The sequence below is a fragment of the Shewanella schlegeliana genome (genome assembly GCF_016765635.1).
GTDB lineage: Bacteria > Pseudomonadota > Gammaproteobacteria > Enterobacterales > Shewanellaceae > Shewanella > Shewanella schlegeliana.
The window spans coordinates 57,672-115,342 of sequence record NZ_JAESVD010000011.1 but is presented as its reverse complement, the minus strand read 5'-3'; the positions used below and the strand labels follow the sequence as shown (position 1 = coordinate 115,342).

The following is a 57,671-nucleotide window of genomic DNA, read 5'->3' as shown; positions in this document are numbered from 1 at the left end:
AAGTGCTTTTTTCATAATCTTTCTCTCTATTGCCTCGACACATCTTGCTAAGCAGTCAGTGCCGAGGCGGTTAAGTTATGCGGCTTACTTAGCTGCGTAACCTGTTCCATCTAAGATGTTTTGCGCTTGTGTAACATAAGTAAGTGCAGCATCTAGACGCTTCTGGCTATAACGGAAGCCATGAACACCCCAAGAACCATCTTTCTTGATTAGATCAACAGTTTCCTGTGCCTTCTCAGCTAGCATTAGGACTTGAGTCTTGTCTTCAGTAGACAACTTAGTCACTTCTAGTAGCTGGTCGATGCGTACAAGAGCTTGCTCAACTTTCGCGAAAGTTTCCTTAACTGGTGTTTGCATCTTCATTACTTCGCCATAAATCTCTAACTGGTCTTCGTAATGTAGGCCTTTCTCAAGCTCTGACTGGAACTGGCTGTGACAACCCTTGTTCTCAACCACGTCGTGGTCAGAGATAGCGGTACGTGCACAAGACCACATTAAGTCTAGGTATGAGCGACCTTCTTCGTTCTTAGCAACTGTCCAACCTTTAACGCCATCTGGTCCACCAGTACGTGGCTCACCTTCTGGTGGGTTAAGTGTCTTCAGAGTTGGGTCAACTTCAATCTTCCACATGTGTGACTTACGTACAGCGTCGAAACCAGCTTGGTCAGGGAACTGCATTGCCTTGAAGTTTTCACAGCTACCCATGTTAGGCATGTGACAACTTTGACATGTTTGCTGGTTGTGTGTATCTGAGTTTTCAGCAATCAGTGTTTGCGCTTCATGACAATCTTTACAGTCTTTCTTAAGCTTTGGCTTAGTGATGCCAGACATCCAAGAACCGTCTGTCACTTCGTGCGGATCGTGACATGTAGTACAACGCATGCCCTTCTCGTAGTGCACAGAGTTATACATCTGTGAACCTTCAGTACCACAAGATGGACATAGAGACTTCATCTTCACGCCAAATGCGTACTCACCTTTCTCTTGAGCTTCAGGTGTGTCTTGAAGAGTTGGGTCATACTGGAAGCGCTGGTGACAACGTTCACAGTTAGACTGCATTCCGCCAGTACCGCCATCTAAGTGACCGCCCGCGCCGTGACACTCTTCACAAGCAATACCTTTAGAGATAGTGTGCTCTTGAAGTTTCTTAGGATCACCTAAGGCGTCGAAGTACTCTTGCTTGCTTTGGAAGTCAAACTTGAACGTATGACAGATTTCACAGTAAGAACTCGCTGGTTGGAACAACATTGCTTCACGGTACTTAGCACCGTAAGAGCTCATGCCCTTCTGGTGAGAACCCGATGCACCAAACGCTTCTAATGTAGTAGGGAAGGCAGGAATAACATCGTTAATCTTCTTCGCCATCTCAGGGGTTAACCATTCAGCCCAACCACGAGAGAACTGGTTAGCACCAGCAACCATCTTACCGGTACCGTCACGTAATAGACCACCTTCGATATGGTAAGTACCACGTACTAGCCACGCATCGATGAAACCGTACTTGGTACGTGGTGTACCAACAGTTGCATAGATAACGTCTGGCGTAATACCGTCTGGTAAGATTGAGGTATCAGGCGTGCCGTACATAGCTTGTTCAATATCGTTATTCACTTCAGGATGATCACCTGGGAAACGAATTGTTTTAGCATGACGTGAACGCTGCCACTTCTCATATTGAGTCGCATGACATTCAGCACACTTCTCAGGACCAACGAAGTTGTTTGGATAATCTAAAATAGACTTAGCACCAAGGCGGTACTGCACCGCACGAGGCTTACCAACACCTTTACTATATGCAGGGCTGTGACCCGTATCTAAATACTCTTCACCACGGTCACTGATGTGGTAATCACCCACTAAGTTACCTGATTGCTGGTATTTAAACATTGGATGGTTTTCGAATAAGAAATCAAATAACTCTTCTTCTTGAACAATATAGTCTTGCAGCGTTTTCACGCCGTTGATCTGTTCTGTTCCTTGATAGTTAGCAATCGATTCTTTTGCTGTTTTTCCCATTTGAGGGATGCTGTCATACTTTCCAGCAGCGTTCGCATTGGCAATGGCACCAAAACAAAACAGCACGCTTAATGCTACCTTGTGTTTCCACCGTCTCATCATTCACTCCTACTTATCATTATTTTGTTTTTTCACTGTTTTACGCGTTTTTTTAAACACGCTTTTTTTAAATACTAACCGTTCACCGATTGAGCTAAACAACTGAGCAACGCCTATTTTCCATATAAAAAACAGTAAAAATCTGAGCTACAGCACACTAAAAAAACCATCAGAACCGATTAGATATAAAAATGATATTTACGATAAGAAACAGCAGGTTAAATAATTATCAAGAGATCTTTTTAGATGTAAAAATCACAAGTTTACGTTTATTGAGTCGCAAAAAAGTTGCAAAAGCGACCACTCGTAGCGCTAGTCTGCTTTGCTTTATTTCACGCAAAGTGAGATGGCATAAGGGGTCGCGCCCCTGTAGCCATTAAGAGGTAGTGGCAACTCGGTACATTAGAGCGAAATATCGAATAGCTAGCCGCCCAAACTCCCAATAGGGCACTAAAGGCCTTTTAAAGGTGTATTAAGGAGCGAGTTTAAGGGACTAAAAGACTAATCGTCTTCAGAGTAGATTGGCATCGAGATGATGCATTAAAGGGGGTGAGGAGGTTTACGTTATCTCGTAATGTTTAAGATAAAAATTAGACTGGGATTTAAATCAGAGAGGGATTTCAATTAGGCGATTTAAATGAGACTGAGATTTAAATTAGAGTGGCCTTTTTAAAGATGATTGCAGATGGATGGCTTTATTACCACTTAATCACAGCTGTAATAAAGCCACCCAGAACTGTCAGCAACTAAGAGCGGTTACCAAATAACTTATTCGCCAGTTGTTTCACTGCGCTAGAGCAATCCTGTAAAAAACTCTGGGCTGTGGCGTCGGTCAGTGACTCAGCGCCTTGCAGCATCTCCAGTAGTTGCACTCGTTCATTTGCCGTCAGCCAATCTTGCATATCCGGCAAGCGATTTTCAGCAGCAAGCCTACGTACAAACTCCTGCTGCTCATAACCCTCATGCACGGCGAAATACACTAACGCGGCCTCAGGTACACCCGCTTTATCGAGCCAATTTAGTGCCCAACCTTGTTTAGCCACATCCAGTGCATCGCCAATATCACTGTCTCTGTGACGCTCATTACCGACCTCGCCGTGACTCCAGCGCTCTGCCATTGTGATTTTGCCGCTTTGGATTCTAGAGGCCACATAAGCTTCCTCAACAGAGCATCGACCCAGCCAGTGCAGGCCACGCTTACCTAACTGTGCTAAAAACAGTGTCAAACGCCCTGCCATGTCACTTGGCAGCAGCCAGACAAAATCAGCAGGCCCCACCTTGCCACGATACATAGGATAGGGGTTCCAGCCCTGAAGTTTCGGTAATTTTAGCGCCTGTGGACTCAACTCCTGTAAACCTTCACCACTGCCAAGATAGGCCATCAGTTTGTCAGACACCGTTTGCGCGCTGGCATCGTCAAAATCTTCTTTTAAGGTGTTAAGTAAAGCCGCTTCAAACATTGGCATAATCGGCAGTACAACACTTGGATTCACGGCCTTGAGATGTTGGAAAAATGCCAATACTTGGTCTTCACGGCAATACTCCAACTGCTGTAATAGCGCCTCAAATTGCAGTAGCTGCTGACGCCCTATCATACTTGTATCTGCACTATCTAATGCCGCATATTGCGCAACTTTGTCAGCGTAGCGGCGAGCAAATCGTGGGTCGGCAGGCCGGTAATCGGCGACTTGCTGATCCGTCATCAGAGTAAAAGCCTCAAGCATGGCTTCTGATACGCCATGTTGCTGCACCAAATCAAATAGCGCTGCCTCGGTATCTTGAGCATCAATCGCGGCATAAAGCGGGTAATCGGCCTTAAATTTTACAATGCGATTAATTGCTCGCTGAGGCGCGATAGCTAGCCACAGTTGCCAGTGACGCTTGGCAAGTTGAATAACAGGGCTAGATGAAGTGAGTCGCTCCGAGCTGCGGCATTGAGTTAATCGGCTTGCACTTTGAAGCAGTAAAATGGTTAGCATACAACGCTGACCAGCATCATGAGTAAACAAGGTCCAATAAGCCGCCTGTTTAGCACTGATTTCAGGCCCAGACTTGCCACCATCTTTTGCCATACCAGCGCGCACCAGCTCAATCATTTTTGCATCAATATCGGCAGCAGCTACTTGCTCAATATCAGGCTCTAAACCACAAAGCCACTGCCGCAGTGCCTCACTATCGTCGTCGGTAACCTTGCAAAATTTAAGCACAAAATCACTGAGCAATTGACTTAAGTGCTGCTCAAGCCACTGGCTAATAGCAGCACACTCATCACTACTTGGTTCTTGGTTCAGCCGCAAGGCTAAATACGTACTGCTACCTAAATGCAGCGGCATATAGGGCAGCGCCTCAATAATCTCTTGGCCGTCACGATAGCCAAGTTCATCGTTAAGCCGCTCAAGTCGACTTTGCGTAATTAAATCGGTTCTGGGGTTCAAACAGGTAAAGATCTTACGCCCCGTTGCCTCATCCCACTGGATTGGTTCGACTTCTGGTTCTTGATCTAATTCAGGCTCTAATTCAGACTGTGGCTCGGCATCACTCTCTTCCTCAGCTGCAGCAGGTTCCATCCAGGCTTGATAAGCGTTATCAAGCCCATTTCGCTGAGCCTCTGCTACAGAGAAATATTCTGACTCGTTGCGAGTTTCAGTGAGCGTGGCCGCAAGCGCTATGATTTCATCTTCAACCTTAGCACCACAGATTAGCTGCTGTTTGACCTTGTCTTGCCACTCTTCTTGCGAGAGTTCAGGCTGCTCTTCTAGCTGCCAGCGCTCGGATCCTACAGGCCAAGCGCCCATGCTGTCGTAATATTCAAACAACATCTGCGCAAGTGAGTAAGGCTCATCTGCCGTTTGCAAAATAGGCGTAGATTGCAGCCGCTCGACCAGCTCACTTTTAAAATAAGCGTAATCCTCAGGCTGAGACTGCAGGTGCGATAGCAAGTCTGCTTGCACTGCATCATAGTTGATATCTTCATAAAAATAACGGCGCACCTCGGCGCCATCACACCAGACATAAGCCTTGATCAGCTCTTGCGTCCAGCCATGTTTACCTACTAAACCACTGAGTAAGCACAACGGCGCAGTCATGGTTTGGGTATCCCAATACGGCACCAGAAAATGAGCTAACATCCAACTATAGCGGCTATCGATTGCTATCAGCATATACAAGGCTTCGACAGCGAAAGCGTTGTAGTCATCTAGCCAGAGATCGTTAGAATCGTTACGGCTACGAGAAAACGCCACCAAAGCTTCAATCGTTTCAACCACCGCTGGCATGAGTTCAGGGAAGTTCAATGCCGCGCCAAATAGCACAGGCTCAGTGATATAGCTCTGTTTCTCGTCAAAGCGGCAAGCATTAATAGCCTGCTCAACTAAAGGGCGGTTACTCCCAGCATCATCCAAGGTCAAAGCACTGCCATCAGGCTTCACAAACAGCACATTGAGTAATAGATTCATGCTTAAGCGAAACGCTGAACCATCGCTTATTCGCTGACGATACTCGGCTAATGCATTGGCAATATTCTCGGGGGAATGTGGATCGACAACGATGGAAACAGACTTATCAAACTGGGCCATACAACGTCCTTGGCAATTGAATAGAATTACAAAACAAATAGATAAAGCGACCGAAGATTATCTCTGTGCACAATAAAATGCGAATAAAAATCGTGGGGATATGAAGTTGCGCCACACCACCAACCAGTACCAACCACCACTAACTGTTTGAAATTATGGCATTTAACAGCAATTCATACCGCTTAAGGAGGGACGAAAATCTCGATTATCTAAATTTTCATAGCCCCCATCCAAAAGGCATTGCTCAAAAACAACCTTAGTGATAACTTACTAATATCATTAAAAATAAATGACTACTCACCCAGGCGAGATACCGCTAATCCCCACAGACTATTATCGAAGTTAGCGCTAATACACTGTAATCTTTATATTGTAATTTTTGTGTTTTTTTTATGGAGTCACTTTAGATGGACATAAGCTTGATAGGGATTTTTGCTACTGTTGCCTTTGCTCATTTTTTAGCATTAATTAGCCCTGGCCCTGATTTTGTTATCCTTGTAAAGAGTGCCGTTAAAAATGAAAGCAAAAAAGCCATAGGAGTCGCGCTGGGCATATCAATTGCTAATGCATTATATATAGCATTGTGCTTAATTGGCGTAGGTTCATTATTAGCAAGTTCTGTATATATTATGATAGGGCTAAAAATTGCAGGAGGATTGTTTTTAATATATTTAGCAATTCAAGCCTTACGTGCAAAAAAAAGCGATTACGCTGGTTTGTCTTCTCAAGTTAATCGTGGCGCTCATAATGAGACCACTTTTTTCAAGGAGTTTATTGTTGGTTTTATGTCTGCAATTTTAAACCCAAAAAACATTCTATTTTATTTAAGCTTATTTACGGTTGTGTTAACTAAAGATGTAAGCCTTACATTTAAAATCATGCTGGGAATTTGGATGGCTTCCATCGTGTTTATATGGGATTCAGCAATTGTGATTTTTTTGTCTGGCGATAAAGTCAGGAGCAAGTTTTCTAAGCTAGCTTATTATATTGATAAAGCAACAGGTGCTATTTTAGGCTTAGTCGGCTTTACAATCGTGAAGGCCGCGTTTACTAAATCAAACGTATAATAAATGCTTAGTAGGAAAATAACCGTTGGCTATCGCTACACCATTTTAGCCAACCAATATTTTCCACTTTGCAAAAGGTTAAGCTCCATCGCAGCCTAGAAATTTAATGGCTAACTAGAATAAATTAAACTGAAAGATAAACCCCTTTTGGTTGATACTGTTTTTCATTGCCACTTAAAGCAACTGCTTGGTGGGCTGCACCTCCTTAAGAGCTGCATTCACTCGTTGCTGTGTGCTGATGCAGTCTGACCTCCCCGGTGTTTTAGCTACCTTCGCGTGAATTGACTCCCTGCCTGGCCAGATATTAGCGATTTCAAGGGCAATAGTAAGTTCCACATGCTGATGTTCACTCGTCACCAAACAGGCTGCGACATCAACCACAAATACCTCTGTTAGATTCTGCAATAACAAAAGCTAGGTAAGAGGCATCAAAACATGCCATTAACGCGGGTGTCTATTGTTCTTGTCTCTTGTCTATTGCGGCTCTATTTTCATGAACACAAAAAAATCCCCCGCGGTGGTTAGCCTGCGGGGGATTAGGGTGATAATAAGGGGAGTTAACGTTAGGCTTTTTGTGTCTTCAACACCTGGGCGTCATTATCTGTTTCGTTGCTAGTATCAGCCTTGTTTTCGGCTTTGGTTTCACACTTAGTGAATACGTACAGAGCTACCACAATCAAGGATACGATAATGGTTTTGCTTAGCTCCATCTGCTCGCCTAATGTTAGTACCGCCACAACATAACCAACAAGTGGCATTAGGTTTAGCGCCATAGTCGCTTTTTCAACACCGATACGCTTGAAAGAGTACAGCTGAATTAAGTAGCTACCACCAGAGATACCTGTACCTAAGAAAATTAGCAGACCAAGTAATAGTGGGCTATCTAGGATGATAAAGATTTGGCTTAAGTCTAGACCCATTGCCATCACCACGAAGAATCCCGTTACCGCAACAGAGATATACTGGTACAACATAGACACGACTGAGCCGTATTTGTCTGCCAAGCTAGCACGTAGGTGGGCAGTCCATGCAAGTGACAACATAGAGCAAGTTACAAACACATAGCCTAGTAGCGGCGTGCCACCTTCAATGCTGTTAGTTGGGCCGACACTCATGGCGTAGATACATAGAGCCGAAGCAATAAAGGCACCCCACTGGATTTTGTTCATGCGGAAGTTCATAAACAGCATACCAAAGAATACGGTAGCGAACGGCTGCATGCCTTGAATTACGCCGTTTTCGGTTGCACCAATATGTGACAATGACAAGAAGTTAAACAGTGAGAAGGCACCTTGACCAATGATGCCGCAAAGGGCGATTTTAACGATATCTTTTTTGTCGATGCTCAGTGAACCACCAAGGTCTTTACTTAGGGTTTTACTGCGAGAGGTAAAGAAGAAAATAATCGATAGGCCGATCACAGCGGTAACATAGCGGAAAAATACTAATGTCATAGGATCGACCGCCATAGATAGTGGCTTAGAGACGACCCCTGTTACGCCCCAGATCACGGCAACTGCAATAGCAGCAGTCCATCCTAAAACAACGTCTTTGTTGGTGATATTCATTTTATTTTTCCTTTAGTGTCCTTGCCTAAGTCGATTGCTATCACTCTGGGCGCTCAGGAACGTTGAATCCGTTACCCACCATCCAAACCTAGTTCACTTAAGTTATTTTTCTATTGGTGAACGGATGGAAGTACGGATTTCAGTTAAGTTTTGTTTACTTCACTGTGCATTTTACCTTTTACTAAGTTAAAAAATGTGACCCAGACCATGAGGTCGAGTTTATTGACCTAAACTCGAAAAGATTAAGCCGGATATGCTACAAACATCTATAAACCAGCAACTTATATGATAAGCATCACCTTTAACATCAATTTAGCGAGCTATTTAATACTTAAAAAGTGACTATTGGAAAGGCTTAGGGTTACTGAATTAATAAAAAACAGCTCACCCCAGTTAACTAAAGTTGACCACAGACATGATTACGTGATGTATGTCACACCATTATTTATCAACAAAATGGAACGCAAATTGGGAGGGCTAATTTAGGGAAATGAGGTTATTCGCTTACATTTTATACAGCAAACTTACAATTAAGCGACGCCTATTGCTAATGCATCCAGCAGCGCCCGAGCAAAGTCTTGAAGTTAGACTGCGGCTAAGAATTAATGCCGATGGAGAACTTGATGTATTCAGTAATCTTTACGGGGTGCTCTAGCTCTGTCTATATCAATCTAAAAGCGTTGCATTCAACCACCTTACTTTGCCCCCCAGTTTTCTAATGGACTGTAATGATTACCTATCTCATAACAAATGAAGCAACATCCGTTACCGTCAGCACACTTTTGTTGCGCAAACATATACCCAAATAGTGGTATATGTAACAATGCGTAACAGTACCCGAACTAAGTGCAAGGCGATTAAAAGGATGAATTATGAATAAGAATAAAATAATAGCCGCAATAATGATGGCCATGACCACGCCAGCATGGGCGAGTAATAATATTAACGAGTCTGTTAATGATTCAGTTGTTGAAGCCGGCGACATGTTGCAAATTCTCATCCCTGCCACGGGGTTCTTTGCCGCTTGGATGCATGATGACCTCGAAGGCGCTAAACAGTTAACTTACTCAACATTAAGTACTCAAGTTATTGTACACGGCGTAAAGCAAGTAGTTGGACGCAGCCGCCCTAATGAAAGTAGCTGGAACTCATTTCCCTCAGGCCACACTGCTGCGGCTTTTTCTGGCGCCGCATTTTTACAAACTCGCTATGGCGCCAAGTGGGGCGTCCCCGCTTACGCTGCAGCAACCTTTGTTGGCGCGAGTCGTATTCATGGTAATCGCCATTACGCGGGCGATGTGGTTGCTGGCGCATCGACAGCTTTTTTGATGAACCAGATGTTTGTATCACCGTATCGGGTAGACGGGGTTTATTTTAGTGCCCAGCCAACCGCAGACGGTTTTGCGGTTGGCGTAACGGTAACTGATGAAGTGCTCAAAACTCAGCAAAAGTCTAAAGCAAAAAAAATAGTCGATCTTAAGCATAAGTTGGAACTTGGTATTGGAACCAACATTGCTGACAGTTCTGCTCAAGCAGGTGCGACAGAGTACCTAACCCGAGACGAACTTATCGATGAATATCAACCTTTCTCTTATGTTAACTATCAATACCAACTCAGTGGCGGCAACCTTATGGAGCTAGAGTTTTTGCCGTCAGAAACACGTCGTCGCGGCACAGTTGCCCAGGACTTTACGCTCGATGATCAGACCTTTCGAGCAGGCAGTGAGGTGCTAACTGCATTTAGACATTGGATGTTAGGCGGTAATATCTACAAAGGCTTGCAGATGAGTGATGCGGTTAAGCTAGATGTGGGCCTAGGTTTATATTTACACATGGTTGAACTGGATGTTGATCTGGATGAAAACGGTGGTCAATATGCTAGCGAAGATCATTGGCGCGCGATGCCAGCAGCTACTGCAAAATTGTCATGGCGACTCACTGACGGGTTCTCGGCAATTACCAATGTGCAGTATCAAGGCTGGGAGGGTGATACCTACCTATTAGCTGAGGCTGGCGTTAAGTATGACTTCAATGAAGCTTGGGAAATGGGCTTTAAATATAGCTACTCAGAGACAGAGCTTGATAATACTGAGTTTCTTGCCAGCTACGATAGCCAAAATTTAGTCCTGACATTTACCAATAGATTCTAGTTATCTTGCACTTTAATCGCTGATCTTGGCAAGGAGGACCGCTAGACCTCATCCTCCTTGTTTCTCTCTGCCCAAGACAAAGTGGACATGTTTTGGTACTTGCCTCAGCCATTTATAAAACATTCATCAGCTAATATTCGCCATCTGATAAGCAGGAACCCTGAATGCTTGAAATGCACGAGAAAGACTAGGATTTTGCGTTTATCTGGTGCCCGACCAAGTGCTCCAAGCAGTCACAGGAACAAAATGCACCCCCTGTATATTCTGTGTCGCTAGGGTATCTACAATTGATTTGTGTACCACAGTTACAGGGCTGTGACCGACTTTAAATATCAACCTTTGGCTTAGCTCGATATTGGCCAGCTCGCTTGATAATAAAAACCTATCAACGTTTTTTATGCTGCCTCTTCTAATAGTCACTTTTGACTTTTCATCGATCAAGGAAACAAAGTTGATGACTTTTAACAGGTAAAATTTTTCAGGTATGTTTTCAATATTGGCAGCAATAAATTGCACATACTGTAAATCAAACGAACGCAGTAAAGCGCACAGTTTTTCACTCAGCAAATACTTAGGCGAGTAGTAAACATCAGGTACGAGTTCACTGTCACCTTTAGTTGTCAGCTTGTACGCTAAAGTCTCATCTACTGACACTAGCTCTCTTTTATTTCCAACCGTTTCAGTAAATTCATTGGCTGCATCGAGTAAGCCAAACTGACAGTCTTCAGTCCAAACGTAATACTCTTCGTTAATCATTAATTGTTTCTTCCTATTAGACTTTGTCTAACAACTTGTATTTAAGCAATCAAACTCAGTTTGATTGCCTTTCGCTGTAAAGCACAAGTCAGGCACAGCCTTAATAACTCAAACCACAAAGCAACGTGCCCACGTTACGGGCACAAAAAAGCCCACATAACCGTGGGCTTTAAAAGTGATACTCAGAACTAAATCGACAAGCCAAACCCAATAAGCTCAGCTCGATATGAGCCTAGATATCGAATCTCTCATAATGGTACCAAGCCGTCACTTGGCCAAACAGCGGAATGATCCAAACCGCCGTTTTGTGATCCTGATGAATTCGGATGTAATACACCTCTTCATCCTTAATATCGCGCTTTCTCAAATCGCGATAAAAACGAACCGCCGAGTCATTGAGCTTATCAGGCTTAATCAAATCCTTCTGCTCAACTTTCACCTGGAAAATATCCGCCTTGAGACCATCGATCATGCCAGAATATTGCTTAAACTTACCGCGGATCTTGTACTTAATCGGCGTAGTTAAGCAGTCTTGGTCGGTGATACAGCTCGATGAGTGAAACTCGCCGGTATCTGACGAGTCATAAATCAACGACATATTAATATCGGCGCGGATCAGCAGCTCATCTTTCACCGGGAAATAAACATCGGCTTGGTAGTTATGCTCAAGCAGTGCACCACTGGTGTCGGTGCTTTCGGGCAACATCACTCGGTTGTAGCGAATGCGTTGCTCCATGGCACTAGAGAGGTCGACAAACTCTTGTAGATTAAGCTCTGCGGGCTCTGAATCTACCGAGGTTAGGTTAATTAACCCCTTACCCGCACACTGTTCTTTATCATTACCCGGGCAGATTGCCATCGAATAATTTTCGCCATCTGTCGCGACAAAGGCATTGAAATCTTCATGACAACTCAAGAAACTGGTATCAGGAAGCAGGTGTTTCTCCCACATAAAGGGGTGTAGATGCTGTGCATCGTCCTTAAAAAGCAGCTGCGCGCTGCCCTTTAGACCACCGACCTGCAACTCAAATTGCTCATCGCTACTCCAACGCGCTAGATTCTGTGTTGCTTTATGGTAATCACTGAAATACCAAGCAAGTACTAACAACATTAAGGCGATAACGATACCGGAAATTTTAACTAACAGTGAAACATCGAAAATAGCGGCGCGCATCGATTCAGCATCGTTGACCGCTAACATTTTCACATGAGATTGAGTCGAGATGTGTAACTGATAGCCACGGCGGGCGATGGTTTTAAGCTGTACCTCACGGTAAGGATCCAGCTTCTTACGCAAGGTGCTAATGCATTGAGTTAGTGAAGTCACAGCAACGACGCGATCGGGCCACCCAGCACTAAGCAGCTCCTCTTTGGAGCAAACAGGCTTAGAAGAAAGCAGAAGGCGATGCAGCACGGCTGACTCGGAGAAGGTTAAAATAACCTTCTTGCCACTCACATGATCAACTAACTGGTGAGCTTCAGTATCTAACTCCAAATAAGGAGTGATTTTTAACACAACTAACCTCGACTACTTATTATGCGCAACTGGTTTCTGAATCCGTGAATTCTACAACTAAGTGCTTAAGTAGAATGTGATTATTGACTCAAAACAGTCGCCACTGTGCGGCCAATCACCGCCAGTGTTCACAGATTTAGAATTTAGTGATATTACTCATTTAGTTGTAGATAATTTTTGGTCTTTTAACGAGTTCATCTCGTTTAAATTAAAGGGGTTTACGCTTAAAAATTCGATGTGAGATAAGCGTCAAAGAGACGATCCACAACAAAAACAAGCCATACATGGCCGGTAAGCCCCAATCTGTCGTCGCTATCATCGCTAAGCTGCCTGTCGCGCCCTCACCCTCTATCGCCACTAAGTTTATCGCACGATAGAGATCCGTTGGACTCATGGCGATCAGAACATTAATCAGGAATTGGTTGGCGAAAGAGAAATCTGAGACCAATAGGGTCAACAGTAGCAGATCATAGATCAGCACAAACAGAAACCACAGCAGCAATAAACAACCGATCGCCTTGGCTTTCTCGGTGCATTTTAAGCTGACGATGTAGCTCAACAAAATAAAGGTCAGTGCTAGCAAATTACTGCTAAGCAGGAACTGCGCAAACGCCGCCACTAATTCGGCGCCATTGTACTGCTCTCCCACGAGTAACAGCAGCGCTGCTGTCAGTCCAAAGGCTAAGCCTGTCGCAGTCAACATCACAGTGATGTGGCCAAGTAGCTTACCAAAGATAATCTGTGATCGCGTCAGCGGATATGAGAGCAGTAACAATAGGGTTCCCGCTTCCTCCTCGCCGACAAAACTGTCGTAGCACAGCAAAATCGCCGCCAACGGAATAATAAAGACCGAGATGGTGGAGAGGCTGCTCATTAGACTATCAAGCTCTGGAAGATACAGGCTACCTGTCACTGCACTACCAGCGAAGCTAACGCTCAAAGAGAGCAGTAAAAATATACTCCCCATAAAGCTAAGCCAGCGATTACGAGAGCTATCGCAGATCTCTTTATGGGCGATAATCAAAATCGGGGATTTAAGTCTATTCATCTGCATTCTATAACTGCTCAACCGAGGAGCATAACGCCTGCCCCATTAAATCGTGGTAAATATCTTCGAGCCTTGGTTCCTTAATATCAAAATCAAATATTTGGCATTGAGAAACGAGATGCTGAACTATTTCGCTCTTTTGCGAGGCTGCGATCTGCAACAAGCCATCTTGGTAGAACTGTTGCAGATAGGCATTGGTCTTCACTCGCTCGCTAAGTTCACTGAAATCGATGCAGGTCTTTAGCGTGCTGGCACTTCTTAGCTCGGCGCAGGAGCCTAAGGCCACGCGCTTGCCTTTAGCCATGATCAAGGCTCTGTCTAGATGTGACTCAACCAGAGATAGCTCATGGGTTGAGATCACCACGGCGCAGCCCGCCAGCTTAAGCTGATTGATCTTGCCGTAGAGGAACTGTGATGCCTGAGGATCGAGTCCCACGGTAGGTTCATCGAGCAGCAGCACCTTAGGTTCAGACAAAATAGCCTGCGCCACCCCTAGTCGCTGTTTCATCCCTTTAGAATAAGTTTTTAGCTGTCGATGCTGGGCATATTCGAGGCCAAACTCTTCGATAAGTGACTCAACACGGCGCTGGGTTACCCCTTTTAGCGCCGCAAAATAGCGTAAGACTTCATATCCCGTCAGCTTGTCATAGAAGCTGGCATCTTCAGGCAGATAACCTAGACACACGCTATTGCGGGCTTGGCTTAACTGGGCATTTTGCCCCAATATTTGTACCGAGCCGGATGTTGGCGGGATCAAACCTAAGATGATTTTAATCAGGCTAGACTTACCGGCACCATTGTGACCCAGCAGAGCCATAGTTTGACCTGCCGCGACATCGAAACTGACACAGTCGAGCGCGGTAAAGCCTTGATAGCTAAGGCTAACATCGGTTAGCTGAATTGCGAGTTCTGACATAGTGTTCTCAGTCCTGCTGTTATGATTAACCCCGAATTGTGGAATGGCTACACTCATCAGAACGGCCCCCTATCGGTGCTAGCTATACTGCTTGTACTACTTTTACTGTCTATACTGAGCAGAGGGAAACTATCGACAATCCCAGTAGCGGGGCCGAATTCAAACTGGCCTTGCACCCAACGCAGCAGCGCAACAACCGGGCTGTTCATCAAGAAGCGCGCCTCAGGATAGAGCCAAAAAAGTTTATCGAGGTTATCGTTAGGTCGATAAGGTTTATCGGCGATGCCATCATGGTTTGCATCCCACCCCATATGGCCGCTCCAGTAGTTGCCACGACCTTGATGGCTCCACTCTAAGAGTGAGTCGCCCACGTATTTGACCTGGGTCTTGTTATTAATAAACTGATTGCCGTATACCTTATTCTTCTCTCCGCCCATCGCCATGTAGATACCGATATCACTGGTTGAGAACAGGTTATGACTCACTTCGTTATCACGAGCGCCGTAGATAAAAATCCCTTTGCCCTCGTTACCTAGCTCTGCGGTGCCTTCGGGATTATGGCCCAGCGACAGACGGTTGTTGCTTACGATGCAGTGGTTACTGATATTAAGCAGGACGCCAAAATCTAAGGTATTGGAGGCTTGATTTTGATACAGATTGACAAACTCTGAGCTCATGATGGCATAGCCACCATCGACGTTATCCACTTGGTTGCCATAGCCTTCATCGTGCTTGGTGTACATGTAGTGAATTCCATACTGTGCAGAGTGGAAGCGGTTGTCGAACACTAGACTGTTGGTGCTAGTTTCCAGATAGACGCCATCCCTAACATGGGAAATTTTGTTGTCGTGCACCACAGGGGCGTCGACCCCTTTGAGATATACGCCATCGCCCCTGTCTAGCTTATACAATGCTGGGTTGCCGGTGATGACATTATTCGCCACGGTAATATGCTTGCTGTTTTCCGAATAGATCCCAAAGCCATCACCACTAAGGCGGCTCGACTCGATACGTACCCGGTCAGCGTTCTCTTGTACCCAGATACCAGAGTCGAGTTCATAGAGATCGCCGCCCCAGTTTTGAACTTGTAAGTTGGAGAGGGTGACATCGGAAGCAAACACACTAATGGCACTCCCTTTACCGCCAGCATCGATAATCGCGCCTACGTCACCCGTTAAGGTGATGGCCTGATGGATCGCAAAATGGCCTGAATATTCACCGGTCTTTAAAATAACGGTGTCGCCTGCTTTAACGTTTTTAAGTTGCAGCTTAAGGTCTTCGGCGTTCGACACCGAGTAGGTCGCCGCGATAGCAAGCGGGCTAACAAACAGGCATAGACAAGTGCTAAGGCAGACCTGCTTCGCTGCCTTACTCAAACTGTTACGCACTCGCTCTGAGCCAAGATTAATCATGAGTTTCTTCATACTTTAGTAACTAACCATGGCAAGTAACCATTCACTTACTGCTATTCGCCGGCTAACAGGGCAATATCAATCTTTTCATAAGGTAGAACGGCGCCGCCAAACTCCTCGGCAAACTTAACCGCATCATCTTGACTCTTAAAGCTTGCTACAGCGGGTCCCATCACGGCTTTTTTAATGGTGCCGTAGACATACCAAGCTTGGGTTGCCTCGGTGAAGGCCTCGTCTTTAGGATGTTCCCAATCAGTCGCACCGACGTCATGGACAAATAGCGCTTCAATTTGACGTTTATTTTCAGGCTGCAGTGCGAAGTTAAACATGTCGCGAGTAGAGCAGAACTTAGGTACGACAGTCTGCCCTTTAAGGTGAACTTGTCCCTTAGGCCCTGGATACTTGGTGATCATCATGCCGCACAGGTGGCAACGGTCATGCTCGTGAATGGCCTCGGCCGTGTATTGCTTTGCATCGGCATTGCTGTCGCTACATGCACTAAATAAGGGTAAAAGGAATAACAAACAGATTAGCTTTTTCATTTTCTCTCCAAGGACCACTGTGCTTTCAGGCTAGCCCTTCAATAGCCTTGCAGGGGCGACATTGAAGGGCCAGCTTACTCACAGCTAGCGAAATTCAGCAGGGTGGTGCTAAAGCCAATTGTTCACTAAGCGCCCATAGGGAAAAGCCCTTAAAGACCGCATGCTTCAACACCACCACAATTTAAACTTACTAGCATTAATCAGTATTGAGTCTTTGATCACTCCATCGTTAAGGCGATACCTAAACGACTTGGGGAGGAGTCAGCCCAGACTCACTACTTTTTACATATCAGATTAACCGACAACGGCGTTAACCTAGGGGCGTTAACGCGTTATCGATAACTCCGACTAGATGGCATTTAACTGACCCGCGTAAATGATGAATAAACGCAGACACATCATGCCGACTACCGCACACATACCAGACATGAAAAATGCTTTAGCCGAGTGGCTAAACGCTTTACCTGTGGCGAAGTTAAGCAGTAGTGGACCAACAAAACCGATACCCACAACACCAACCCAGAACACATTAGCCCATACGCCGCTATGGAAGGCAGCGAACGCACTCTGTGCACCAGCATTACCCGTTGCTAAAGACATGACGATCATGAATAGGAACAGGGCTTCGGCTGCCATTACTGGCCACTCAATGGCATGTAATGTGTGCATGTCTTGGCCGTGTAGATCTTCTTTAAATACTGATACTGCAACCATTTTTGCAGCAGCGGCACCAGCAGAAAGACCTGACGCAACAAATAACGCAGGCAATACCGAGGTATTGATAATTGGGAAGCGGATCAAGGCTGAGATCAAGAAGCCAGTATAGGCACACACTGACATAGCAAGTACTAGTACTAGCTTTTCAGATGGCGCACGAATACCGCGTAACTTGTCGATAATTGGCAACAAGAAATGCAGTGGCTTACATGCTTTAATCTCTTCCTCAAACGCGAACAGTGTCACCAACGCTACCAAAGGAATGTATGCATTTAGGACAAGAACACCCACAGACATTACAGAGTTTAGGTTGTAGAACACCAAGATTCGCCAGAAGAACAGCGGGTTAGTCAAGTCTATAACCAGACACAACATACCTAGCGAAATCGTCACTAATGAAACTAAAGACGCCGCCTTTAGGAAAGGCGTGTTTTCAGTTTGATTTTTATAGAAACGAATAAACAGCGCAACCGCTAATGCACCACCAGAGATACCAGCAAAGAACAGGTAAACCGCAATCGGCCAAGGCCATGCGATGCCTTGTGAAAGGCCCATTGTAAATTCAATATTACCGTCCATGACTATACTCCTAGCTTCACAATAGGGATGTAACGCAGGCTAGGCTCAGTACCGAAGCCCGGCTTAATACGTACCGAGTCCTTAACTGCTAATAGCTTACTCACATATGAAGTTGGATCGTTTGCATCACCAAAGATCAGCGCATCGTAACGGCACTGCTGCACACAAGCTGGCAACTCACCAATGACAAGCTTGCTGTTTAGGCAGAAGTCGCAGTTATCAGCTACGTCAGTTTCTTTGTTGATGAAACGTGCATCGTAAGGGCAAGCACCGATACAGTACTTACAACCCGCACATTTCGCCGCATCCATGGTCACAATGCCCGTCTTCTCATCGCGATGTGCAGCGCCGGTTGGGCAAACTGTTACGCAAGGAGCATTCTTACATTGCTGACATGAAACACGCACAAACTTACGCTGACAACCACAGTCAGTTGTTTTACCGCAGTGTGGACAAGGTTGACCTTCAACGGCGCTTGATTGCTCTTCCATTAACAGACGAGATTTACCTTCTGGTAAGTGGTTAGCCTTATTACAGGCTTCCTTACACTCACCACAGCCAACACATTTGTTTTGGTCGAAAACCATTACATAGTGCGGCTTGTTGGTATCTTCCTTGTCTTTGACCGAGCTACACCCTAGCGGTGCCAATATCAAAGAGCTGGCTCCTAGACCTTTAAGGAACCTCCGTCTCTCTAGATTTTCACTCACAGCATCCTCCGAATATCGGTATTAAACCGACACGTTATTTTTTTAATTTAATATTTTGCTAGCGTTTGTTTAGGCATTAATGAGCTAGTCGAAATCAACTTGTGCTAATTTTTGCTTAGACTTTTCAATTGCAAAGTTAATCGCATCGGGATTAAACACTTGAACCTTATTGGTTAAGACAATATTCCAGTTATCTATCGCCTTCTGATAGTTACCATTGAGATAAGCATCATTGGCAATGAGTAAGCGGGTATTGAGCTCTTCGTGATGCAGAGTTAGCGCCCTCGCTATCACTAAAGAAGTGTCCATGCTGATTACCCGACCATCTCGGTAGTACATGGATGATGCTTTTAACCCTAAGGCTTCAGTGTTCTCGCTGTTAATCACCAACAATTGATCTAAGGTTTCGATCGCATCTTTATATAAGCCACCGTCTATATACGACTGGGCTAAACCTAATAACACTAGTGGATCATCAGGATTCTTTTCGGCAAGTTTCTGTCCCTTATTGATATCGGCAACCAGCAGATAATCGACATTGTAGTCAGCCATGGCTGAGTCCAAATCTTGATATCGACCAAGTGTCAAATAAAGGAGAACAGAAATACTAATTAGAAATAAATTAATGAATCCAAAAGGGTAATTATTGTTTGTATTCACATCGTATGGCGCGATGCAATTATTAGAGCCAAAACAGTCTCCAACCTCATTCTGTAAGTCTTGGATCTTGGTGCCATATTTAAAATGATGGCAAAAAAGAAACACTGACGAACATAACAAAACAACAGAGATACTTATAAGCAAGGTATTCATTTTGACTCTATATCAATAATTAATATCAAATTTATTTGTGTGGATTGGCGCCCATCATGCCGCCCATCATACCGCCCATACCCATGCCACTTAGGCCCATGCCGTGAGAGTTCTCACCAGGCTCTTCAACCTTGACCAATTCCACTTCGAATACCAAAGTCGAATGCGGTTGAATCATGCCAACAACACGGTCACCGTAGGCAAGTGCAGACGGAATAGTTAACTTAAACTTTGACCCTTCAGGCATTAAAGCAAGACCTTCTTGCCAGCCTTCAATAACGGTAACTAATGAGAAACGGTTAGGTTCGTTACGCTCATAAGTGCTGTCAAACTCAGTGCCATCAATCAAGCTGCCTTTGTAGTGCACGGTGACAACATCATTGCCTTGTGGCATTTTGCCTTCACCCATAGTTAACACTTCATATTGCAGACCCGATTCGGTTTGCTTAACATCACTGTTTTTGCGGTTTTCAGCCATGAAAGCTTCACCTGCAGCTAAGTTTTTAGCTGTCAGTGCATCTAACTTGACTTGCTTAGCCGCATTAAGCGTTTCAGCACGTTGGTTTAGGTAAGTGACGATATCTTCTTTAGACATTTTAGTTTCGTCCTTTAAAGCATCGAGTAAACCACCAACCAGCACATCCATATTCACTTCAGCGCCTAGCTGAGTTTGGCCATAAATCTGACTAGAAATATGATGACCAAATGAAGCACCAATACTGTACGACTCCTTTTCAACGTCAGTTGTCAGGTCACTATTAGCAAAACACGACACCGATACTGACATGGTTAGACAAGACACAACGGCCAATACACTCTTTTTAAGCTTTTTCATACAATCAATCTCACTAAAAAATAAATTTACATAATCCGTTATGGCTTTTCTGTTACTCGATTAGCTAAACGCCATCCATAGATCCCATCAGGCATCTGACGAACTTGGGTATACCCTAGCTTCATCACGTGTCGAGCAGCAATTTCACTGGCATTACAAAGACGGTTTGCACAGTAGAAAACCATGAGTGCATCTTTGTTTTTAGGCAGCAAGTCTTTCCAATTTTTTACGTTGAAATAAACAGCGCCTGGAATGAATCCTTCTGCCCATAATTCCAATGTGTTGACATCGAAGAAGTAGACTCCCTCTTTGCCCACTAAGGTTTCTGCTTCCATCATGGTGATCGTATTTAGCGGCTCATCATAATATTTAGCAGGGCCCATCTCTTGGCCACCGCCGGCATAACTGCTGGTTGATAGCATTGATAAAAAGACGGTGAAAATGACACTTCCCAGTACTCTATTCATAGTTTCTCTCTTAGTTACCTCAACCTAAGCGTGCCTAGGTTGAGGCAGGTATTAACTCAATTACATCTTTTTAGCGCTGTAACCAACACCATCTAGAATGTTCTGAGCTTGGGTAACATAAGTTAGGGCTGCGTCTAGACGCTTCTGGCTGTAACGGAAGCCATGAACACCCCATGAACCATCTTTCTTGATTAGGTCGATAGTTTCTTGCGCTTTCTCAGCTAGCATTAGGACTTCAGTCTTGTCTGCAGTAGACAGCTTAGTCACTTCTAGTAGCGTATCGATGCGCTCAAGAGCTTGTTCAACTTTTGCGTAAACATCCTTAACAGGAGTTTGCATCTTCATCACTTCGCCGTAGATCTCTAGCTGGTCGTCGTAATGTAGGCCAGTTTCTAGCTCAGACTGGAATGGGCTGTGACAACCCTTGTTATCCACTACGTCTTTGTCAGAAATTGCTGTACGAGCACATGACCACATTAAGTCTAAGTAGTTGTGACCTTCTTCGTTCTTAGCAACAGTCCAGCCTTTAACGCCTGAATCACGTGGCTGACCTGCAGGTGGGTTCAGAGTCTTACGCTCTGGGTCGATATCGATCTTCCACATGTGTGAACGACGTACGGCATCGAAACCAGCGCTGTCTGGGAACTGAATCGCAGCGAAGTTTTCACAGCTACCCATGTTAGGCATGTGACAGCTTTGACATGTTTGGTTGCTATGTGTGTCTGTGTTTTCAGCGATCATTGCTTGCGCTTCGTGACAGTCAACACAGTCTTTCTTCAGCATTGGCTTTGAGAAACCAGATAGGAAGTCGCCATCAGTCACTTCGTGTGGATCGTGACAAGTCGTACAACGCATACCTTTCTCGTAATGAGAAGAAGCAAACATTTGCGAACCTTCAGTACCACAAGATGGACAAGCAGACTTCATGTATACGCCGAACGCGTATTCCATCTTCTCTTGTGCCTGTTCTGTGTCAGCTAGCTCATCAACGAAGAAGAAGCGCTGGTGACAACGTTCACAGTTAGACTGCATGCCGCCAGTACCGCCATCTAAGTGACCGCCCGCGCCATGACACTCTTCACAAGAGATACCCTTAGAGATAGTGTGCTCTTGAAGCTTCTTAGCATCGCCAAGCGCATCGAAGAACTCTTGCTTGTTTTGGAAGTCAAACTTGTAGGTATGACACATTTCACAGTAAGAGCTACCAGGTTGGAATAGCATCTCTTTCTCGTACTTAGCACCGTATGAAGTCATACCCCACTGGTGAGAACCTGTACCGCCAAACTCTTCTAGCGTCACTGGGAACTCAGGGATTGCCTTGTTAATCTTCTTCGCCATCTCTGGAGTTAGCCATTCAGCCCAACCACGAGAGAACTGGTTAGCACCGGCAACCATCTTACCAGTACCTTCAGATAACAAACCGTCACGCACGTGGTAAGTACCACGAACTAGCCATGAGTCTAGGAAACCATACTTAGTACGTGGAGTACCGATGATTGCGTATACGTCGTTAGCGCGAATACCATCTGGTAGCATTGATGCGTCACTACCGTATAGCTTGGCGTTTAGGTCACCGTTTGGTACTTCTTTATCGGTAATTTCGCTTGGGAAACGAACTACGTTTGCGTGACGCGAACGTTGCCATTTCTCGAACTGAGTTGCGTGACACTCACCACACTTCTCTGGACCTACGAAGTTGTTTGGAAAGTCTAGCGTTGATTTAGCACCTAGACGGTACTGAACCGCGCTTGGGCGACCCACACGCTTGCTGTATGCCTGGCTTCCGCCAGTATCTAAATATTCCTCACCACGGTCACTAATATGGTAATCACCAATTAAGTTGCCTTCTTCTTGATACTTGAACATTGGATGGTTTTGAAATAAGAAATCAAATAACTCATCTTCTTGAACAATATAATCGTGCAGTGATTTAACACCTGTTCTTTCTTCTGTACCAGCATAGTTTGCGATTGCATTCTTAGCAGACTCACCCATTTCAGGAACGCTATTGTACTTGCCACCAGCGGCATTTACAGCACCAACAGCGCCGAAACAAAACAGCACACTTGCGACTGCTTTAAGTTTCCAACTTTTCATCATCACTCCTAGTTATAACCTAGTTATAGTATTTTCATCATCATTCAACTAAGGCACTCTCTTGTTTAGCTGAATCACTGAACAATTGAGTTGACGCTATTTTCCACATCTTTTTCACGAAAAATATGAGTCACTGCAAAAAATGAGATCTAGGAAAATACAGATAGTAAAAAATCAGTGAAAACAGAATCAATACAACAAGTTACAGGGCAATGCGGCATGGGTTTTTCACTTGTAATATGTTTTTTTGATATCTAAAAGCATCTAAAAAAAGGCCATTTACATATGAAAAAATATCAGATGACTGATTGGGTTCGATAAAGGCTAGAGAGGTCACAAAACACTTCACTAATATAACCTACCCTAAGCCAGAACGAGTGGAATGCAGTTTAGCCAGGATAGCTAGAAATAAAGATAATTTAAAAATCTGTTAATTGACAGCAACTTTAAACAGATCATTTAACCAGCAACTATTTATACAGTTAAATAATTGCCATCGATTAAAGTCGAATAAGATTTATATCACACTTTTTTAAAACATAGAGAATTTAATAAGATGATTCCAGAACTCGGACTTATTTTCCTAATAATTAGTACGGTGTCAGCATTAATACTGTCATTTATTCCGCTCTATGCTTCTTATTCTAAAAATAGTTATCTGTTTAGCTATGTAAAACCGCTCACCGCATTAATGACCGTCTCCATTAGCACTTCTATTTTATGTCTATTGATATCATTTCTGGTCGATGACTTCTCGGTGGCATATGTTGCCAACCACTCTAATACTCAGTTAGCCACTTTATATAAGGTGGCAGCAGTCTGGGGCAGCCATGAAGGCTCGATGCTATTTTGGGTGGTGTCCATCGCGATTTGGGGCTGCTTAATTGTGTTCTCATCACGCTACCAAGATCCGTTATTTGTTGGGCGCATGATTGCCATCTTGGCATTTGTGATTGCCGGCTTTAACCTGTTTATGTTGTTCACCTCTAACCCGTTTGCCCGCTTGCTACCCAATTTCCCGATAGAGGGGCGCGACCTCAACCCCATTTTGCAGGACATAGGTTTAATCTTTCACCCACCTATGTTGTTCTTAGGCTATGTGGGGCTCACCATCACCTTTGCAGCCGCTATTGCTGCGCTGCTCGGTGGTAAATTTACCCAACAACATGCCAGCTACCTGCGACCATGGGTGCTTATGGCATGGGTATTTCTAACTGGTGGTAATGCTTTCGGTTCATGGTGGGCCTATAACGAGCTAGGTTGGGGCGGATGGTGGTTCTGGGATCCGGTTGAAAACGCGTCATTCATCCCATGGTTGGTTGCCACTGCACTGCTGCACAGCGTGGTATTGAGTCAGCATCGTAGTAGTTTTAAGGTCACCACATTATTACTCTGTCTGCTCGCTTTCTCCTTAAGCTTGTTGGGTACCTTCTTAGTACGCTCCGGCATAGTGCAGTCGGTACATGCTTTTGCATCAGACCCTACTCGTGGTATGTCAATTCTGTCGCTACTCGGCGTGTTTGTTTGTGGTGCTCTGACCCTGTTTGCCTTAAAGGGGAACTTAATCAAATCAAAGTCCGACTTTAGCCTCATTTCACGCGATAGCTTCATTTTGCTGGGTAATATCGTGTTAGTGGTCGCCGCGATTTCTGTGCTACTGGGCACCTTCTACCCCTTGTTATTTGAGCTATTAAACCTTGGGACGCTTTCCGTTGGTGCACCTTACTTTAATAGTATGTTCGTGCCGCTCACCTTTGTCGCCGTACTATTAATGGGCGCAGCTCCTTTGATTAAGTGGCAGAAACAATCACTTAAGCCGCTAAAGCCCTTACTGTATCTACTTGCCACTGCTGTCGCTATCGGCATTATCGTTGCTTTGCAAACCCGCGATGGCTTTAATCCTTGGGTGTTTATTGGCGCTACGGCCGCAGCCTGGGTGATACTGACCCTTGGCTACTTAGTGTTTAGCCTACGCCAGCAAGGCACTGCAATTATTGCTAAAAAAGTAGCGATGATGATTGCTCACTTAGGTGTCGCGGTAACCATTATCGGTGCGACAGCCGTGTCTAACTTCGAGTCTCAAGAACTGCTAAGAATGGGACCGGGTCAAGGTAAGGAGGTTGCCGGATACACCTTCGTCTATGAAGATACCGTCGATGTTGAGACGAACAGCTACACAGCGATTCAAGCCAATATTCGTGTTATGGATAGCGATGAAAATGACATTGGCTATATCACACCGCAGCGCCAAACCTTTAAGACTAACGCCATGGAGACGACTCAAGCGGGCATTATGCGTAACTTAGTGCGCGACCTGTATGTATCGAGCGGTCAACAGTTGAGTGAGACTGAATACTTGGTACGTATTAGCCACAAACCTTTAGCCTGCTGGATCTGGATTGGTGGTTTAATGATGATGTTTGGTGGCAGTATCGCTGCTTTCTCAGGCCTTTATAGCCTACGCCGCACACAAGCGGCCTCACAAACAGTGCAACACAGGGTTAATACAGATAAAGCACTCCAAGCTAAGGAGCTAGCATGAGCAAAACATACACTTCTACGCTAGTGCGCTTACTGGCAGGCTTGGCCATTTTGCTTTGTATCAGTATGTCAGCTCAAGCGGCTTCAGATAAAATCCATTACACCCCAGATCAAATTCGTGATTTAGGTTTTGAGATTGCCCATGAGCTACGCTGCCCGATGTCGGTCAATCAGAACCTATTCGACTCTGGTGCGCCTATCGCCAGTGAGCTCAAGGGGCAGATCTTTTTAATGCTAGAGCAAGGCGAATCTAAGGCTGAGATCATCGACTTTCTTGTGCAGCGCTATGGCGAAAAAATCCGATATCAACCTAGCTTCTCAGCTGCAACCGCCCTGCTTTGGTTTGGGCCTATTCTTCTGCTTCTCGGTATAGTTGGCGTAGCTGCCGCCTTGATCCGTGAACAACGTAAACATCAAGACACAAATGGTAATACCTATGAATAAAACACATTTACTCAGCTGCTTACTGGTTTTCTCATCTTTACTTATGCCAGCGCACGCCCAAGTGGTCACGAAGAAGGTCTATGACACCGGCAAAGCGATTGAAAAGCCACTGATCATGTCACGCTTTATTGAGATGCAATCGGCTCGCGCCGTTCCCGATGTGACCTTTACCGACACTCAGGGCGGAGAGATAAACCTCAAGCAGTTTAAGGGAAAACTGGTCTTGGTGAACCTGTGGGCGACTTGGTGTGCACCTTGTATTAAAGAGATCCCACAGATGGAGAATATTCGCCAAGTAAATAAAAACAACGACTTGGTTGTAGTGCCGATTTCGATTGATGAAGAGAGTGACAAGGTACAGGCCTTCTTAGATCGCCACGAGCTTGGTCACTACCAAACTTGGTTAGATCCAAAGAAAACCATCGACCAAGTGATGCCTGCCGATGTGGTGCCTGCAACTTATGTATTTGACGGCTCAGGCAATCTTGTTGGCTTCCTGCGTGGTTATCTAGATTGGGGTGATAAAGAGGTTCAGCCTTACCTAGAGAAGCTAACCGCGAAATATGCGCATCGCTAAATCTAGGTCCTAAAGTGATTTGAACATTGTTTTCCTCGCTAAACGCCCATCTCGATGGGTTACTTTCACCTCTCCATGGTGAATTTAGGTTCTGTCAATCACAGTGCCAACGCCTTGTCGTCTCCCACACGACAAGGCGATTTTTCTTTTGCCCGATAGCAAATATTTAAGCCAGAGCTTGCTCTGCCTCTGGGGCCAATCGTTCTATCTTAAAGTCGTAATGGGCGTAAGCCGCACTAATCAACGGACACACTAAATTAAAGAAGGCGTAAGGCAGGTAGGCGACCGTAGCCACGCCTAAGGTGCTGGCCATATACGCACCACAGGTATTCCAAGGGATTAACGGGCTGGTGATCGTAGCGGAATCCTCTAGGGTACGGCTTAAGTTAACTGGAGCCAGCCCACGCTTAGCGTACTCCACCTTGAGCATACGACCTGGCAACACAATTGCGATAAACTGATCGGCGGTGATCAGGTTAGCGCCAATACAGCTGGCTATCGTGGTGATCATCAGACTACCGCTTGACTTCACTAATCCAAGAACACTCTGCAAAATACGCTTTAATAATCCAGTAACCTCCATGATGCCACCAAATGTCATAGCACAAAGGATCAGCCAAACTGTGTTGATCATACTGCTCATGCCGCCACGACTCAGCAGGCTGTCTAACACCTCATCACCCGTTTCAGCACTATAACCATTAAACATCGCCACCCAGATCCCTTTGACCAATGCAACAACTGGCGTCAAGGTTTCATCACTGGCGAACTTAACCACATTGTCGAACTGAAATAGCGCCGCACAGATCGCCCCCGCAATCGTACCGATAATCACAGTAGGAAAAGCGGGGACCTTCTTCCAAGCTAAGATAAATACCACCAGCAGCGGCAATAACAGATGTATGCCGGGGTTAAATTGAGTCTGGAGCAACGACAGTGTTGTCTCGAAATCATTACTCTCTATGCCTGCCTGAGCATTAAAACCTAACAGCAAGAAACAGATCATCGCGATGATAATACTTGGCGTCGTTGTCCACACCATGTGGCGTATGTGACTGAAGATATCGGTTCCAGCAACGGCAGGCGCTAAGTTCGTGGTATCTGACATGGGTGACATCTTGTCACCGAAATAGGCACCACTAATAATCGCGCCAGCAGTGATCTCGACATTGAGCCCCATCGCCGATGCCACACCGACTAAGGCGATACCTAAGGTGCCAGCTACAGTCCAGGAACTACCGATACTGATGGCTACCACGGCGCATAAGAGACAACACGCTGCGTAAAAGTACTCGGGGTTTAACACTAACATACCGTAATAGATCATGGTGGGCACCGTACCGGCAAGGATCCAAGTGCCAATGAGCGAGCCAACAGTAAATAGAATGAGTAGCGCCCCAGTGGCGACACCAATACTGCGCACTATGCCCTGCTCCATCTCCGCCCAGCTATAACCATTTTTCCAACCGATTAATAGCCCTATACAGCCAGCCATAATCAAGGCTATCTGATTTGCCCCATAAGAGCTGTCAGAAGAGAACAGATAAACCGCGGCAGTTAACATTATCACCAAGGCGATAATAGGTAAGAGTGCATCGAGTAATGTCGGAACGGAATGTTTGCTATCTTGCAGAGGATCCATTGTCACGGATTCTGACTGTTGCAGATCATTATTTGGGCTCATAAAACATCCTTTTTCTTATTCTTATGACCTAAGCACTCTTACTAAAATGAAGTCTCTAAACTAAGTCGTTTTTATCACTAAAAAATAAACTAAAGTGCATAGGCTGGAACCACATCCTTACATAAAATTAACAACAACGTCTAGCACGCAGCCTAGAACTCATTATCCACAGGAAATGGATACGTGCCAAAAAAGCTTAGCCATTCAACATAAGCACCACATACTGATTAAGCATGCATGCAAATGGCATTTTTAAGGCCAGCAGTAAGGACTGATAAAAATTCATTGCAAAATAGCTGACAAGTTAAAAAAGCAACAATTTTGCAAAAACAATTAAAAATAGATAGGAAGAGTTTCAATTTGAGAAACAATCGAACGGCAAGCCTTTATGACAAGACTTAACATCAGTCGGTTAAACACCCACCTTGGTATAATTAAGCTCGAAGGCGAGATCCACCAAGGGCAAACTATCACTGTGAACCTATTATCTATAAATGGGAATCTATCATGGGTACTGATGGCTGGATTGAGCTAGATATCACCCATCAAAACACACAAATGCTGCTTCAACAGCTCCAAACTGAGATTAGTAGGCACCTAGACAGCACCACAGAAGCGAGCATAAGATAAATCGAAAACTTGTAACCTAGCTCGATTTCCCTCGCAGCAGCCACCTTGTAATTGGCTCCCAGTGCTCTTTCATTTAAGCAATCACTTCTTTAAAATGTCGCCTGATTACTCACATTTGCAGCAAAGGCACATTAACGATGAAACTATCCGCTCTGGATCAGCCACTATACGATCACCTATATCGCGATATACGAGAGTTCCGCATGACTTTCGATCTACCGATTGAGGATAGCAGCACGCTAGATGATAAAGCCGATACGCTGCATACATCGCTGGCGATTGAAGAACTCACCGAGCTGGCCGAAGCCGACAGCCGTGTAGAGCAAGCCGATGCTATCGTCGACTCTGTCTATGTATTGATGGGACGTCTGGTGCATCTGGGCGCAACCCAAGTCAACGATAGACTCGAGATCAGCTATGTTATCGATCTACTGCTGCATGTTGCCAAGAACCGTGAAATCGACTTTGTCACCTGTTGGGATGAAGTGCACTCAAGCAATATGAGTAAAGTGTGCCGCAACGAGCAAGAGCTTGAAGAGACTATCGCTTTTTATGCTCAACAAGGAGTGGAAATTGTCGGAAGCACCAAGGGCGACTTTATCATAGCTAAGTGCGCGAAAGACGTTGAGATGGCTGGTAAAGTGGTTCGCCAAGGCAAGGTACTCAAGTCGGTTTACTACCGCCCTGCGGATCTAGAGAAGCTGGTTAAAGCGTAATCTTAAACTCAGCCTTTAAGCAGTTTAAACCCGAGTAAGTAGAGACAATATGCTCTACTTACTCTTCGCTATGGTATTTAAGCTGTTACATATATAGATAAAAAATCGATATAAACACTATCGATTTCAGCTGATTTTGTACAAATAAAAAGCTAAGCTGGGACGGTACCTAGATTTAGCAGACAAAGAGGCAAACCTTGCGAATTAAAATCATCCTTCTTAGCTTATTGCTATTGGGTTTGCCATTATTCAGCATGCTCTCTCCCTCCGCGTTCGCGAATAACCGCAGCATTGAAGCCACGGCTCACATAACCACCCCCTTTAGCATTCCCCGCAGCCATACGGTGCAAATTAATGATAAAGAGCGCAGCTATAAACTCTATATCAAGCTACCTAAAGGCTATAAATCCTCAGCAAATAGAGACAGGCTGTATCCGGTCATCTATCTCACTGATGCCATGTATACCTTTCAGATCATGTCGGGCGTCACTCGTTTCCCGATGAACTCAAAGCAGATGCAGCCGGCGATCATCGTCGGGATCTCTTGGGAGCTTGGTCTTAGAAGTGATCACAGCCGCGTTCGCGACTACACCCCTAGCGTCGATAGCAGCTGGAAAAAAGTCACTGGCGGTGCCGAGCGACACATGCGCTTCTTACGAGATGGAATCATCCCCTATATGGAGCAAAACTTCCGTGTGGATCCTCGTCAACGCACCTACGTCGGTAATTCTTTAGGTGGACTGTTTGGCGCTTATGTTCTGCTAAAGCAACCAGATCTGTTTAGTAACTATCTATTGGGTAGTCCCTCTCTTTGGTGGCAAGAACGACACTTCCTGACTCAATTTGCGAAGAATATCGCTTCACTCAAAGAGATAGAGGCCAATGTCTTTATTGGAGTCGGTGCACTAGAACATAACGGTGAAGGCGGAGACTCTGAACACAATATGGTAGCCGATGCTCAGCACTTTAAGGCATTACTGAACAATCTTGAAGTGAACAACCCGGATTTAAACAGCAAGCTATTGATTATCGATGAAGCCCACCATGCTACCGCCTTCGCAACTTCGGCAATTCATGGCATGGACTGGTTTTTTAATCACGAGGAGGGAGTGAGCCAGTAGGCCATATTTAGCCGATATTACGCTGCTCAATCTTTAGGATACAGGGTGTCTTGAGGCGCACAGTATCACTCTTATGGACCAGCTCATGCTCATACCAATGAATGTATAATCGCAGCTCGATATTGCCACTAAATTGATTGCTATTATAGAAGTCTCGATAGCAGCGTCGGTGCTCTAGATAGCCGCCGTGATAGAGCTTTAGCATACGCTGGCCGATATGAATTTCTCGAAAATCGACGCCATGGGCCGAATGGTGAGGAAAGCGATACTCGCCATATCGATATTGACCATTGAGCACCTCAATATTCTTACCCATCGTCAGTAAGGAGCTAATTTGTAAGGCATCGACTCGACTGGTGAAGCATAATCCCATTAGGGTAACACAGCTAAAAACCGCCAAACTCCAGCGTACAAAGCCTTGCGCCTTAAAGCGACAAACCAACAACCAAATAAGCAAGATAGCAGCCGCGATAAGCAATAAAGCTAATTCATAGCGCGCCCACTGCCCGGCTTCATAAGCGGTAACCCAAGCCGACATTATTCCCTCCACCGTGATCAAATCCATTTGTTACTTTTAGTTTAGAAAGCCCCTAAGACACTCAGCTCGATAACGTCACTATCTCAGCATAGCTAACCAATATGTCACTTCTATGATCCTTAAGAAGCTATGGTTAACGACAACAGTAAGTATAGTCAGGGATCTTCAACTCGTTGCGAAATCAAAGTGGAGAATCGTCCTAAGCGTGTCACTATGTACAGCCATAAAAAAACGCCTCATGAAGAGGCGTTTTAATACTGGTTTAGCGAGAGAAAGCTTAACCCAAAACTAAGTAATCCAGCGTCAGCGCCGCAAATAACACCATGCCTGCCCAGTTATTATTGAGAAAAGCGGTAAAACATGCCGCACGTTCACGGCCATAAATCAGCTTTTGCTGATACAGACCAAAACCAATAAAGGCCGCAATACCTAAGGCGTAGATCTCGCCTCGTCCAGCCATCAGTCCTGCGATAATAAAGCAGCTAAGTGCCGCAAGCTGAAAGACCGCGATAATCTGTCTGTCATAGCGGCCGAATAAAATGGCGGTAGATTTGATGCCTACTTTCAGATCATCATCTCTATCTACCATGGCATACATGGTGTCGTACGCCACAGTCCAGCACCAGTTAGCAGCAAATAACCACCAAGCCTCAACAGGAACCGTGCCCGTTTGTGCAGCATAAGCCATAGGGATAGACCAGCTCCACACCGTCCCTAAGAACATCTGCGGCATATTGGTATAGCGCTTGGTAAAAGGATAGATGATGGTAAGAATGATACCCACAACGGAGAGTTTAACGACCAGAGGGTTGAGCAGCAGTACTAAGCCGAAGGCAAATAGCGCCATAACGACAAATAGCAGCAGGGCTTCTTTACTGGAGATCTCGCCACTGGCTAACGGTCTAGCTTTAGTGCGCTCCACATGGGAGTCGAGATCCCTATCGGCATAGTCGTTGATGATACAGCCACAGGCTCGCATGACCACGACACCAATAACAAAAATGATAAACACCTTTAGATCTGGTAAGCCACCAGCGGCAAAGGTTAAGGCCATCAAACAGGGCCATAATAGCAACAAGGTACCAATGGGACGGTCCATACGCGCGAGTCGCATATAGACGTCAAGTTTATCCCTAAAACTCATTTATTAGGCTCTCCTACAACGTCTTCGGCCTTTAACTTTCTACCCGCATTATGACTGAGCTGTAACAGTATTCAACCTGTATTGAGATTAATTTAAGCTATGGTGATTTTATCGACACCAACAAAACTAAGCGATGGCAGAGCTAAGGCTGAGTATTGCACTCAGCCTTAATTGACGCTCTAAGGTTAAAGCGATTCCAAGCGTGCGTAAGCGATCACTAACCACTTACTGCCCACATCAAAAAAGTTAACCTGAATACGCGCCTGTGCACCGCTACCTTCGTAGTTGGTCACTGTGCCCTCACCAAATTTAGGGTGCATAACGCGTTGACCAATCTTAAAGCCTGAATCATTAAAGCTATCATCTTGCTTACTAAAACGGCTGCTTACTGCTGGCGCAGAAGCCTGAGTGCGCATGCGGATCTCCTGCACATATTGCTCAGGGATCTCTTTTATGAAGCGCGAAGGTCTAGCAAAGCTTTCACGGCCATAGATGCGTCTCGACTCGGCATAGGTAATATACAGCTTCTGCATGGCACGGGTCATACCCACATAGCAGAGACGGCGCTCCTCATCGAGACGATCGCCCTCATCTATCGCCATCTGGCTTGGGAATAAGCCTTCCTCGACGCCAGCCATAAACACCATAGGGAACTCAAGACCCTTAGCCGAGTGCAATGTCATTAGTTGAACGGCATCGGTAAACTCATCGGCTTGCCCCTCACCCGCTTCTAACGCCGCATGAGATAGGAAAGCATTAAGCTCCCCCATATCCTCAAGCTCTTCAGGCATTACAAAGCTACGGGCTGCCGTTACCAATTCCTCCAAGTTCTCGACACGTGCACGCGCCTTCTCACTCTTTTCAGCCTCATACATAGCCTTAAGACCCGATGTTTGAATCACATGGTCAGTCGTGCGCTGCAGTGATAGCTCATCGGTGTCCATTCTCATGGCGACAATCAAGTCCATAAAGCCACGAACTGCATTGGCGGCACGGCCGTTGAGAACTTTCTCCTCCAGTAAGCGAAGACTCGCTTCCCAGAGCGTTATCTCCTGTTGGCGCGCCGTGGTACGGATAATATCTAAGGTGCGGTCGCCAATACCTCGAGTAGGGGTATTTACCACACGCTCGAAGGCGGCATCATCATTCTTGTTGTTGATAAGCCGCAGGTAGCCCATAGCGTCTTTAATCTCTTGGCGTTCGAAGAAGCGAAGACCACCATAAATACGGTAGGCAATCCCTTTATGCAATAAGGCTTCTTCCAGTACACGAGACTGGGCGTTAGAGCGATAAAGAATAGCGCAATCTTCAAGCTTACCGCCTTCATCTTGCCAGTCGGTGATTCGACCAACGATAAAGCGCGCCTCATCCATCTCATTGAAAGCACAGTAAAGGCCGATAGGCTCACCATCTTTATCATCGGTCCATAGCTTTTTGCCCATACGATCTGGGTTATTGGCGATCAGCTCGTTCGATGCGTTAAGAATATTACCGCTCGAACGATAGTTCTGCTCTAAACGAATCGTCTGCGCTGCGGGAAAATCGGCTAAGAACTTATGCAAGTTCTCCACCTGAGCACCACGCCAGCCGTAGATAGACTGATCGTCATCACCAACGATCATCACATTCGCCGTTGAGCCAGCAAGCACGCGGATCCACGCATATTGGATGGCGTTGGTATCTTGGAACTCGTCCACCAGGATATGTTTAAACCTATCTTGATAGTGATCCAAAATATACGGCTTATTGAGCCATAGCTCATGAGCTCTGAGTAAGATCTCAGCAAAATCAACCAAACCTGCGCGGTCACATGAGTCTTGATAGATCTGATAAATTTTTAGTAAGTTTTGCTCAATCGGAAAACCACCCGCATCGATATGCGATGGGCGTAAACCTAAGTCTTTCTTACCGTTGATATAGCCTTGCGCTTGTCTTGGCGGATACTGTTTCTCGTCCAAGTTAAGGCTTTTTAGAATACGTTTGATCAGACGCAGTTGATCGTCTGAGTCTAAGATCTGGAAGCTCTCAGGCAGATTAGCATCTTTATAATGGGTGCGTAGCAAACGGTGCGCTAAACCGTGGAAAGTACCGATCCACATGCGACTCATGTTGCCACCAGCGACTTTTTCTACACGCTCGCGCATCTCTTTCGCCGCTTTGTTGGTAAAGGTTACCGCCAAAATGGCATAAGGGCTTTGCTGTTCAACCTGCATCAACCAGGCAATTCTGTGGGTTAACACCCGCGTTTTGCCGCTACCTGCACCCGCTAAAACCAACATACTGGATTGCGGTGCTCCAACAGCTTCACGCTGCTTGTCGTTTAGGCCGTCTAGTAAAGAAGATACGTCCATTATTGCCTCCAAAAAATCAGGCGAGCAGTATAACAGAACCTAATAACTCGGGGATAGAATTCGCGCGATAGGATAGGAAGAGGAGTAAGGGGAAGCATTACCGAAGTGAGCTTTCACTTCGGTAATAGAGCTTAGTTAAGGTTAAGATTAAGCTTTTTCAGCTGCAACCACAGAGATCTCAACCAATAGTGCATCGCGGGCCATCTTGGCTTCTACACAAGCGCGAGCGGGTGCATGTCCAGTAGGTACCCAGGCGTCCCAAACTTCATTCATTTCGGCAAAATACTGCATATCTTTGATGTAAATGGTTGCCGACAGAATATGCTCTCTATCACTGCCAGCTTGTTCGAGTAGGCTATCAACCTTTTCCAACATGGTACGAGTCTGATCCGCAATACCTTGCTCTGCATCCTTAGCCACCTGACCGCATAAATAGATGGTACCGTTATGCTTAACAATGCGGCTCATACGGGTAGCTGTTTCAATTCTTTCAATAGTCATATTTAGCTCTTTCACTCGATTAATCATTCATTATTACAGTCATTTTCAATTAAGGTCTTCAATCTCTGCCCAAACTTACTCGTGAAAAGTACTGATAATTCAAACTGATGTTTTGTTACATTTGCCGTATTTACCATTTTTGAATTTAGGCCCTATACTTATTAGCAGCAGTTAATCAACGGATGTGATTTCTGAACTTTTAAAGGACTAAATATGACTTATCCAATAGCCCAGCAAATAACCCAACAAATAGCCCTGCAAACCTTCTTAAGCACCGCTTACGCACATAGCCCTAGACTTTGCCTGTTAACTTCACAATCAGCTTGCTCTTATCAGCAGCCTTAATCCTACTTGATTCAGTCGAAAGAGATAAAGTTTCATTATCAAACTCTGGATGTGATGCATGCAAATCAGTGAAAAATTAACAATAAATCCATGGCTCATCTGCCTTCTTATGACGATTTTTAGCGTTACCCTTGGCATGCTTTGGATATTTAGCTCTGCATCTACAAGTCCTGTAATACAGATTATTATCCCCTTACTCTTATCGGCAAACATCGCTCTTCTTGGCGGTCTTTGGCTACATTTCCACCACCTGTCTTCTCAATCGAATGACGAAAGTTCGAGAGACCAGGGCTCGGTAGATATAGAAAAGCCCCCTAAGGCTCAGTCCAATGTAACTAAGCGCCACTCTCTAAACGAATTAAAAGCAAAGCAACTCTTCAAAAACAAAAATGCTCAAGAGCTAGTTCAAAAGGAAGTACAAACAAGTGAGCCACTTCTAGAAGCTGTGCTTGAGTCGGCCGCAGTTGCTATTTATGCCATCGACGATAAAGGAAAGTGTATTTTTGCCAACCCACTGTGCGCTCAATTACTCGGATATTCCAGCCCAGAACAACTACTAAACTTCAACATACATGAGTTGATCTATCAAAGTAGCGCTTCTACGGAAATGGCAGTTCCACTCGGTAATGGAGAAGTTAAAGAAGATATTTTTTGGCGAGCCGACGGCAGTAGTTTTCCTGTGGATTACAAATCACAACCTCTAGCACTAAAGGGCAACAAAAATGGTGCGGTAATCTCTTTTTATGACAATAGTGAACGCCGAGATGCGGAAGCGCTTATTCGTCATCAAGCCCATTACGATACCTTAACTGAGCTACCTAATCGATTTTTAGCACTGAAGCGGCTCGAGCAACTAGTCGAAGCCAGTGAAAGAAACGGCCAGATGCTAGCAGTTATCTTCCTCGATCTAGATGACTTTAAGAAGATTAACGACTCCTTAGGCCATGAAGCGGGTGATCAACTCCTTATCAGCGCATCGAAACGCTTACTTAATGCCACGAGAGCCGAAGATACCGTTGGCCGCTTAGGAGGAGATGAGTTCATCATACTGCTAGATGGTCTATCGAGCGCCAGTGATGCACAACCTCTGGCAGAGAATCTTATTGGTGGATTTAGAAAGCCTTTCTATATCGATAACCGACAGTTAGTTCTGACCGCCAGTATAGGTATCGCCATCTACCCAAATGATGGCTTAACCCCATCCGAGCTTTTGCGAAATGCCGACTCGGCTATGTATCACACCAAAAGCATAGGCAGAAATACCTACTCCTACTTCACTCATGCGATGAATAAAGAGGTATCTCGCCGTCTAGCAATTGAGGAGCAGATCCACGGTGCTCTCGAACGGGGAGAGCTGCAGGCTCACTTTCAAATTCAACTCGACATCAGAGATGGCAGCATCATGGGGGCCGAAGCGCTGCTGCGCTGGAATAATCCGGCTCTAGGTAACGTATCACCCGCCGAGTTCATTCCTATTGCCGAGCAAACTGGAGTGATAGAGCCCATGGGCGAGTTTATTCTCACACGTGCGCTAGAGGCGGCGCGCATTTGGCAAAACAAATTTAATGACAACTTTCGAGTCGCTATTAACCTTTCACCAAGACAATTTAGAAATCCAAACTTGGTACAGAGCATCACCGACCAAGTGAATACGTTCGGTATGCGCCCAGAGGATCTGGAGCTTGAAATAACCGAGGGCGTCCTACTAAGTGGACACGCCTATACCTTGGATGCCCTGAAACAGCTGAGTGATGCGGGTTTTTGTATCTCCATGGATGACTTTGGTACGGGTTACTCTTCACTAAGCTATCTAAGAACCTATCCATTTGAGATCCTCAAAATTGATCGCAGTTTTATTAGTGATATGAACAAAGACGGTAAGAGTAACGAGTTGATCATCGCCACAATTGAGATGGCTCATGCTTTGGGGATCAGGGTCATTGCCGAAGGAGTCGAGACTCAAGAACAGTTAGATGAGCTTAGCTTTATGATGTGTGATTATGCTCAAGGCTTTCTAATCAGTAAGCCAGTGCCCTTCGATGAGCTGCTAGAAATTGGTATTCACTACAAGGAGATCCATGAAAATCTTGCAACTCAAGAAAACCCCATCCCCCTGACAGCCATGTGAGGTGGGCCTATGCTCCCTCAAGAGTTACAGTTACCACTATAGCGATACAGCTAACTAAGTCAGTGCTTAAAGCTATCAAAGGCGTTTAGAACTTACGGCTGACCACTGCGCCGTTATAATCTAAACAATCTATAACCCTCTGCTTTTGAACATTGGACAACTCAGATAAAGGGGTGAAACGATATTCACTATGCTCATCACTGAGGCTAATATTGCCTAAGTCGCTAAGTTCACACCGAAAAATAAAGGCTTGAGAGTCGTACACTTGGTGGTAATACACTCCGCTCAGGTATTTCACCTCAACAGCAACACCAAGCTCCTCTTGGCATTCTCGCATAAGCGCCTCATGAATTGTCTCTCTAGGCTCTAATGCTCCACCGGGTAACCCCCAGCAGCAGTCACCATAGCTAGCCTTAAGTAACAATACACTTGGCTCTGATGAATCAGGTTTTAAGATAACCGCGTGACTACTGAGCCTAAACTTATCATCGAATGCCATACCTGCCTCGCCTTATCTAAACCCAATAAATCAAATATGGAACCGATAGCCGCCAAATAAAAATGCTAGACCCCGTTATAAGATCTAGCATAGATATTCTTGTCTAGTGACTGAGTGAGTCGACTAGTCTTTATCTTCTTCCAAGCCAATACTATTCATCCAATGATCGAAGTCCATCATATTGCCAGGTAGAATCACCCTGCTCTGTCCAGTACTGACCCCATCAAGCTGCTTAAGGTACTGCGCCCCGAGTTGCATACGCACCACGTTTTTACCACCCGGCGCCGCAATCACGGTAGCCATACGCTCGATCGACTCTGCAGTGGCTCGTGCAATGGTTAAGATCTCCTCCCCCTTACCTTCCGCTTCATTGATTCGACGTTGCATCTCACCTTCCGAGTGATTGATGGTCTCCGCTTTAATACCTTCAGAGCGATTAATCTTACTCTGCTTATCACCCTCACTCTTTGCCAATAACGCGCGACGCTCACGCTCAGCATTCACCTGCATCTCCATGGCGTTTTTAACGGTTTCGGGTGGGGTAATATTTTTAATCTCATAGCGATGGACACGAATGCCCCACAAGGCACCAGCTTGATCTAGTACTTCAACCACTTTAGCACTAATGACATCGCGCTCTTCAAAGGTGCGGTCCAGATCGAGTGTACCTATCACGCTACGTGTTGTCGTTTGTGCCAACTGGATCGCGGCATAGCGGTAATCGGTAACGCCGTAACTGGCTTTTACAGGGTCAACCACGGAAATATAGATAACCCCATCGACTTCAACATTCACTTCATCGCAAGAGAAACACTCTTGTGGAGGGACATCGATTGTTTCCTCTTTTAGATCGTGAATATAAGCCACTTTATCGACAAAAGGCACTAAGGCATGAAAGCCCGCGTCTAAGGTTGAATGATATTTACCTAAGCGTTCAACGATATAGGCTGATTTAGTCGGCACCAATCGAATCGACTGAAACAGCTTAACCACAAAAATGGCAAAGATTAGGCCCCAGATAGCCATTACAAGTATATCGGTATCTATTCCTGAGATTATCATTAGCGTGCTCCCTTCACTGAATTGGCGGACACGGCGTGAGTAACCTGCTCCATGCCTTCAAAGAAACCTTCAATTTTGGCCAGTTCAGCGGGTACGACTGACACATCTGCCTCACCCAAGATCTTGCCAACCTGAGCAATAAACTGCTCTTTAAGCTGCATATTCATCGCTTCATGACCGCCCTCTTTAGCCAGAGCGGCAGAAACAAGCTCCATACCTTCTGCCTTAGCACGGGCGATAATAGCAATCTCTTGCGCGGTACCTTTTGCCTCATTAATGCGGCGCTGTTTTTCCCCCTCAGAGAGATTAATCGCTTCTTGACGTTCACCTTCTGACAGATTAATCATCGCGGCTTTCTCTGCATTTGCCAGAGTGATTTCGGCACGCTTACTACGCTCCGCTTCCATCTGCTTCTCTAAGGTATGGATGACTTTACGTGAGGGAGTGATATTTTTAATCTCATAACGCAGCACCTTGATCCCCCAAGGATCTGAGGCCTTATCGATCTCCCGTACTATCGATTCATTGAGGCTATCTCGCTCAGAGAATGTCTGGCTCAGGCTTAACTTACCTATCTCTGAGCGCATGGTGGTCTGCGCTAGGTTTACCGCCGCGCGGCGATAGTCTTCAATACCGTAGCTGGCAAGCTTGCCATCCATCACCTTGAGGTAGACTAAGCCGTCGACTTCTAGCTGGGTGTTATCTTTTGAGATACAACTTTGTGGCGGCACGTCGAGCACCTGCTCACGGATTTCATGCTTATAAGCCACTCGGTCAAAAAACGGGATTAAAAAGTGAAATCCAGGCTGTAGCACGGTACGAAACTTACCTAAACGTTCGATCACATTGACCTCACGCATAGGCACAATTAACAGCAACTTATAGAGGATAAAAAAGACAAATAGAACAAAGAGTGTAAATGCGAACATAGAGATCCCTTCCTTACTTAAACCAATTACTCTTGTGCGAAGTGCTCGTCTTCAGCCTTTACAGGCTCAACCACTAACGCAATATTATCTCTGCAAATAATCCTAACCTGAGAGCCAGCAGCAATCTCGCTACCATCTCCCAATGCTGACCATTCACAGCCTTGAAATTCGATCCGCCCCACCTTTTGCGCTGGACCTATGGCCTGTTTTACCACAGCGAGCTGACCGTAAATCTCCAACTCTTCATCGGTATTACCAACATGGGCATCACCGCCGACCAACTTTTGGGTGACTTGACGAAAGAGTAACAGTAACACCATTGAGGAGATAAACCAGAGTGTAAGGCTTTGTACTACCCCTTCGACTAAACCTATAGCCAAGGCACCAGCAACGACAAGGCAAGCGGCACCTAAAAGGATCACAATACCGCCCGGTAAAATGATCTCTGCCAGTATGAGGATAATCCCAATACATGCCCAAATTATTATCGGATTTGAAAACTCCATATTTCCCCCTGAAATGAAAGAGCCTCAGATGACTATATCAGTTGCACACCTTTTGCGCGACATATTATGTCAGGTAAAATCTAAAGTAACGCCCAATCACATATAATCAAACTGCTAGCGAGGCAAAGTAGCTATCAATTTTATCGACGGATAAAATGACACTAATCAGCAGCTCAGTTCGTATAAAAAGACAATAAATAACCACTACCCACAATATCAACAGGCATATTATCAACAACTTACGTCATACAGACACTGTGATATTTAAAAAGTACAACAAAACCTTTGAACATTGTTCACTTTCCGCCTATATTCCCCGCCAACAAACCCCATGTTTACATGGGTAATTAAAAACTGACTGCACCCTGAGCTCTAATAAAAATAAAAGGTTATACGATGAACAAGAAATTACTTTGTTTGGCTTTGCTAATGAGCCCAACAGCAATGGCTGACAATATGGTTAACTGGTGGGATGTAAGTGTCACCGCCCTATACGGTGAAAACTACGACCTAGCTCCATCAGAAAAACAGACCACTCTAACCTTTGAAACCGCAGGTGATTGGAAATATGGCGACTGGTTTGCCTTCCAAGACGTGACTTACTTTAACGGCTCAAATGTCAGCAAAGACAATACCACCTATGGTGAAATTTCAACTCGCTTTAGTGCTGGCAAAATTTTAGGTAAAACAGTGGGTTTTGGTCCAGTGACCGACCTATCGCTCGCACTCACATTAGAAGAGGGTGAAGGCCCTGTTAAAGCCTTCCTGTACGGTGTAGGTATGGATATTAAGATCCCATATTTTAGCTATTTCCAGCTTAATACTTACCGTCGACATGCAATCAGTAGCGATAATATCAGTGATGGTTGGCAGATAACTCCCGCATTTAGAATGGACTTCCCTGTTGGCAATTCAAATATTGTCTTCGACGGTTTCATTGACTGGGTATTCGTAGCTGATGAAGCGGTTTATGAAACTAACTTCCACTTCAATCCACAACTTAAGTATGACTTAGGTGCAGTAGTGCTAGGCGAGCATCAGAAAAACAAGCTATTTGTCGGTATCGAGTACGATTACTGGAAGAACAAATATGGCGTCGATGGTATCGTTCAGAACACTTACTCGGTAATCGCTAAGTACCACTTCTAACATCTGCTTTTAAAAGCGAGTATTTTAAAAACAAAAAAGGCGCTATAAGCGCCTTTTTTATTGGATTAAATCTCGTTTATGCAAGTAATTTTTTAGCTGCAGCCACGACGATAGAAACTGCACTGACCTCAGTCTTCTTCATCGTTGCTTCATCTGGGATCTCTTGCTGAGTACGGTTAACAATCACACCCGCAACACATGCCGCGCGCCAACCTTGTGAAGCACACATGGTAAATAGCGTAGAGGACTCCATCTCGTAGTTTAATACGCCTAAATCTTGCCACTCTTGCATAGAGCCCTTAAATTGACGTGTTACACGACCCGAAACAGTATCGTAGCGCTCTTGGCCTGGATAGAAGGTATCTGACGAGGCTGTAATGCCAATATGTGGCTCAAGACCCGCTTCACGGCTCGCCTCGACCATAGCAGTTGTACATTCAAAGTTTGCTACCGCAGGGTACTCCATCGGCGCAAAGTGTAGGCTTGCGCCATCTAAACGCACCGACGCTTGAGTCACAATCACATCGCCCACATTTACATGTGGTTGAATCGCGCCAGTTGTACCTACTCGTAGGAAAGTACGTACACCAAGCTGCGCTAGCTCCTCAACGGCGATCGACGTCGATGGGCCACCAATACCCGTTGAACACACAACAACTGGCTTACCCTCGATATATGCCAAGTAGCTGGTATATTCACGGTGACTCGCTAAAAATGTCGCATTCTCCATCAACTCGGCAATACGCTTAACACGCTCAGGATCGCCAGGCACGATCGCTAAACTAGCACCATCTAACATCTCTTTAGTTAAGCCTAAATGAAATACATCAGACATCGTGAAAACCCCTTTCATTTTTGAATTTATAAATCTAATTGAAGCGACTTTAACCTAGTCTTGGCGCTAAAAAGGTTAAATGGATCACACTTTACCCGCCAAGAGTAAATGATATGTCGTAATCTAGTTACTAAATCAACTTAAACTCTGAGCTAGAATATAGCAGCTACTCGCCATACTGCCAGCCATTATAAACGGGAATGAGTGAGTAATAGCACTAAGTTCCTAGGCGCTCGATGACAAGAAATAAGTTACAGATTAGCAATAGCTTAGCTCGTTTTCCTCAAGCTAGAATATCAGGCTAGACGACCAGTGTTTCTCCCTCTGTCCTGCATCTTATTTAAGGATCACAACAACAAAATAACTCCCCTGTTCTAGCTTATATTTCTAATCGTTCACAATTTGATCGACATCACATTTGGCAGAGATTAATCGCGGTAGTTTAAAACTGTAGTAAATGAACTATCCGCAAAAAAACCGCTAAAAAGGACGCCTGCATGTTTCCAGAATACAGAGAACTTATCAGCCAACTAAAGACATCTGATAGCCATTTTCAGAAGAAGTTTCATAAGCATAACGAACTCGATGAGGAGATAAAGAACCTGGAGAAAAACATCGCTAGCGACTACACCTCAGAGGTGCATGAACTAAAAGTACAAAAGCTGCATTTAAAAGAAGAGATCTACGATATTTTAAAGGGGCATTCGGCTTAAAGCATTTACAAAATAAAAAGGGCGCTAAGCGCCCTTTTTGCATCAAGTCCCAATGTGTTCACACATTTAGAACGAAAATAGTGCTATTTCAAGTCTGCTAACAAAGCTTCTTTCGTCTCATAGAAAGCAATCTTAGTTATCTGATTATTGTCTAGCTCAATCAGCGTCGCCTGATCTTTTTGAGCAGGTAACGGCTTAGTCTGTTCACCTTCGTTGTCGAGTGCCACTCTATAGGGAAACTTTTTAAACTGAGGTAGAGCAACAAAGCGTGCAATCAAAGATGGCATGCCACTGATATCAGCCACATAAATTAAGCTGGTATCTTTCACCAACTCAGGATCCGCTTCTAGAGTCTCTTGAATAACGGTTCCGCCATCCATGCTGCTGCTAAATAAAACCCGAGTTGTGCTGCTGTCGACCTGATATTGCGCTTCATGTTGGTCTTGCAACTTAATATCTGTAATTTGATCGCCAACTTGATAGGTGCTTGCCCAAACCGACGTGGCAAATAGGCTAGATAAAACAAAAATAAGTGCTCTCATAATTGGACTCGGCTAATTAGTATTAGCAAAAAGAGTAACCTATTCTTTAGAGACCAACAGTAAACTTAGCGACAAAGCATGATCCTCTTCACGCAAAGCGTCCACAACACAAAACAAACCCCTTACGCTAGCAATACACATATAAAATATAAGTTACAAATTAGTGTATTTTCAGTAAGCTAATCGGGAAAAGTTGTCAGAAGGATACAAAAATGAATGAGCAAGGATTAGACCAAGAGATCGCGCAACTGCAAAATGCCTATACCGCGATAACCGAGTTTTTGGTGCAGTATAGCTTTAGTATTCTTGGTGCCATCATCATCTTCTTAATTGGCCTGTGGCTAGCCTCTAAAGCCGCAAACCTTGTCACTCGAATTTTCGAAAAACACGAAATCGATATCACCCTAAGTAATTTTACCAGTAACTTCGTCCGTATCTTAGTCATACTGATGGTGGGTGTGATAGCCCTAGGCAAGCTAGGTATTAGTGTTACCCCTATGGTTGCCGCTATTGGTGCCGCCTCTCTCGGTGCAGGCTTAGCACTTCAAGGCATGCTATCTAACTATGCAGCCGGCATTACCATTATTGTGACTCGCCCTTTCATTGTGGGTAATACCATCGAAGTCAAAGGTGTCAGTGGCTTAGTTAAAGATATTCATCTTGGTATGACGGTGTTAACCAATGAGGAGGGGGAAGAGATCAATATCCCCAATAAGCATATTGTCGGTGAGATCTTACACAACTCCTTTGCTAATAAGCTGGTCGAAACTAAATTTAATATTAGCTACCAATCCAACCCTGAACAAGTTGTGACGCTGCTTGCTAAGGTGTTAGCCGACAGCCCTAGAGTCTTTGAAGGCGATAAGGCCCAAGTTGGCGTCAATGACTTTAACAGTATTGGTATTGAGATCGGTATTCGCTATTGGGTTGCGACCCAAAGCTATTACCAGGACAAATACCAAACCAATGCTGCACTATTTAACACCCTAAAAGAAGCTGGTATCGAGATCCCTTGCCCCGTTCAGCAGATCCATATTCAGCAGCCTTAAGTAAATTAACCCCATAGCGGCGTAATCTTCGCCGCTATGTATTGCTGCTTTTCATCATCCAATCTACTTATGGAAAAAGCCCACACCCCCGTATTTTTGTGAGTTCTGACCCTTATTCACAACAAAACCATAAGCAAAGCAAATAATCATTATTGCATTTACTCTATCGCTCTAATTTAGCTGATCCCGCAAAATGCGCTCCATTGAAATGATAAACAAATTAAAACTCACTGGAGATAACATGATGAACAAGACACTAATTGCATTAGCATTAATGAGCACAGTCGGTTACGCCAACGCTGCCGATATCGATAACACTTGGTACATAGGTGCCGGTGCTGGTCAAAGCAACTATGAGTCAGTTGACGCCGCTAGCCACCTAGGCGATGACAGCGATTTAGCTTGGAATGCCCTAGTGGGTTATCAACTAAACAAATACTTGGCCTTCGAAGCGGGTTGGCAAGATCTTGGTACCAACGATGACACTCACATGTGGGGAGGCTTAGACGGTAGCCAGTCTATCGATGTCGACGGCTTTACACTTGGCGTTGTCGGTACACTACCTCTAAATGAAAAATGGTTCTTAACCGGTGAAGCGGGTGCTTATCAATATCATCTAGCACACCAGATGAGTGCTAATAAATATGTGAGCGCTACCGATACAGCAGCTTACTTTGGTGCTGGTGTGGGTTACAACATCACTGACTCTTTAGCTATCTCAGCTAAGTACCGCCGTTTTGCCGATATCGATGAAACTGCATGGAACACTGCACACATGGACGCACAGACAGTGGGTCTACAGCTAACTTACCGCTTTGGTGTTAAACCTTCGACAGCGACAGCAGTTGTGCTACCTGCAGTAATTGAGAAGCAGACTAAGCCTATGCCTCGCCCTGAGCCTAAGTATGAAATTCATACAGAAAAGAGCAGTGTAGCGGTACTGTTTGGCTTCGACTCATCTGAGCTAACGACGACAGCAAAGGCCAAGCTAGACCAAGTTATTCAGCTTTCAAAGAGCAAAGATCAAGACGTTATCTTACTAAATGGTCAATCTGATAACCAAGGTGACAGCCAGTACAACCTTAAGCTATCTGAAACGCGTGTACAGCATGTAGAAGCCTATCTCGTTTCTCATGGTGTAGAAGTGAAGAAGATCGATACTCAAGCTGTTGGCGAACAAGATGCTCATGCCGATACCCGTAAAGATCGTGCACTAGAACGTCGTGTTATTGTGACTCTAACTAGCCAAGAAAAAGTGCAAGTTTCTTAAAAGCACTGATTCAGATTAAATCTTGTATCACCAATAGGGACCCGACACCGCTAGGATGGCGAAACGATACGCTAGGATCCCATAAACCTTGTCATGCCCCTTGGCATAAGGTTTAAGGGTGTAGGGTTCACGTTAACGAGGACGGTTGACGTGAATACTTACTAAGGAAATATGTAGGGACAATTTGCTCTTAACCTAATACCAATCAGTATAAAGATTTGGTCGCTCAGCGAGAGTTTAGCGGTTATGAGGCAAGGCAACGAGTGAAGAGCATAGTTATTCTACGGTTAAGCTCGTTAACGCAGTATCAGAGCCACTAAAACTCGCCATTCTGGAGCGTTTTTGGCTGCCTACTTCTGCGTTGAAAAGCTTCACAAAGGAATAACCATTCTTTCAACTATTCGCCTTGAATTAGTTTGCCAAAAAGCGCTCTGAGTAGATCAACTTCTTATACTGATTGGTATAAGAGCAAAAACAGGGATAGACATAAGCCAAGGACGGCTTCATTTACTCCACATCAACTCACACCAACATGATCTATTCAAGCTGAACTTTATCGTTTATAGTCAAGTTGTTAATGGAGGCTAGGTAACATAATGCTAACTCAGCTCAATCTTGAACGACTGAAAAATTGCGATTTAAACCTATTGCTAGCACTTGCGGTATTGCTCAACGAGGCTCATGTTTCCAATGCCGCTAAGCAACTCGGTCTATCACAATCGGCGATGAGCCAAATGCTAAAACGCTTGCGTCTAATGTTTAACGATCCCCTGCTGCTCAAAAGCAATAACGGCATGACCTTAACCAACAAGGCTCAAGCAATCGCATTAGAGTTAACTCCTCTTCTGGATAAAACGGCCCGTATCTTAGAAGCCGAACATTTCAGTCCCAAAACGGCTCAGGGTAGAATACGCTTTATTATGAATGATGTGACGGCCCAGCTAATTATCGCGCCGTTAATCGAGCTGATGAGTGAAAAAGCCCCTGGGATTGAGCTGGAATATATCTCGCAGAACGCCAATGGTTTTCAGCTACTCAGACGAGGACAAGTTGATGCTGTTATTGGCTTCTACGACAATGTGCCGAGTCCAATTGTCAGTGAGCCCATAGGCCTCGCCCCATGGCAAATGGTCACCCATAAAGTGACCAATAAGCAAAATCTTCACGCCGAAAAAGATGCTATCAAGCTTTTACGCTATCAATTTCAAGAGCATAACCAACTGCATTCGATTGAAGCATTAGAGCACTTAGATGCACTCGATGCGGCATACGCTTTGACGACGAACTCTTTAAGCACGCTGCTTTATGCATTGCAAACCAATAATACCGTCACCTTACTGCCCCATTTCGCCATGGAAATCCTAGCTGAAGATGAGACTCAAGGTTTTGACTGGCTCGGTTCGCCAATTAATCTAGAGCTTAAAATTTGCTGGGATCGTCACCAAAGAGCGCCTGAACTACAGCAGTGGTTTAGACGTCAGTTAGTGACGCTTTTTCATAAACACTTTCCTTTAGCACAAGCCTTATGAATCCAACTGACTTAAAAATTATTCAACAGTGCGATCTCAACTTATTACTAAGCCTAGCGATTCTGATTGAAGAGCAAAGCGTATCTAAAAGTGCAGATAGGCTCGACATATCCCAGCCGGCCATGAGCCAAAACTTAAAAAAGCTGCGCAATATGTTCGATGACCCCCTGTTTGTAAAACAGGGTCAAGGCATTCGTGCGACTAAAAAGGCGCTGAGATTATATGGTTCACTCACCGAATGGCTGCAGATGAGCGATCGACTGATCTCGCAAACCGCTTTCGATCCTATGGAAAGTCATGGAGTTATCCGCATTGCATTTATGGATGATCTCACCCAGACCATGATCCCCATGATGCTAGATAGGATCCTCACTTTTGCGCCCAATGTAGAACTCGAATTCGTGCATAAGCCTAGAGATGTCTTTTCACTGCTCGAATCTGGCGAAATCGACATCGCAGCAGCGGGGACTGATACTCCACCAGCCAATATTCACGGTCGCCATATTAGTACCGACAATTATTGCGCCGCCTACAGCCTAAAACATCCCTTAGCAAAAATAGCACAACCAACACTAGCGCAGATTTTTGCACATGATACCGCAGAATACTCTGCCTCTAATCTGGTCGAGCTAGAGATCACTCAACTTGCATTACAACACCAGCTACAGCGTAAAATGACCTTTTCGACGGGCTCGTTTCTAGTCTTGTTACAAGGGCTACTTGCCGGAAAACATGTTGGCTTTCTGCCTCAGCGTGTTCTCAATTCTGAAAAATGGCGCTCACAATTAAAAGGGGTCGTACTCACCGAGCTACCTCAGCTAGACAGCACCCTCTACTGGCACGCAAGAGTACACAAAGACCCATTAATCCAATGGTTTAAGGACCAGTGCCTGGATATTGTCAGCCAGCAACAACTGCAAAGAGGGGAGGCTAAATCAACAGGCTAGACTTATAGCCCTCTTTGCCACTCCTGTCGTAATTGAATTTTACTCGGCGTATTCATTGCAGCTTCTACCTGCGCAACGAGAACTTGCTTATCTTTACCCAGCACGCCCTTTAACACTAAGTAATTAGAGGCGTGATCCGAACGAAATACCGTTTTATTAAGCTCAAGGTTACTTAGCAGAATATGCATCTCTTCGAACAACTGCGACTGATCCGGCAGCTGAAACTTGCCGCCAAAAGCCTCATCCATTCGCTCAGTGCCCAGCGGCAAAGTCACCACTAAGGTCGACAGATACTCGGGCTGCGCGGCATTCATCAACTTAGCAGAGTTTTCAGCGTGTTGCTTGGACAGTTCTATCCCGCCTAAACCATTTAAAATCATCACCGAGGCTTTCATTCCTGCGGCTTTGATCTTCTGTAATGCCGATAATGAAGACTCAAAGGTCTCGCCTTTTTTGATCCGCTTTAACACCTCATCATCACCACTCTCACAGCCGATATAGAGCAAGGTTAGCCCTAGCTCTCTTAAACGCTGTAACTGCTCTGGTGTCTTATTATTGATGTTACGGGGCAAACAATAACTGCTTATTCGGGTCACGTTTGGCAGATATTTATTTATCAATAAGCAGATAGCCTCAAGACGTGCAAAGGGGAGCGTCATGGCATCGCCATCGGCTAAAAACACCCGTGAGATATGTGCCTGCGAGTTAGCAACCGCGATAAGGTCTTTCTCAATCTTGTCCGCTTTTTGTGCTCGAAAACGTTTCTGCGGCTGGGTATACATGTCACAAAAGCTGCACTGATTCCAACTACAGCCGTTGGTCACCTGCAAAATAAGTGATTTCCATTCCGATGGCGGACGAAATACTGGTTCGATATAGTTGAGCACCGCGTTCTCCTTAATACGTTAACCACACGAAAAAAAGTTGAACACTTTTTCTCACAAAAATAATTGTTTATTGAGCTGCTTCATTATTTGCTGGATAAAAACTAGTCATATTAGCTAGTGGTTGTATACTTAATCTTTACTAGATTAACACGCTACCTATAGAGAGAAGAACATGCTAGTTGCATTGCAATCTAAAGAGAAGCGAAAGGCTCCACGCCATCATGACGCTCATTGGGATGCCATGAGCGCTGAGCAGAAAATTGCTCTATATGATCTACATAAATTTGGCTTCCGATTACTGTTTGTCCGCCAGCTTTCGACTGGACCGCAAGCATTTATTATGCAGAATAAGACCCTTGCAATAATCAGTAAAAATGGTGACGTAAACTACTCGCCCGATGTGAAGCTAAGGGCGTAATTCACTAGACGATTCACTGAAGCAATCAGTCACTAAATCATTTAGATACAAAAAAAGCGCACTTAAGTGCGCTTTTCCATATCGGTTTTCGATGCTAGTGGTTCAAGGTTAGCAACATATCGACATGGGGGATCCCATCCTCAAGATACATCTCTGAAACAGGTTCAAAACCTAACTGCTGATAAAAGCCTTTTAGGTGTTCTTGACCGCCTAGCTGAATATTATGCTCAGGCCATTTCTTGGTTGAAATCGCTATCGCTTTTTGCATTAACACGTGAGCAACCCCGCCGCCTCGGGCAGACTCGGCAACGATTACGCGGCCGACACTCGCATCAGGATAGCTCACCCCTGGGGCTAAAACCCTCGCATAAGCTTGGATCACACCTTGTTCGTTGAGACCAAGAAGATGCAGAGTTTGGCTATGGCGGTCTTTATCGTCTAGCTCTGGATAAGCACAGTTTTGCTCAACCACAAATACGTCTACCCTAAGTTTAAGCAGATCGTACAGTTCATTTAGTGATAATTCAGAAAAAGATAAAGATTTCCAAAGCATAGGAAGCTCTCCAAAACAACACAATAGAGCCGCAGTCTAGCACTTAACCTTAAGTAATTACTACGTCAAAGTCGCGTTAAATAAACCACTGCCGTATAAAGCAGCGGTTGCATAGATTAAAGCGAGGATAGAAACTAGCTTTCTATACCTGCTGTGGTATTGGTTTACGTATCGACAATACGGCAATAACGGCCACCACGAGTAAACCTGCCATGATTGAGAACACGTCATTATAGGCTTGCACCATCGCCTGTTGCTGCATGGTCTGCGCAAGCAGTGCCGAAGCTTGCTGAGTCGCGGTAACCGAGTTCGACCCCGCCGTTTGCAACATCGCCGCAGTAGAGCTTAAGTAATCATTTGCCAGAGGGCTCACCGCAGGCAATGTTTCTTTCATCTGCGCTAGGTGAACTCGACCCAAGTTATCGATCAGGGTTGATACCATCGCGATCCCGACTGCACCACCTAAGTTTCGTACGACATTTAACACCGTTGATGCCGAGGCATTCTCGTGCTTTTGCAACCTTGCCGTTGCCAACATGCCAATAGGTACCATGATAAACGGTTGGCCGATAGCACGTACCACCATTGAGGCGATAAGCTGAGGCCCTGCAAAATCTGCGGTCATATGGCTGTTCATATAATAACTCACACCGAACATGAAAAAACCAAATGCCGCTAGATAGCGATTATCGAAACGCTGCATCAGCATCGGCATAAATGGCAAAATCAGCAACTGTGGAAAGCCCAGCCACATCAGGACCTCACCTATCTCTAACGAGTTGTAATCTTGGATCTGTGACAGGTATAGCGGCACCATATAGATGGATGAAAACAGCGCTAAGCCTAACAAGAAATAGGCGATAGTTGAGATGCTAAAATCGCGATTAGCAAGCAGTCTTAAGTTAACCAGTGGCGCCTTACTCTTTAACTGCAGATAGACAAAGAGCGCAATATTCACCGCCGCAACGATAGCAAGGTTACGTATAAACTCTGAACCAAACCAATCCTTACGATTTCCCTCCTCTAGTACCACCTCTAAACAGCCCATCCCCAATGCCATGGTGATAATACTACTGACATCGACATTCTTGAGTTCAGGCCAGTTAATTGGTTTTTTCACCAGACCATAGGCAAGCATCGACATCACCACAAGCCCCGGTGGCACATTGATATAAAACAGATAGTGCCAACTAAATTGCTCTGTGAGCCAGCCACCTAAAGTTGGGCCAATTGAAGGGGCAAACGTGGCGGTAAGGCCAAAAAGCGCCATACCTACCGCCCGTTTGCTGTCGGGAAGATATTCTAGAATCAACCTGAAGGCCATCGGGATCAAGGCGCCACCAAAGAAACCCTGCATCGCCCTGAACGCGATCATCGATTCTAAATTCCAAGCAATCGAACAAAGTAGCGATGCTAAGATAAAGATAGCGCTGTTCCACAGCATATAGCGGCGTATATCTAAGCCTTTACTGAGCCAACCCGATAGCGGAATGGCGATCATCTCTGCCACTAAGTAAGCCGTAGCGATCCAAGAGCCCTCCTCCAGCGTGGCACCTAAGCCGCCTTGGATCTCTTTCATCGACGCATTAGTGATCTGAATATCCAAGATCGCCATAAAGGCGCCTATCAAGCCGCCAAATACCGCGATCCAAGCTCTGCGGCTGCCTGGCTCAACCTGTTGAATCATCGCACCGTCAAGTGTCGCAACCCCAACTTGGCTAGCAGGCATTACTGTTGCACTCTATTGGCAACAATAACCGAATCTAAGCTATCGCTTGCGGTATCGACTTTCACTAGTGCACTCAGGCCCGGCACAATTCTGCCCTGCTCAAGCTTTTCTGCAGCATTGCTATCTAAGCGAATTCTCACCGGGATGCGCTGTACAATCTTGGTAAAATTACCCGTGGCATTTTCCGCAGGCAGTAAGCTGAATTTAGCTCCCGAGGCAGGAGATAAGCTATCAATTACCCCTGAAAACTCCTTTCCAGAAAACGCATCTAACTCAATCGCCACCTTCTGCCCTGCATGCATCTTAGCAATTTGGGTCTCTTTAAAATTAGCAGTGATCCACACGGCTTCATCAGGTACTAGACTGTAAATCGCTTGTCCAGGCTGTACATATTGCCCCTGCTGCACCCCACGCTTTCCGATTATTCCTGTAAACGGGGCTGTAATTTGGGTATCTGCCAGTTGGATTTGCGCTAACTGTAGGCCTGCCTTAGCTTGCTCAACACTCGAGTCGGCTTCAACTAACTGTGCGTTATAGACTTTAAGCTCTCTTTGCTTCGCCACTAATACGGCATGCATTTCATCGACATGGGCTGTCGCCGATTCGAAAACGGCTTGGGCTTCATCCACAGCATCTTGAGAGCTGTAATTTTTTGCCTTCAGCTTTGAGGCTCGAGTCAGTTGTTGCAGACTACGTACTCGCTCAGCCTCCGCCGCGACGACACTGGCTTGTGCCTGAGCAATAAGCGCTTGCTGTAGGTTAACCTGAGCATTGAGCGTCTGTAGCTTGGCTTTGGCACTGGCTAATACGGCTTGGTTTTGCGCGACCTTCGCCCTGAATTGACTATCTTCCAATTGGGCCAGTAATTGACCTTTTTTGACATGCTGATTATCGGTCACAAAGGTGGCTGTGACATAGCCAGGGACTTTAACGCTGATATGAGAGATATCGGATTCTACATAGGCATTATCTGTCGACTCAAAATTACGTACTTGGGTCCACCAATAATAACCGCCGGTTAATAACGCAATAATAAGAACAGGAATCCCGAAAAATAACTTGGTTTTAGACATGAATGACTCCTTGATTAGTGAGTCATAGTTTACTACTGTCTCAGTATATTTATTAGATAGCTGAAAATTACCCACTGTTTCACAGGTGTAACAATGATAGATCTCAATCGTATCCAAATGTTTGCCCAAGTCGTCGAACAAGGCAGTTTTACTCGGGCCGCCAACGCCTTAGGCCTGACTAAGGCTACCGTGAGCCGCAAAGTGGCCGAGCTAGAAGCCGATGCGGGAGTACAACTGCTGCATAGAACCACTCGCGCACTTAAGCTCACTGAGGCCGGGGCTGACTACTTTCATCGCGTGAACCGGATCTTAACGGATCTTAAGAATGCCGAAGATCAACTCAGTGCGAGACAGCAGACGATTAAAGGGCACCTTAAGATTGTTTGTCCTATCGAGATGGGGCAACTCTATTTTGGACGGATCTTCGCCCGTTTTCTGGCGCTCTACCCCGATATCACCATCGAAGCCGAGCTGACGAATCGACAGGTAGATGTGATAGCTGAAGGGGTTGACCTACTGTTTCAGATCACCGCCGAAACCGACGATAGATTGAAAACCTACGCCCTGATAAATACCCCAAAAATTCTGATGGCAAGCCCTGAGTATCTCGATAAGTTCGGTGAGCCTAAAACACCTGAGCAGTTACGGCAGCATCAATGTATCCGTATTAGCTCGCCCCATATTGACGGCAACTGGACGCTGTTTAATGGCAAAGAATGGGTGACGATAGAGCCAGAATCGAGACTTGAGACTAACAATATTACCCTGATGCGCGAAGCAGCATTAGAAGGGCTAGGCATTGCAGCCATTCCTTTGGTAATCGCGAACGACGCCCTAGAAAAGGGCGAGTTAGTCACGCTACTTAATGACTTTCCAATGAAGCAAAGTCTGGTCACCATGAGTATGCCGCAGCGAGTGTACTTGCCAAGGCGTTACCGAGTGTTTATTGAGTTCCTCTATCAAGCATTATTTAATAACTGGCAAGATAAAGTGCTAGAGGTACCTGATTTTATCGAACGCCCAGAATTCAATAATTAACAACAGAAAAAAGGCGCTAGATAAACTCTATTCGAAGTCTGCGGAAAACTATCTCGAATAGAGGTTAAATCGCGCCCCAAAAAGTCATGGGCTAACTATTTGCAGGGAGAAGCTAGCCCTTACTTTTTATTCTTTACGGTCAAACACGTGGTACTTGTCAATTCCGTATGACTTACCTTCGGCATGACAAGTTGCACAAGACTCCGAAGTACCTTGGGTAAACCAATCACCCGCTTTGTTTACTTCAAGATTCAACTCACCACCATTAGAAATCATGTGGTTCAGCGCTTGAACATTGTTATGACAGGCATAACAGTTAGCAGTGATTGGGCTAGTAGCAACGCCATCCTTACCACCATTGTAAGCTTTTGACAGCATATACTGGTTTGGCACGGCGTTAAGATCGATACCGTCTGCATGACAAGCCACACAGTTCTCAGCATTAAGCTTAGTAGCAGAGTTTGGCTCACCGGTCACGGCTGAGCTACCCACACCCCAGTGCATACTGTGAACCATAGGACCAAAGCCTGGTGCAGAGTTCTTCGAGCTACGATCTTGGCCATTGTTATGACAGGCCACACAACCTAAGCCACCATCATTATAACTACCATTTTTATGGTAGTTGGTCTCATTGTTGTGACAAGTCGTACAGCTATCCAGAGTGACACTATGACGACGGTTATACTCTTGAAGTACCTCTTCATTTGAGTTAACAACGTCCGAGTAACTCGTCAGTGAAACGCCGTCATAGCCACCATCAGCATCTTGCTGCTTGAAAGTCACTCTCGAGCTCGCGGTAAAGCCCGCATTAGCAAAGCCCGCATCAATACCATCTAGACGCACATAACATACACCTCTTGAGCCATCATCTTTTTCTACGTACTGACTATTTACCACGCCACCAGAGTCTCGTGGACTTGGGCGCCCAACAATCGAATCATTGTCATAGGCATGAATATATGCCCCAGCATAGGTTAACGTACCAGCGGCATATAACTGTGTAATATTAAGCTGAATATCTGTTTCACCCTCGGTATTAAACAGTGCGATATCAGTACACCAGCCACCAGTGGTTTCATGGTCATCCCATACCAAGCTGCTATCAATGTATGGCGCAGAGGTAGTAGTGTAGTGCTGCTCTCTAATGTCAGCTCTTTCACCTACTTTTTTATGGAATATACGTACGTCATCAGACTCACTAAAGCCGCTGTATGTCATTGCAACAGCTGCAGTTCCTACGCCAGCGGCCTCGTGGCAGTCGGTACAAGTATCAATAGTGCTAACCTTAGTGATTGGCTCAGCATGACAGGTGTAACAGTTAGCGGGTTCGAAATCTTTCTCAAACTTCTGATGGTTGATATGGCCAATTTTCTGCATTGAGTTACGAGCATAGCCGCCATCATCACGTACCACGTTGCCGTGACAAACCATACAACCCGCGACGAGATCGGTTTCGCCATCGGTATTAATTGCAGTGTAGCTAGGATGCTTTAATTTAGACGCTGCATAGTCGACATGACAACCGTGACAAGTTGCAGTTGAAGTGGTGTGTAGCCCTTCAGACTTATCGACGACAATGTAGTTTGATTTAGCAATATTCTCACCGCCACCTACTGCGATTCGAATGATCCCTTCAGTCCCAGCATTTACTGCTGGCATTGGTGCTAAAAATTCATAACGACCATTTTCAGTCATTGTGAGGCTTGCGCCATCGGTCGCCTCATTAGCACTACCACCAGCAATCGTACCCTCATAATCTGGACGGCTACGAGCAATGCCTTTATCTGTCAGCTCTGCGACTTCTGCACTCACTTTTTCAAGGCCACTGACAAGAAGCCCCTCCTCGTTAGTGACTTCAAACTCAAAACGCACCGCGCCCTCTTCTAGGGTGTGGCTTAGCATTTCGACATTGGTGATCTCTGTCGCCTCGACTACTGGTGGTAATGGGCTAGTACCATCTTCGCCATCACTACCATCTTTACCGTCACTACAGGCGGCTAGGCCAAAAGCTGCGGCGACGATAAGCGCCGTTTTGCATTTATAAAATTTTCTCATCATCACTCCATAACTATAATTAAGTCGTGACCTTTTACTCCCCCGTAAATACCTTATAAGTAGTAGGTGTTTATTTTTGTGATTAAATCCCCAACAATTAATTTATTTAAATTCAGTCCTTAAATAAATAAACACACATAAATAATACATAAAGAAATTAATATTTAATTAATCAACAAAAATAGAAGCCACAAAAATAAAAACCATTAAAAACAAAGGCTAGAGTTAAAAACACAATTAACTGAAAGCCGCAACAAGTAACAACTACCAATTAAGGGTTAATTAATCGAGCGGCATACGGTAAAAATAGGGCTGCCAAACATAAATGAGTTAAACGACAATAAATTAAGTGTGAGCCCACTATAAAAATCGAACCAGGCCCACATAAATAAATATTCAACCGCAAATTTATAATAAATGTAACAGCTCTCCTAACACTTAAAATTTATCATCAACCAACTTATCGCAGCCATCATCTTGCAATACCCACAACTCTTTATGGACAACACCGTGAGCCTTAATCACCTTCTAAGCCGTTGTCAGTTACACCGATTTATCATCGATAACATCAAACTTAGGGTTAAGATATTCTACGTCGCAATAGCCTTGGTCAATAAGGTCTAACCAAAAACCTTGAGTGGCTTCAGTTCCTACAAACTCCCCAAAAGGACGGGCAAGACTGTTAGGTTAGAGCAAGAAGTTATAACGAAACTGATACCTAACTCCGAATATCCACTAAATGCTGTTTATGCCCTCCATGACTTTGGTCACACTGTGCCGCGACTTATCAAGAAGACCATAGAAACGCTTATAGAATCTTTTCCCCAATAGTGCACAACAATGGCTAAGACGAGATAAAACACTAAACTAGCCGCTTTTAGCTACATAGTTACTGCTATAAAACAAAATTATTAGCAGCGTTTAGCATTTTTAAAGGGCTATACCTGATTTGTTTCGATAAAACTGCTAACATTGCTGGCAATTTTTTAAGCTTAGTGAGAAAGATCAAGATGGGTAGAGCATACCAAAACAAGAAAGAATCCATGGCGAAAACTGCTGGGCAAAAAACTAGACTTTATTCTCGTTACGGGAAGGAGTTGTACGTTTGCGCCAAAAACGGTGGTTTCGATCCTGACGGCAACCTTGCACTTCGCACAATGATCGCCAAGGCAAAGAAAGACCAAGTACCAGCACACGTTATTGAGCGTGCAATTGAAAAAGCCCGTGGCGGTGGTGGTGAAGACTACGAAACAGCACGTTACGAAGGCTTTGGTCCTGGCGGCTG

50 protein-coding genes (2 of these 50 cut by a window edge) are annotated in these 57,671 nt (G+C 45.0%); 17 read left to right on the top strand and 33 right to left on the bottom strand.

From position 1 onward, the window contains the following. The 3 genes from JMA39_RS17390 to JMA39_RS17380 form a co-directional block, all read right to left on the bottom strand. Positions 1-15 carry the 5' portion of a rhodanese-like domain-containing protein gene (locus tag JMA39_RS17390; RefSeq protein WP_202723150.1) on the bottom strand. The gene continues 414 nt to the left of window position 1, outside the view, so only the first 15 of its 429 coding nucleotides appear in the window; it begins with the start codon at positions 13-15; its stop codon lies off the left edge, out of view. Positions 16-84: 69 nt separating this feature from the next. Beyond that, positions 85-2,115, bottom strand: a complete 2,031-nt coding sequence (locus tag JMA39_RS17385) for a cytochrome c3 family protein (protein ID WP_202723149.1) — start codon at positions 2,113-2,115, stop codon at positions 85-87. 746 nt (positions 2,116-2,861) lie between these two features. Beyond that, complete coding sequence (locus JMA39_RS17380) at positions 2,862-5,690, bottom strand: hypothetical protein (RefSeq protein ID WP_202723148.1); 2,829 nt, start codon at positions 5,688-5,690, stop codon at positions 2,862-2,864. A gap of 407 nt (positions 5,691-6,097) precedes the next feature. Here JMA39_RS17380 and JMA39_RS17375 point away from each other — a divergent pair, with 407 nt between their 5' ends. Further along, entirely contained in the window at positions 6,098-6,757 is a 660-nt protein-coding gene (locus tag JMA39_RS17375) for a LysE family translocator (protein ID WP_202723147.1), read from the top strand. A gap of 174 nt (positions 6,758-6,931) precedes the next feature. On the opposite strand, the gene JMA39_RS17370 is transcribed toward JMA39_RS17375, so the two are convergent. Then, positions 6,932-7,162, bottom strand: a complete 231-nt coding sequence (locus JMA39_RS17370; RefSeq protein ID WP_202723146.1) for a hypothetical protein — start codon at positions 7,160-7,162, stop codon at positions 6,932-6,934. Positions 7,163-7,320: 158 nt separating this feature from the next. Beyond that, the gene (locus tag JMA39_RS17365) at positions 7,321-8,325 is read right to left on the bottom strand and encodes a DMT family transporter (protein WP_202723145.1); all 1,005 of its coding nucleotides are present in this window, start codon (positions 8,323-8,325) and stop codon (positions 7,321-7,323) included. A gap of 872 nt (positions 8,326-9,197) precedes the next feature. On the opposite strand from JMA39_RS17365, the gene JMA39_RS17360 reads away from it, so the two are divergent. Then, on the top strand, positions 9,198-10,475 hold the full coding sequence (locus JMA39_RS17360) for a phosphatase PAP2 family protein (protein ID WP_202723144.1): 1,278 nt from the start codon (positions 9,198-9,200) through the stop codon (positions 10,473-10,475). Positions 10,476-10,676: 201 nt separating this feature from the next. Here JMA39_RS17360 and JMA39_RS17355 read toward each other — a convergent pair whose 3' ends face one another. From JMA39_RS17355 to JMA39_RS17300, 12 genes are all read right to left on the bottom strand, one after another. Beyond that, entirely contained in the window at positions 10,677-11,231 is a 555-nt protein-coding gene (locus tag JMA39_RS17355; protein WP_202723143.1) for a hypothetical protein, read from the bottom strand. A 232-nt stretch (positions 11,232-11,463) separates the two neighbouring features. Beyond that, positions 11,464-12,747 carry a winged helix-turn-helix domain-containing protein gene (locus JMA39_RS17350; RefSeq protein WP_202723141.1) on the bottom strand — a complete coding sequence of 428 codons (1,284 nt, stop codon included), beginning with the start codon at positions 12,745-12,747 and terminating at the stop codon, positions 11,464-11,466. 208 nt (positions 12,748-12,955) lie between these two features. Further along, positions 12,956-13,801, bottom strand: a complete 846-nt coding sequence (locus JMA39_RS17345) for an ABC transporter permease (protein ID WP_202723139.1) — start codon at positions 13,799-13,801, stop codon at positions 12,956-12,958. A gap of 1 nt (position 13,802) precedes the next feature. Then, positions 13,803-14,711 carry an ABC transporter ATP-binding protein gene (locus JMA39_RS17340; protein WP_202723137.1) on the bottom strand — a complete coding sequence of 303 codons (909 nt, stop codon included), beginning with the start codon at positions 14,709-14,711 and terminating at the stop codon, positions 13,803-13,805. A gap of 56 nt (positions 14,712-14,767) precedes the next feature. After that, positions 14,768-16,135, bottom strand: a complete 1,368-nt coding sequence (gene nosD / locus JMA39_RS17335; protein WP_202723136.1) for a nitrous oxide reductase family maturation protein NosD — start codon at positions 16,133-16,135, stop codon at positions 14,768-14,770. A 41-nt stretch (positions 16,136-16,176) separates the two neighbouring features. Further along, positions 16,177-16,665, bottom strand: coding sequence for a nitrous oxide reductase accessory protein NosL (locus tag JMA39_RS17330; protein WP_202723134.1), 489 nt, complete (start codon positions 16,663-16,665; stop codon positions 16,177-16,179). A gap of 348 nt (positions 16,666-17,013) precedes the next feature. Then, entirely contained in the window at positions 17,014-17,961 is a 948-nt protein-coding gene (gene nrfD / locus JMA39_RS17325; RefSeq protein ID WP_202723133.1) for an NrfD/PsrC family molybdoenzyme membrane anchor subunit, read from the bottom strand. 2 nt (positions 17,962-17,963) lie between these two features. Next, positions 17,964-18,671: a 4Fe-4S dicluster domain-containing protein gene (locus JMA39_RS17320; protein WP_202723131.1), complete on the bottom strand. Its 708-nt coding sequence runs from the start codon at positions 18,669-18,671 to the stop codon at positions 17,964-17,966. Between the two features lie 84 nt (positions 18,672-18,755). Beyond that, complete coding sequence (locus tag JMA39_RS21235; RefSeq protein ID WP_237732888.1) at positions 18,756-19,223, bottom strand: tetratricopeptide repeat protein; 468 nt, start codon at positions 19,221-19,223, stop codon at positions 18,756-18,758. Positions 19,224-19,515: 292 nt separating this feature from the next. Continuing rightward, entirely contained in the window at positions 19,516-20,319 is an 804-nt protein-coding gene (locus JMA39_RS17310; RefSeq protein ID WP_202723128.1) for an FKBP-type peptidyl-prolyl cis-trans isomerase, read from the bottom strand. 38 nt (positions 20,320-20,357) lie between these two features. Then, a complete protein-coding gene (locus JMA39_RS17305; protein WP_202723126.1) occupies positions 20,358-20,786 on the bottom strand; it encodes a rhodanese-like domain-containing protein in 429 nt (142 codons plus the stop codon). Positions 20,787-20,846: 60 nt separating this feature from the next. Then, complete coding sequence (locus JMA39_RS17300; protein WP_202723124.1) at positions 20,847-22,883, bottom strand: multiheme c-type cytochrome; 2,037 nt, start codon at positions 22,881-22,883, stop codon at positions 20,847-20,849. Between the two features lie 556 nt (positions 22,884-23,439). Here JMA39_RS17300 and JMA39_RS17295 point away from each other — a divergent pair. The 3 genes from JMA39_RS17295 to JMA39_RS17285 are packed head-to-tail and all read left to right on the top strand — an operon-like array spanning position 23,440 to position 26,445. After that, positions 23,440-25,425, top strand: a complete 1,986-nt coding sequence (locus tag JMA39_RS17295) for a heme lyase CcmF/NrfE family subunit (protein WP_202723122.1) — start codon at positions 23,440-23,442, stop codon at positions 25,423-25,425. Then, positions 25,422-25,868 (top strand): cytochrome c-type biogenesis protein, encoded by a 447-nt coding sequence (locus JMA39_RS17290; RefSeq protein WP_202723121.1) that lies wholly within the window; start codon positions 25,422-25,424, stop codon positions 25,866-25,868. The genes JMA39_RS17295 and JMA39_RS17290 overlap by 4 nt, the downstream gene beginning before the upstream one ends. Then, positions 25,861-26,445 (top strand): TlpA family protein disulfide reductase, encoded by a 585-nt coding sequence (locus tag JMA39_RS17285; protein ID WP_202723119.1) that lies wholly within the window; start codon positions 25,861-25,863, stop codon positions 26,443-26,445. The genes JMA39_RS17290 and JMA39_RS17285 overlap by 8 nt, the downstream gene beginning before the upstream one ends. 166 nt (positions 26,446-26,611) lie before the next feature. On the opposite strand, the gene nhaC is transcribed toward JMA39_RS17285, so the two are convergent. After that, on the bottom strand, positions 26,612-28,129 hold the full coding sequence (nhaC, locus tag JMA39_RS17280) for a Na+/H+ antiporter NhaC (protein ID WP_202723118.1): 1,518 nt from the start codon (positions 28,127-28,129) through the stop codon (positions 26,612-26,614). 767 nt (positions 28,130-28,896) lie between these two features. On the opposite strand from nhaC, the gene JMA39_RS17275 reads away from it, so the two are divergent. Continuing rightward, the gene (locus JMA39_RS17275) at positions 28,897-29,475 is read left to right on the top strand and encodes a nucleoside triphosphate pyrophosphohydrolase family protein (RefSeq protein WP_202723116.1); all 579 of its coding nucleotides are present in this window, start codon (positions 28,897-28,899) and stop codon (positions 29,473-29,475) included. Positions 29,476-29,672: 197 nt separating this feature from the next. Further along, positions 29,673-30,596 (top strand): alpha/beta hydrolase, encoded by a 924-nt coding sequence (locus JMA39_RS17270; protein ID WP_237732887.1) that lies wholly within the window; start codon positions 29,673-29,675, stop codon positions 30,594-30,596. Between the two features lie 7 nt (positions 30,597-30,603). Here the strand turns inward: JMA39_RS17270 and JMA39_RS17265 are convergent, their stop codons facing one another. The 4 genes from JMA39_RS17265 to JMA39_RS17250 all read right to left on the bottom strand — a co-directional run bounded on the left by JMA39_RS17265 (position 30,604) and on the right by JMA39_RS17250 (position 35,130). Continuing rightward, positions 30,604-31,134, bottom strand: a complete 531-nt coding sequence (locus JMA39_RS17265; RefSeq protein WP_202723114.1) for a hypothetical protein — start codon at positions 31,132-31,134, stop codon at positions 30,604-30,606. A 277-nt stretch (positions 31,135-31,411) separates the two neighbouring features. Next, positions 31,412-32,278, bottom strand: a complete 867-nt coding sequence (ubiA, locus tag JMA39_RS17260; protein ID WP_202723113.1) for a 4-hydroxybenzoate octaprenyltransferase — start codon at positions 32,276-32,278, stop codon at positions 31,412-31,414. A 185-nt stretch (positions 32,279-32,463) separates the two neighbouring features. Beyond that, entirely contained in the window at positions 32,464-34,629 is a 2,166-nt protein-coding gene (gene uvrD, locus JMA39_RS17255) for a DNA helicase II (RefSeq protein WP_202723105.1), read from the bottom strand. Positions 34,630-34,776: 147 nt separating this feature from the next. Further along, the gene (locus JMA39_RS17250) at positions 34,777-35,130 is read right to left on the bottom strand and encodes a RidA family protein (protein ID WP_202723104.1); all 354 of its coding nucleotides are present in this window, start codon (positions 35,128-35,130) and stop codon (positions 34,777-34,779) included. A 454-nt stretch (positions 35,131-35,584) separates the two neighbouring features. On the opposite strand from JMA39_RS17250, the gene JMA39_RS17245 reads away from it, so the two are divergent. Continuing rightward, on the top strand, positions 35,585-37,603 hold the full coding sequence (locus tag JMA39_RS17245; protein WP_237732886.1) for a sensor domain-containing protein: 2,019 nt from the start codon (positions 35,585-35,587) through the stop codon (positions 37,601-37,603). Positions 37,604-37,688: 85 nt separating this feature from the next. Here the strand turns inward: JMA39_RS17245 and JMA39_RS17240 are convergent, their stop codons facing one another. The 4 genes from JMA39_RS17240 to JMA39_RS17225 form a co-directional block, all read right to left on the bottom strand. Continuing rightward, positions 37,689-38,102: an NUDIX hydrolase gene (locus JMA39_RS17240; RefSeq protein WP_202723102.1), complete on the bottom strand. Its 414-nt coding sequence runs from the start codon at positions 38,100-38,102 to the stop codon at positions 37,689-37,691. Between the two features lie 123 nt (positions 38,103-38,225). After that, positions 38,226-39,164, bottom strand: a complete 939-nt coding sequence (locus JMA39_RS17235) for an SPFH domain-containing protein (RefSeq protein WP_237732885.1) — start codon at positions 39,162-39,164, stop codon at positions 38,226-38,228. Further along, on the bottom strand, positions 39,164-40,093 hold the full coding sequence (locus tag JMA39_RS17230; RefSeq protein ID WP_202723101.1) for an SPFH domain-containing protein: 930 nt from the start codon (positions 40,091-40,093) through the stop codon (positions 39,164-39,166). Before JMA39_RS17230 ends, JMA39_RS17235 begins: the two co-directional genes overlap by 1 nt. A 26-nt stretch (positions 40,094-40,119) precedes the next feature. Beyond that, positions 40,120-40,599: an NfeD family protein gene (locus JMA39_RS17225; RefSeq protein WP_202723100.1), complete on the bottom strand. Its 480-nt coding sequence runs from the start codon at positions 40,597-40,599 to the stop codon at positions 40,120-40,122. 396 nt (positions 40,600-40,995) lie between these two features. On the opposite strand from JMA39_RS17225, the gene JMA39_RS17220 reads away from it, so the two are divergent. Continuing rightward, complete coding sequence (locus tag JMA39_RS17220) at positions 40,996-41,748, top strand: outer membrane protein OmpK (RefSeq protein WP_202723099.1); 753 nt, start codon at positions 40,996-40,998, stop codon at positions 41,746-41,748. A 76-nt stretch (positions 41,749-41,824) separates the two neighbouring features. On the opposite strand, the gene udp is transcribed toward JMA39_RS17220, so the two are convergent. Next, a complete protein-coding gene (udp, locus tag JMA39_RS17215) occupies positions 41,825-42,583 on the bottom strand; it encodes a uridine phosphorylase (RefSeq protein WP_202723098.1) in 759 nt (252 codons plus the stop codon). A 497-nt stretch (positions 42,584-43,080) separates the two neighbouring features. Between udp and JMA39_RS17210 the strand changes: the two genes are divergently transcribed. Next, entirely contained in the window at positions 43,081-43,296 is a 216-nt protein-coding gene (locus JMA39_RS17210; protein ID WP_202723097.1) for a YdcH family protein, read from the top strand. A gap of 83 nt (positions 43,297-43,379) precedes the next feature. Here JMA39_RS17210 and JMA39_RS17205 read toward each other — a convergent pair whose 3' ends face one another. Then, positions 43,380-43,838 (bottom strand): hypothetical protein, encoded by a 459-nt coding sequence (locus JMA39_RS17205; protein ID WP_202723096.1) that lies wholly within the window; start codon positions 43,836-43,838, stop codon positions 43,380-43,382. 212 nt (positions 43,839-44,050) lie between these two features. Between JMA39_RS17205 and JMA39_RS17200 the strand changes: the two genes are divergently transcribed. The 4 genes from JMA39_RS17200 (at position 44,051) to JMA39_RS17185 (ending at position 48,633) form a co-directional block, all read left to right on the top strand. Further along, complete coding sequence (locus JMA39_RS17200; protein ID WP_202723095.1) at positions 44,051-44,887, top strand: mechanosensitive ion channel family protein; 837 nt, start codon at positions 44,051-44,053, stop codon at positions 44,885-44,887. 241 nt (positions 44,888-45,128) lie between these two features. Beyond that, positions 45,129-46,157 carry an outer membrane beta-barrel protein gene (locus tag JMA39_RS17195; RefSeq protein WP_202723094.1) on the top strand — a complete coding sequence of 343 codons (1,029 nt, stop codon included), beginning with the start codon at positions 45,129-45,131 and terminating at the stop codon, positions 46,155-46,157. 596 nt (positions 46,158-46,753) lie between these two features. Beyond that, positions 46,754-47,686: a LysR family transcriptional regulator gene (locus tag JMA39_RS17190; protein WP_202723093.1), complete on the top strand. Its 933-nt coding sequence runs from the start codon at positions 46,754-46,756 to the stop codon at positions 47,684-47,686. Further along, a complete protein-coding gene (locus JMA39_RS17185; protein WP_202723092.1) occupies positions 47,683-48,633 on the top strand; it encodes a LysR family transcriptional regulator in 951 nt (316 codons plus the stop codon). The genes JMA39_RS17190 and JMA39_RS17185 overlap by 4 nt, the downstream gene beginning before the upstream one ends. A gap of 2 nt (positions 48,634-48,635) precedes the next feature. Here JMA39_RS17185 and JMA39_RS17180 read toward each other — a convergent pair whose 3' ends face one another. Next, positions 48,636-49,520, bottom strand: coding sequence for a radical SAM protein (locus tag JMA39_RS17180; RefSeq protein ID WP_202723091.1), 885 nt, complete (start codon positions 49,518-49,520; stop codon positions 48,636-48,638). Between the two features lie 172 nt (positions 49,521-49,692). Here JMA39_RS17180 and JMA39_RS17175 point away from each other — a divergent pair, with 172 nt between their 5' ends. After that, on the top strand, positions 49,693-49,938 hold the full coding sequence (locus JMA39_RS17175; protein ID WP_202723090.1) for a hypothetical protein: 246 nt from the start codon (positions 49,693-49,695) through the stop codon (positions 49,936-49,938). A 94-nt stretch (positions 49,939-50,032) separates the two neighbouring features. Here JMA39_RS17175 and JMA39_RS17170 read toward each other — a convergent pair whose 3' ends face one another. The 3 genes from JMA39_RS17170 to JMA39_RS17160 all read right to left on the bottom strand — a co-directional run bounded on the left by JMA39_RS17170 (position 50,033) and on the right by JMA39_RS17160 (position 53,293). Beyond that, positions 50,033-50,491, bottom strand: a complete 459-nt coding sequence (locus JMA39_RS17170) for a GNAT family N-acetyltransferase (protein ID WP_202723089.1) — start codon at positions 50,489-50,491, stop codon at positions 50,033-50,035. Positions 50,492-50,633: 142 nt separating this feature from the next. Beyond that, positions 50,634-52,220, bottom strand: a complete 1,587-nt coding sequence (locus JMA39_RS17165) for a DHA2 family efflux MFS transporter permease subunit (RefSeq protein ID WP_202723088.1) — start codon at positions 52,218-52,220, stop codon at positions 50,634-50,636. Continuing rightward, the gene (locus JMA39_RS17160; protein ID WP_202723087.1) at positions 52,220-53,293 is read right to left on the bottom strand and encodes an HlyD family secretion protein; all 1,074 of its coding nucleotides are present in this window, start codon (positions 53,291-53,293) and stop codon (positions 52,220-52,222) included. The genes JMA39_RS17165 and JMA39_RS17160 overlap by 1 nt, the downstream gene beginning before the upstream one ends. Positions 53,294-53,386: 93 nt before the next feature. Here JMA39_RS17160 and JMA39_RS17155 point away from each other — a divergent pair, with 93 nt between their 5' ends. Beyond that, complete coding sequence (locus JMA39_RS17155) at positions 53,387-54,331, top strand: LysR family transcriptional regulator (protein WP_202723086.1); 945 nt, start codon at positions 53,387-53,389, stop codon at positions 54,329-54,331. A gap of 126 nt (positions 54,332-54,457) precedes the next feature. Here the strand turns inward: JMA39_RS17155 and JMA39_RS17150 are convergent, their stop codons facing one another. Beyond that, complete coding sequence (locus JMA39_RS17150) at positions 54,458-56,386, bottom strand: multiheme c-type cytochrome (RefSeq protein WP_202723085.1); 1,929 nt, start codon at positions 56,384-56,386, stop codon at positions 54,458-54,460. Between the two features lie 1,010 nt (positions 56,387-57,396). Between JMA39_RS17150 and JMA39_RS17145 the strand changes: the two genes are divergently transcribed. After that, positions 57,397-57,671, top strand: the 5' end (the start) of a protein-coding gene (locus tag JMA39_RS17145; RefSeq protein WP_202723084.1) for a YebC/PmpR family DNA-binding transcriptional regulator. Its footprint extends 454 nt past the window's final position; only the first 275 of its 729 coding nucleotides appear in the window; the start codon lies at positions 57,397-57,399; its stop codon lies beyond the right edge, outside the window.

What these genes read in the sequence shown, in the direction of transcription:
- JMA39_RS17385 (WP_202723149.1), bottom strand. Translation starts at nt 2,115, where the DNA reads ATGAGACGGTGGAAACACAAGGTAGCATTAAGCGTGCTGTTTTGTTTT.
- JMA39_RS17380 (WP_202723148.1), bottom strand. Translation starts at nt 5,690, where the DNA reads ATGGCCCAGTTTGATAAGTCTGTTTCCATCGTTGTCGATCCACATTCC.
- JMA39_RS17375 (WP_202723147.1), top strand. Translation starts at nt 6,098, where the DNA reads ATGGACATAAGCTTGATAGGGATTTTTGCTACTGTTGCCTTTGCTCAT.
- JMA39_RS17365 (WP_202723145.1), bottom strand. Translation starts at nt 8,325, where the DNA reads ATGAATATCACCAACAAAGACGTTGTTTTAGGATGGACTGCTGCTATT.
- JMA39_RS17360 (WP_202723144.1), top strand. Translation starts at nt 9,198, where the DNA reads ATGAATAAGAATAAAATAATAGCCGCAATAATGATGGCCATGACCACG.
- JMA39_RS17355 (WP_202723143.1), bottom strand. Translation starts at nt 11,231, where the DNA reads ATGATTAACGAAGAGTATTACGTTTGGACTGAAGACTGTCAGTTTGGC.
- JMA39_RS17345 (WP_202723139.1), bottom strand. Translation starts at nt 13,801, where the DNA reads ATGCAGATGAATAGACTTAAATCCCCGATTTTGATTATCGCCCATAAA.
- JMA39_RS17340 (WP_202723137.1), bottom strand. Translation starts at nt 14,711, where the DNA reads ATGTCAGAACTCGCAATTCAGCTAACCGATGTTAGCCTTAGCTATCAA.
- nosD (WP_202723136.1), bottom strand. Translation starts at nt 16,135, where the DNA reads ATGAAGAAACTCATGATTAATCTTGGCTCAGAGCGAGTGCGTAACAGT.
- JMA39_RS17330 (WP_202723134.1), bottom strand. Translation starts at nt 16,665, where the DNA reads ATGAAAAAGCTAATCTGTTTGTTATTCCTTTTACCCTTATTTAGTGCA.
- nrfD (WP_202723133.1), bottom strand. Translation starts at nt 17,961, where the DNA reads ATGGACGGTAATATTGAATTTACAATGGGCCTTTCACAAGGCATCGCA.
- JMA39_RS21235 (WP_237732888.1), bottom strand. Translation starts at nt 19,223, where the DNA reads ATGGCTGACTACAATGTCGATTATCTGCTGGTTGCCGATATCAATAAG.
- JMA39_RS17310 (WP_202723128.1), bottom strand. Translation starts at nt 20,319, where the DNA reads ATGAAAAAGCTTAAAAAGAGTGTATTGGCCGTTGTGTCTTGTCTAACC.
- JMA39_RS17305 (WP_202723126.1), bottom strand. Translation starts at nt 20,786, where the DNA reads ATGAATAGAGTACTGGGAAGTGTCATTTTCACCGTCTTTTTATCAATG.
- JMA39_RS17300 (WP_202723124.1), bottom strand. Translation starts at nt 22,883, where the DNA reads ATGAAAAGTTGGAAACTTAAAGCAGTCGCAAGTGTGCTGTTTTGTTTC.
- JMA39_RS17295 (WP_202723122.1), top strand. Translation starts at nt 23,440, where the DNA reads ATGATTCCAGAACTCGGACTTATTTTCCTAATAATTAGTACGGTGTCA.
- JMA39_RS17290 (WP_202723121.1), top strand. Translation starts at nt 25,422, where the DNA reads ATGAGCAAAACATACACTTCTACGCTAGTGCGCTTACTGGCAGGCTTG.
- JMA39_RS17285 (WP_202723119.1), top strand. Translation starts at nt 25,861, where the DNA reads ATGAATAAAACACATTTACTCAGCTGCTTACTGGTTTTCTCATCTTTA.
- nhaC (WP_202723118.1), bottom strand. Translation starts at nt 28,129, where the DNA reads ATGAGCCCAAATAATGATCTGCAACAGTCAGAATCCGTGACAATGGAT.
- JMA39_RS17275 (WP_202723116.1), top strand. Translation starts at nt 28,897, where the DNA reads ATGAAACTATCCGCTCTGGATCAGCCACTATACGATCACCTATATCGC.
- JMA39_RS17265 (WP_202723114.1), bottom strand. Translation starts at nt 31,134, where the DNA reads ATGTCGGCTTGGGTTACCGCTTATGAAGCCGGGCAGTGGGCGCGCTAT.
- ubiA (WP_202723113.1), bottom strand. Translation starts at nt 32,278, where the DNA reads ATGAGTTTTAGGGATAAACTTGACGTCTATATGCGACTCGCGCGTATG.
- uvrD (WP_202723105.1), bottom strand. Translation starts at nt 34,629, where the DNA reads ATGGACGTATCTTCTTTACTAGACGGCCTAAACGACAAGCAGCGTGAA.
- JMA39_RS17250 (WP_202723104.1), bottom strand. Translation starts at nt 35,130, where the DNA reads ATGACTATTGAAAGAATTGAAACAGCTACCCGTATGAGCCGCATTGTT.
- JMA39_RS17245 (WP_237732886.1), top strand. Translation starts at nt 35,585, where the DNA reads ATGACGATTTTTAGCGTTACCCTTGGCATGCTTTGGATATTTAGCTCT.
- JMA39_RS17240 (WP_202723102.1), bottom strand. Translation starts at nt 38,102, where the DNA reads ATGGCATTCGATGATAAGTTTAGGCTCAGTAGTCACGCGGTTATCTTA.
- JMA39_RS17235 (WP_237732885.1), bottom strand. Translation starts at nt 39,164, where the DNA reads ATGATAATCTCAGGAATAGATACCGATATACTTGTAATGGCTATCTGG.
- JMA39_RS17230 (WP_202723101.1), bottom strand. Translation starts at nt 40,093, where the DNA reads ATGTTCGCATTTACACTCTTTGTTCTATTTGTCTTTTTTATCCTCTAT.
- JMA39_RS17225 (WP_202723100.1), bottom strand. Translation starts at nt 40,599, where the DNA reads ATGGAGTTTTCAAATCCGATAATAATTTGGGCATGTATTGGGATTATC.
- JMA39_RS17220 (WP_202723099.1), top strand. Translation starts at nt 40,996, where the DNA reads ATGAACAAGAAATTACTTTGTTTGGCTTTGCTAATGAGCCCAACAGCA.
- udp (WP_202723098.1), bottom strand. Translation starts at nt 42,583, where the DNA reads ATGTCTGATGTATTTCATTTAGGCTTAACTAAAGAGATGTTAGATGGT.
- JMA39_RS17210 (WP_202723097.1), top strand. Translation starts at nt 43,081, where the DNA reads ATGTTTCCAGAATACAGAGAACTTATCAGCCAACTAAAGACATCTGAT.
- JMA39_RS17205 (WP_202723096.1), bottom strand. Translation starts at nt 43,838, where the DNA reads ATGAGAGCACTTATTTTTGTTTTATCTAGCCTATTTGCCACGTCGGTT.
- JMA39_RS17200 (WP_202723095.1), top strand. Translation starts at nt 44,051, where the DNA reads ATGAATGAGCAAGGATTAGACCAAGAGATCGCGCAACTGCAAAATGCC.
- JMA39_RS17195 (WP_202723094.1), top strand. Translation starts at nt 45,129, where the DNA reads ATGATGAACAAGACACTAATTGCATTAGCATTAATGAGCACAGTCGGT.
- JMA39_RS17190 (WP_202723093.1), top strand. Translation starts at nt 46,754, where the DNA reads ATGCTAACTCAGCTCAATCTTGAACGACTGAAAAATTGCGATTTAAAC.
- JMA39_RS17185 (WP_202723092.1), top strand. Translation starts at nt 47,683, where the DNA reads ATGAATCCAACTGACTTAAAAATTATTCAACAGTGCGATCTCAACTTA.
- JMA39_RS17175 (WP_202723090.1), top strand. Translation starts at nt 49,693, where the DNA reads ATGCTAGTTGCATTGCAATCTAAAGAGAAGCGAAAGGCTCCACGCCAT.
- JMA39_RS17170 (WP_202723089.1), bottom strand. Translation starts at nt 50,491, where the DNA reads ATGCTTTGGAAATCTTTATCTTTTTCTGAATTATCACTAAATGAACTG.
- JMA39_RS17165 (WP_202723088.1), bottom strand. Translation starts at nt 52,220, where the DNA reads ATGCCTGCTAGCCAAGTTGGGGTTGCGACACTTGACGGTGCGATGATT.
- JMA39_RS17160 (WP_202723087.1), bottom strand. Translation starts at nt 53,293, where the DNA reads ATGTCTAAAACCAAGTTATTTTTCGGGATTCCTGTTCTTATTATTGCG.
- JMA39_RS17155 (WP_202723086.1), top strand. Translation starts at nt 53,387, where the DNA reads ATGATAGATCTCAATCGTATCCAAATGTTTGCCCAAGTCGTCGAACAA.
- JMA39_RS17150 (WP_202723085.1), bottom strand. Translation starts at nt 56,386, where the DNA reads ATGAGAAAATTTTATAAATGCAAAACGGCGCTTATCGTCGCCGCAGCT.